The sequence below is a fragment of the Dyella sp. PARNA 12/25 genome (assembly GCF_055702865.1).
Map to the genome: position 1 here is coordinate 1 of NZ_JBVQCI010000006.1, position 57,671 is coordinate 57,671.

Annotated in this window: 51 protein-coding genes and 1 tRNA gene (1 of these 52 running past the window's edge); 22 read left to right on the forward strand and 30 right to left on the reverse strand. The window is 63.3% G+C overall.

The window, feature by feature from the left end; genetic code table 11:
- The first annotated feature begins 132 nt into the window (after positions 1–132).
- The 3 genes from AC0GUR_RS13030 to rpiA are packed head-to-tail and all read left to right on the forward strand — an operon-like array spanning position 133 to position 1,884.
- Positions 133–753, forward strand: a complete 621-nt coding sequence (locus tag AC0GUR_RS13030; RefSeq protein WP_472877921.1) for a 5-formyltetrahydrofolate cyclo-ligase — start codon at positions 133–135, stop codon at positions 751–753.
- Positions 750–1,214 (forward strand): EVE domain-containing protein, encoded by a 465-nt coding sequence (locus AC0GUR_RS13035; protein WP_472877922.1) that lies wholly within the window; start codon positions 750–752, stop codon positions 1,212–1,214. Before AC0GUR_RS13030 ends, AC0GUR_RS13035 begins: the two co-directional genes overlap by 4 nt.
- 28 nt (positions 1,215–1,242) lie before the next feature.
- Positions 1,243–1,884 (forward strand): ribose-5-phosphate isomerase RpiA, encoded by a 642-nt coding sequence (rpiA, locus tag AC0GUR_RS13040; RefSeq protein ID WP_472877923.1) that lies wholly within the window; start codon positions 1,243–1,245, stop codon positions 1,882–1,884.
- Positions 1,885–1,926: 42 nt separating this feature from the next.
- Here the strand turns inward: rpiA and AC0GUR_RS13045 are convergent, their stop codons facing one another.
- Positions 1,927–3,588, reverse strand: coding sequence for an MFS transporter (locus AC0GUR_RS13045; protein ID WP_472877924.1), 1,662 nt, complete (start codon positions 3,586–3,588; stop codon positions 1,927–1,929).
- 442 nt (positions 3,589–4,030) lie between these two features.
- Here AC0GUR_RS13045 and AC0GUR_RS13050 point away from each other — a divergent pair, with 442 nt between their 5' ends.
- Positions 4,031–4,933, forward strand: coding sequence for a GYF domain-containing protein (locus tag AC0GUR_RS13050; protein WP_472877925.1), 903 nt, complete (start codon positions 4,031–4,033; stop codon positions 4,931–4,933).
- 603 nt (positions 4,934–5,536) lie between these two features.
- On the opposite strand, the gene AC0GUR_RS13055 is transcribed toward AC0GUR_RS13050, so the two are convergent.
- The 3 genes from AC0GUR_RS13055 to rplM all read right to left on the reverse strand — a co-directional run bounded on the left by AC0GUR_RS13055 (position 5,537) and on the right by rplM (position 6,495).
- Positions 5,537–5,610 (reverse strand) — tRNA-Gln (locus AC0GUR_RS13055).
- Between the two features lie 54 nt (positions 5,611–5,664).
- Positions 5,665–6,057: a 30S ribosomal protein S9 gene (rpsI, locus tag AC0GUR_RS13060; protein WP_038623370.1), complete on the reverse strand. Its 393-nt coding sequence runs from the start codon at positions 6,055–6,057 to the stop codon at positions 5,665–5,667.
- A 9-nt stretch (positions 6,058–6,066) separates the two neighbouring features.
- Positions 6,067–6,495 carry a 50S ribosomal protein L13 gene (gene rplM / locus AC0GUR_RS13065; protein ID WP_130619814.1) on the reverse strand — a complete coding sequence of 143 codons (429 nt, stop codon included), beginning with the start codon at positions 6,493–6,495 and terminating at the stop codon, positions 6,067–6,069.
- A 134-nt stretch (positions 6,496–6,629) separates the two neighbouring features.
- On the opposite strand from rplM, the gene AC0GUR_RS13070 reads away from it, so the two are divergent.
- Entirely contained in the window at positions 6,630–7,844 is a 1,215-nt protein-coding gene (locus AC0GUR_RS13070; RefSeq protein WP_472877926.1) for a (Fe-S)-binding protein, read from the forward strand.
- On the forward strand, positions 7,841–8,482 hold the full coding sequence (gene coq7, locus AC0GUR_RS13075) for a 2-polyprenyl-3-methyl-6-methoxy-1,4-benzoquinone monooxygenase (protein ID WP_472877927.1): 642 nt from the start codon (positions 7,841–7,843) through the stop codon (positions 8,480–8,482). The genes AC0GUR_RS13070 and coq7 overlap by 4 nt, the downstream gene beginning before the upstream one ends.
- A gap of 176 nt (positions 8,483–8,658) precedes the next feature.
- On the opposite strand, the gene speD is transcribed toward coq7, so the two are convergent.
- Entirely contained in the window at positions 8,659–9,444 is a 786-nt protein-coding gene (gene speD / locus AC0GUR_RS13080) for an adenosylmethionine decarboxylase (RefSeq protein ID WP_019465856.1), read from the reverse strand.
- Between the two features lie 278 nt (positions 9,445–9,722).
- On the opposite strand from speD, the gene crp reads away from it, so the two are divergent.
- Positions 9,723–10,418 (forward strand): cAMP-activated global transcriptional regulator CRP, encoded by a 696-nt coding sequence (gene crp / locus AC0GUR_RS13085; protein ID WP_038623363.1) that lies wholly within the window; start codon positions 9,723–9,725, stop codon positions 10,416–10,418.
- Between the two features lie 92 nt (positions 10,419–10,510).
- On the opposite strand, the gene AC0GUR_RS13090 is transcribed toward crp, so the two are convergent.
- From AC0GUR_RS13090 to AC0GUR_RS13110, 5 genes are all read right to left on the reverse strand, one after another.
- Positions 10,511–11,500, reverse strand: coding sequence for a bifunctional helix-turn-helix transcriptional regulator/GNAT family N-acetyltransferase (locus AC0GUR_RS13090; protein ID WP_472877928.1), 990 nt, complete (start codon positions 11,498–11,500; stop codon positions 10,511–10,513).
- 157 nt (positions 11,501–11,657) lie between these two features.
- Entirely contained in the window at positions 11,658–12,359 is a 702-nt protein-coding gene (locus AC0GUR_RS13095; protein WP_472877929.1) for an HAD family hydrolase, read from the reverse strand.
- Positions 12,360–12,366: 7 nt separating this feature from the next.
- Positions 12,367–13,161: an indole-3-glycerol phosphate synthase TrpC gene (trpC, locus tag AC0GUR_RS13100; protein WP_472877930.1), complete on the reverse strand. Its 795-nt coding sequence runs from the start codon at positions 13,159–13,161 to the stop codon at positions 12,367–12,369.
- A gap of 42 nt (positions 13,162–13,203) precedes the next feature.
- Positions 13,204–14,280: an anthranilate phosphoribosyltransferase gene (trpD, locus tag AC0GUR_RS13105; RefSeq protein WP_472877931.1), complete on the reverse strand. Its 1,077-nt coding sequence runs from the start codon at positions 14,278–14,280 to the stop codon at positions 13,204–13,206.
- The gene (locus AC0GUR_RS13110; RefSeq protein WP_472877932.1) at positions 14,277–14,873 is read right to left on the reverse strand and encodes an anthranilate synthase component II; all 597 of its coding nucleotides are present in this window, start codon (positions 14,871–14,873) and stop codon (positions 14,277–14,279) included. The genes trpD and AC0GUR_RS13110 overlap by 4 nt, the downstream gene beginning before the upstream one ends.
- A 230-nt stretch (positions 14,874–15,103) precedes the next feature.
- Between AC0GUR_RS13110 and AC0GUR_RS13115 the strand changes: the two genes are divergently transcribed.
- Positions 15,104–15,691, forward strand: coding sequence for a hypothetical protein (locus tag AC0GUR_RS13115; RefSeq protein WP_472877933.1), 588 nt, complete (start codon positions 15,104–15,106; stop codon positions 15,689–15,691).
- Here the strand turns inward: AC0GUR_RS13115 and AC0GUR_RS13120 are convergent.
- The 4 genes from AC0GUR_RS13120 to AC0GUR_RS13135 all read right to left on the reverse strand — a co-directional run bounded on the left by AC0GUR_RS13120 (position 15,677) and on the right by AC0GUR_RS13135 (position 20,145).
- Positions 15,677–16,819: an NAD(P)/FAD-dependent oxidoreductase gene (locus AC0GUR_RS13120; protein WP_472877934.1), complete on the reverse strand. Its 1,143-nt coding sequence runs from the start codon at positions 16,817–16,819 to the stop codon at positions 15,677–15,679. The genes AC0GUR_RS13115 and AC0GUR_RS13120 overlap by 15 nt on opposite strands.
- A gap of 2 nt (positions 16,820–16,821) precedes the next feature.
- Complete coding sequence (locus tag AC0GUR_RS13125; protein ID WP_472877935.1) at positions 16,822–17,520, reverse strand: L,D-transpeptidase family protein; 699 nt, start codon at positions 17,518–17,520, stop codon at positions 16,822–16,824.
- A 103-nt stretch (positions 17,521–17,623) separates the two neighbouring features.
- Entirely contained in the window at positions 17,624–18,721 is a 1,098-nt protein-coding gene (locus tag AC0GUR_RS13130) for a dipeptide epimerase (protein ID WP_472877936.1), read from the reverse strand.
- A gap of 17 nt (positions 18,722–18,738) precedes the next feature.
- The gene (locus AC0GUR_RS13135; RefSeq protein ID WP_472877937.1) at positions 18,739–20,145 is read right to left on the reverse strand and encodes a C40 family peptidase; all 1,407 of its coding nucleotides are present in this window, start codon (positions 20,143–20,145) and stop codon (positions 18,739–18,741) included.
- Positions 20,146–20,276: 131 nt separating this feature from the next.
- On the opposite strand from AC0GUR_RS13135, the gene AC0GUR_RS13140 reads away from it, so the two are divergent.
- Both AC0GUR_RS13140 and AC0GUR_RS13145 read left to right on the forward strand, forming a co-directional pair.
- The gene (locus tag AC0GUR_RS13140; RefSeq protein WP_472877938.1) at positions 20,277–21,497 is read left to right on the forward strand and encodes a dipeptidase; all 1,221 of its coding nucleotides are present in this window, start codon (positions 20,277–20,279) and stop codon (positions 21,495–21,497) included.
- Between the two features lie 40 nt (positions 21,498–21,537).
- Positions 21,538–22,227, forward strand: coding sequence for a M15 family metallopeptidase (locus tag AC0GUR_RS13145; protein WP_472878118.1), 690 nt, complete (start codon positions 21,538–21,540; stop codon positions 22,225–22,227).
- Between the two features lie 228 nt (positions 22,228–22,455).
- Here the strand turns inward: AC0GUR_RS13145 and AC0GUR_RS13150 are convergent, their stop codons facing one another.
- The 3 genes from AC0GUR_RS13150 to trpE form a co-directional block, all read right to left on the reverse strand.
- Positions 22,456–22,689 (reverse strand): hypothetical protein, encoded by a 234-nt coding sequence (locus tag AC0GUR_RS13150; protein ID WP_472877939.1) that lies wholly within the window; start codon positions 22,687–22,689, stop codon positions 22,456–22,458.
- A gap of 190 nt (positions 22,690–22,879) precedes the next feature.
- Complete coding sequence (locus tag AC0GUR_RS13155) at positions 22,880–23,578, reverse strand: chorismate--pyruvate lyase family protein (protein ID WP_472877940.1); 699 nt, start codon at positions 23,576–23,578, stop codon at positions 22,880–22,882.
- 2 nt (positions 23,579–23,580) lie between these two features.
- Positions 23,581–25,056: an anthranilate synthase component I gene (trpE, locus tag AC0GUR_RS13160; RefSeq protein WP_472878119.1), complete on the reverse strand. Its 1,476-nt coding sequence runs from the start codon at positions 25,054–25,056 to the stop codon at positions 23,581–23,583.
- 182 nt (positions 25,057–25,238) lie between these two features.
- On the opposite strand from trpE, the gene AC0GUR_RS13165 reads away from it, so the two are divergent.
- Positions 25,239–26,402 carry a hypothetical protein gene (locus AC0GUR_RS13165; protein ID WP_472877941.1) on the forward strand — a complete coding sequence of 388 codons (1,164 nt, stop codon included), beginning with the start codon at positions 25,239–25,241 and terminating at the stop codon, positions 26,400–26,402.
- Between the two features lie 109 nt (positions 26,403–26,511).
- On the opposite strand, the gene AC0GUR_RS13170 is transcribed toward AC0GUR_RS13165, so the two are convergent.
- The 6 genes from AC0GUR_RS13170 to AC0GUR_RS13195 form a co-directional block, all read right to left on the reverse strand.
- On the reverse strand, positions 26,512–28,524 hold the full coding sequence (locus AC0GUR_RS13170; RefSeq protein ID WP_472877942.1) for an ATP-binding protein: 2,013 nt from the start codon (positions 28,522–28,524) through the stop codon (positions 26,512–26,514).
- Positions 28,525–28,549: 25 nt separating this feature from the next.
- Positions 28,550–29,143, reverse strand: a complete 594-nt coding sequence (locus AC0GUR_RS13175; protein WP_472877943.1) for a hypothetical protein — start codon at positions 29,141–29,143, stop codon at positions 28,550–28,552.
- Positions 29,143–29,832 carry a proteobacterial dedicated sortase system response regulator gene (gene pdsR, locus AC0GUR_RS13180; protein WP_472877944.1) on the reverse strand — a complete coding sequence of 230 codons (690 nt, stop codon included), beginning with the start codon at positions 29,830–29,832 and terminating at the stop codon, positions 29,143–29,145. The genes AC0GUR_RS13175 and pdsR overlap by 1 nt, the downstream gene beginning before the upstream one ends.
- 823 nt (positions 29,833–30,655) lie before the next feature.
- Positions 30,656–31,336 (reverse strand): ribulose-phosphate 3-epimerase, encoded by a 681-nt coding sequence (gene rpe / locus AC0GUR_RS13185; RefSeq protein WP_472877945.1) that lies wholly within the window; start codon positions 31,334–31,336, stop codon positions 30,656–30,658.
- A 97-nt stretch (positions 31,337–31,433) separates the two neighbouring features.
- A complete protein-coding gene (gene djlA, locus AC0GUR_RS13190) occupies positions 31,434–32,243 on the reverse strand; it encodes a co-chaperone DjlA (RefSeq protein WP_472877946.1) in 810 nt (269 codons plus the stop codon).
- On the reverse strand, positions 32,240–32,587 hold the full coding sequence (locus AC0GUR_RS13195) for a c-type cytochrome (RefSeq protein ID WP_472877947.1): 348 nt from the start codon (positions 32,585–32,587) through the stop codon (positions 32,240–32,242). The genes djlA and AC0GUR_RS13195 overlap by 4 nt, the downstream gene beginning before the upstream one ends.
- A gap of 148 nt (positions 32,588–32,735) precedes the next feature.
- On the opposite strand from AC0GUR_RS13195, the gene AC0GUR_RS13200 reads away from it, so the two are divergent.
- The 3 genes from AC0GUR_RS13200 (at position 32,736) to AC0GUR_RS13210 (ending at position 34,945) form a co-directional block, all read left to right on the forward strand.
- Complete coding sequence (locus AC0GUR_RS13200; protein WP_472877948.1) at positions 32,736–33,632, forward strand: phosphoribosylaminoimidazolesuccinocarboxamide synthase; 897 nt, start codon at positions 32,736–32,738, stop codon at positions 33,630–33,632.
- 250 nt (positions 33,633–33,882) lie between these two features.
- Positions 33,883–34,353 carry an Mpo1 family 2-hydroxy fatty acid dioxygenase gene (locus AC0GUR_RS13205; protein WP_472877949.1) on the forward strand — a complete coding sequence of 157 codons (471 nt, stop codon included), beginning with the start codon at positions 33,883–33,885 and terminating at the stop codon, positions 34,351–34,353.
- 184 nt (positions 34,354–34,537) lie between these two features.
- Positions 34,538–34,945, forward strand: coding sequence for a hypothetical protein (locus tag AC0GUR_RS13210; RefSeq protein WP_472877950.1), 408 nt, complete (start codon positions 34,538–34,540; stop codon positions 34,943–34,945).
- A gap of 111 nt (positions 34,946–35,056) precedes the next feature.
- Here the strand turns inward: AC0GUR_RS13210 and AC0GUR_RS13215 are convergent, their stop codons facing one another.
- Together AC0GUR_RS13215 and AC0GUR_RS13220 are read right to left on the reverse strand one after the other, a co-directional pair.
- On the reverse strand, positions 35,057–37,249 hold the full coding sequence (locus tag AC0GUR_RS13215; RefSeq protein WP_472877951.1) for a beta-agarase: 2,193 nt from the start codon (positions 37,247–37,249) through the stop codon (positions 35,057–35,059).
- 87 nt (positions 37,250–37,336) lie between these two features.
- Entirely contained in the window at positions 37,337–38,671 is a 1,335-nt protein-coding gene (locus tag AC0GUR_RS13220) for an APC family permease (protein WP_472877952.1), read from the reverse strand.
- Positions 38,672–38,891: 220 nt separating this feature from the next.
- Between AC0GUR_RS13220 and AC0GUR_RS13225 the strand changes: the two genes are divergently transcribed.
- The 6 genes from AC0GUR_RS13225 (at position 38,892) to AC0GUR_RS13250 (ending at position 48,688) form a co-directional block, all read left to right on the forward strand.
- On the forward strand, positions 38,892–40,217 hold the full coding sequence (locus tag AC0GUR_RS13225) for a flavohemoglobin expression-modulating QEGLA motif protein (RefSeq protein ID WP_472877953.1): 1,326 nt from the start codon (positions 38,892–38,894) through the stop codon (positions 40,215–40,217).
- Positions 40,218–40,375: 158 nt separating this feature from the next.
- Positions 40,376–41,479 carry a DNA polymerase IV gene (dinB, locus tag AC0GUR_RS13230; RefSeq protein ID WP_472877954.1) on the forward strand — a complete coding sequence of 368 codons (1,104 nt, stop codon included), beginning with the start codon at positions 40,376–40,378 and terminating at the stop codon, positions 41,477–41,479.
- A gap of 164 nt (positions 41,480–41,643) precedes the next feature.
- Positions 41,644–44,541, forward strand: a complete 2,898-nt coding sequence (locus tag AC0GUR_RS13235) for a TonB-dependent receptor domain-containing protein (RefSeq protein WP_472877955.1) — start codon at positions 41,644–41,646, stop codon at positions 44,539–44,541.
- A gap of 61 nt (positions 44,542–44,602) precedes the next feature.
- A complete protein-coding gene (locus tag AC0GUR_RS13240) occupies positions 44,603–46,477 on the forward strand; it encodes a tetratricopeptide repeat-containing sulfotransferase family protein (RefSeq protein WP_472877956.1) in 1,875 nt (624 codons plus the stop codon).
- 60 nt (positions 46,478–46,537) lie between these two features.
- Complete coding sequence (locus tag AC0GUR_RS13245) at positions 46,538–47,206, forward strand: hypothetical protein (protein ID WP_472877957.1); 669 nt, start codon at positions 46,538–46,540, stop codon at positions 47,204–47,206.
- A 432-nt stretch (positions 47,207–47,638) separates the two neighbouring features.
- Entirely contained in the window at positions 47,639–48,688 is a 1,050-nt protein-coding gene (locus tag AC0GUR_RS13250; RefSeq protein WP_472877958.1) for a hypothetical protein, read from the forward strand.
- Positions 48,689–48,764: 76 nt separating this feature from the next.
- On the opposite strand, the gene lpdA is transcribed toward AC0GUR_RS13250, so the two are convergent.
- From lpdA to AC0GUR_RS13270, 4 genes are all read right to left on the reverse strand, one after another.
- Positions 48,765–50,471 (reverse strand): dihydrolipoyl dehydrogenase, encoded by a 1,707-nt coding sequence (gene lpdA, locus AC0GUR_RS13255; protein WP_472877959.1) that lies wholly within the window; start codon positions 50,469–50,471, stop codon positions 48,765–48,767.
- A gap of 105 nt (positions 50,472–50,576) precedes the next feature.
- Positions 50,577–52,247 (reverse strand): dihydrolipoyllysine-residue acetyltransferase, encoded by a 1,671-nt coding sequence (gene aceF, locus AC0GUR_RS13260; protein ID WP_472877960.1) that lies wholly within the window; start codon positions 52,245–52,247, stop codon positions 50,577–50,579.
- Between the two features lie 141 nt (positions 52,248–52,388).
- Positions 52,389–53,222, reverse strand: coding sequence for a mechanosensitive ion channel family protein (locus AC0GUR_RS13265; protein WP_472877961.1), 834 nt, complete (start codon positions 53,220–53,222; stop codon positions 52,389–52,391).
- 186 nt (positions 53,223–53,408) lie between these two features.
- Positions 53,409–54,245: a DUF2884 family protein gene (locus tag AC0GUR_RS13270; RefSeq protein WP_472877962.1), complete on the reverse strand. Its 837-nt coding sequence runs from the start codon at positions 54,243–54,245 to the stop codon at positions 53,409–53,411.
- A 206-nt stretch (positions 54,246–54,451) separates the two neighbouring features.
- Here AC0GUR_RS13270 and AC0GUR_RS13275 point away from each other — a divergent pair, with 206 nt between their 5' ends.
- Entirely contained in the window at positions 54,452–56,110 is a 1,659-nt protein-coding gene (locus AC0GUR_RS13275; protein WP_472877963.1) for an FAD-binding dehydrogenase, read from the forward strand.
- Positions 56,107–57,132: a 2-dehydropantoate 2-reductase gene (locus tag AC0GUR_RS13280; RefSeq protein ID WP_472877964.1), complete on the forward strand. Its 1,026-nt coding sequence runs from the start codon at positions 56,107–56,109 to the stop codon at positions 57,130–57,132. Before AC0GUR_RS13275 ends, AC0GUR_RS13280 begins: the two co-directional genes overlap by 4 nt.
- An 87-nt stretch (positions 57,133–57,219) precedes the next feature.
- Here the strand turns inward: AC0GUR_RS13280 and AC0GUR_RS13285 are convergent, their stop codons facing one another.
- Positions 57,220–57,671, reverse strand: the final stretch of a protein-coding gene (locus AC0GUR_RS13285) for a low temperature requirement protein A (protein WP_472877965.1). It continues 769 nt past the right edge of the window; the window shows 452 of its 1,221 coding nt (coding positions 770–1,221); the start codon falls outside the window, past its right edge; the stop codon is at positions 57,220–57,222.

Genomic DNA, 57,671 nt, shown 5'->3' on the forward strand with positions numbered 1-57,671 from the left:
GCCCACCTATCGCCCAACGACTGATGACGGCGAGGCGTATGCCGTCGTCGGAGCGGTACAGGCGCTTGTCTGCGTAGCTGGCGCCGCGCGTTGAGGATCGCTCGCAGGGCCCGTATGGCAGGAGACGCGAACGTGGACGCTACCGCCCAGCGACGCGAATTACGCCGGCAACTGGCTGAACAGCGCCGCGCGCTCAAGCCACCGCAGCGCATCGCTGCCGCACAGGGTCTGCGACGCAGCCTTGAGCAGTTGCCCGAATACCTTACCGATGCACGCGTGGCCGGTTATTGGGCGTGTGACGGCGAGTTGCCGCTCAATCTTGTCATTCCACCACTGGCCACGCGTGGCCAGCAGTTTCTGCTACCGGTGATCGGCCCCAAGCATCACCTGCGATTCGCGCCATGGCAGGCCGGTGAAGAGGTGCAGCCCAATCGCTACGGCATCCCCGAACCGGCGGCGCCAAGTGAGCTGCTGGAACCGTTCCAGCTCGATCTGGTGTTGGTACCGTTGCTGGCATTCGACCGCCAGGGCAACCGGCTGGGTACCGGGGGCGGGTATTACGATCGCGCCTTTGCGTTCCTCAATGAACAGGTGCGCCCCACCGAGCCGCTACTGGTTGGCATTGCCTATGCGTTCCAGGAGCTGGAGCAGGTCGACGAGGAGCCGTGGGACGTACCGCTGGATTTCATCGCGACCGACCGCGAACTGATCGATTGCCACGCCACCGGCGAGGATGGAGAAGCCCACGCATGAGCAAAGCTACCCAGTATTGGCTGATGAAGTCCGAACCGGATGCGTTCTCCATCGACGATCTCAAGCGCAAGGGCCAGGAAGCCTGGGACGGCGTGCGCAACTATCAGGCGCGCAACTTCATGCGCGACGGCATGCGGGTGGGCGACAAGGTGTTCTTCTATCACTCCAACTGCGACGAGCCCGGCATCGTCGGCATTGCGGAGGTGGCGACGGACGCCTACCCCGACCCCAGCCAGTTCGACCCCAAGAGCAAGTACTTCGATGCCGCCAGCTCGCGCGACAACCCGCGCTGGATCCTGGTGGACGTGAAGTTCATTAAGAAGCTCAAGCGCACCATCTCGCTGAAGGCGCTACAGGCCGAGGCCGCGCTTGGCGAGATGGCACTGGTGCGCAAGGGCAACCGATTGTCCGTGATGCCCATAGGCGCCGAGGAATGGCGCCACATCCTGACGATGGAATAACGCTTACCCCTCTTACTGGAACACACCCATGAGCAACGCCAACGAGAAACGCCTGGCCGGCGAAGCCGCCATCCGCTATGTCGAGGACGGCGCGATCGTCGGCGTCGGCACGGGATCCACGGTGGCCTACTTCATCGACGCGCTGGCCGATCTGAAGGATCGTATCCAGGGTGCGGTGTCGAGTTCGGAGCAGTCCACCGCTCACCTCAAGCGCCTTGGCATCCCGGTGCTTGACCTCAACGCTACCGGCTCGCTCTCGCTCTATGTGGACGGCGCTGACGAATGCGACTCGCACAAGCGCCTGATCAAGGGCGGCGGCGCGGCACTGACGCGCGAAAAGATCGTGGCCGAAGCCAGCGCCAAGTTCGTGTGCATCATCGATTCGAGCAAGCAGGTGAACCTGCTGGGCAAGTTCCCGCTGCCGATCGAAGTGATCCCGATGGCACGCAGCCTGATTGGCCGCGAAATCGTCAAGCGCGGGGGTAACCCGGTGTGGCGCGATGGCGTGGTCACCGATAACGGCAACTGGATCATCGACGTGCATGGCTGGCAGATCGCCGACCCTGTGGGGCTGGAGAATGATCTCAACCAGCTCCCCGGCATCGTCACCGTTGGCCTGTTCGCGCGCCGCCCGGCGGACGTGGTGCTGATGGGCGACAAGGTGATGTAAGGCCATTAAGCACCCTCTGCTCAACCGGCAGAGGGCGCTGAGCTAGACGCCTGCAGGTGGAACGTCACCCGGGGCAAGCGACTCGTAGGCGACGCCGAGCGTAATGCGCGGACGGTCGGGCCCTTTGTGCAGCAACCGCACTTGGTCGATCAGCGCCTTGTCGGCAATGGTCATGCGATCCAGCATGCGCAGATGCTGGATCCAACTCTCGATCAGCAGCACTTCCCGCCAAAGCTCGCTATCGCGAAGATCGCGAAACAACCCCCAGTATCGACCACCATTGCGCAAGCGCAGATGTCGCAGTGACTCGGCCAAGGCGACAAATTCCGCCGTATGTTCCGGCGAAATCATGTACTCGATCGCCATCACCACATCGCCGTGATCCTGGTTGAATGCCACCTGTGGCGGTGCGGCCCTGTTGCGCTTCACCAGCCTCATCTCGCCGGCGTCCATCTGCGGAAACTGCGAGTGATAGGCGAAGAAAGCCCCCGCCACCATCACGATGGACGCGGTAAAGATGGCCCCGGACACGCTCATCGTCGCGGCGAGATGACCCCACAGGAACGAACCGATCGCCAGGCCCGCATAGAGCGACGTCTGATACAGCGCCAACGCGCGCCCTTTGACCCAGTCAGGCACCAGCAACTGCACGTTGGCGTTGTACTCGGTGAGCGCTGCGATCCAGCATGCGCCCGCGACCAGCAACGCGGGAAGTACGATGACTAGCGATCGGCCATAAGCCAGCAGCGCCAACATCGCCGCCATAGTGAATGCCGCGGCACTGATCAACCGACTTGAACCCATCCATCGGCGCATCACCGGAACCGCAACGCTACCGAGAATCGCGCCAATACCAATGGTGCCGAGCATATAGCCGTACAGCACGGCACTCCCGCCAGGCCAGTCACGCGCGACCAAGGGCAGCAATGCCCAGATCACGCTCGCGGTGAACCCGAACAAGAACGAGCGCCACATGGCCAGACGCGTCACCGTCGAATTCCAGGTGAAACGGACGGCGGCGACCATGCCTTGGCGAATGCTCTCCGGTGGCAACTGCCGTTCCGGCATGTCGTGTTGCCAATGCCATAAGGCCACGATCAAGCCGACGTAGCTGAGAGTGTTCAGCAGAAACACCCAGCTCGGCGCCAGCACGCTGAGCATGAGTCCACCCAACGCCGGCCCGATGGCACGCGCCGCATTGAAGTTCACGCCATTGAGGAGCACGGCCGAACTCACCATCTGGCGAGGCACCTGCTCACCCACCGCTGCTTGCCAGGCAGGTACGGTGATGGCGCTACCCAAGGAGATCCACAACACCGCAAGGAGCAGCCAGGTCGGGTCGAGATACCCCAGAAAGGCCAGCACGGTGAGAAAAATGGCGCCTGCCATCTCCACCAGCTGCCCCACCAGCATGATCTTCCGTTTGTCGTAGTTGTCCGCCAGCACGCCGGTCGCTATCGAAAGCAGCACCAACGGCACCGTCGAAGCCACCTGCACCATGGCCACCATGATGGGTCCGGCGTTTGCAGCGGTGATCACCCACGCCACCGCCACGGATTGCGCCCAGGTACCCAGATTACCCAGGAGGTTGGCGGCCCAGATCTGCCGGAACACCGGTACGGTCAGCGGCGTGAGCACACCGCACTCTCGATCCCCGGCTGGCTTGGGAGCAGCGTCGACCTCGGGCGTGGTGGACTGGAGCATCAGCGGCCCACGGGCTAGCCGGCCGCACCGGCATGGGAAGCCAAGGGTCGATGTTCACCTGTCCTTGGGTTGTGAATATCGCCAGCCCAAACGTTGGCCGAGCGGCCATCCTTCGATTGCCGGGAGAACGCGGTTTCTTGCGCCAGCGGCCCGCTTGTTCTGCTGTCTGCCCACCGCTAGGCTCCGTTGCGGGGGCCAGGAGCGGTGAATGGAACGTATCGCTTGCCCGTCTGCACCCAGCCAACCCGGCTGCAGACGGCATCATCGGCACGAACGCGTGATTTATGCGCCGCCATTGCGCAGGGACGTTATCGTCACCACGCCTCGTTTCAACTGCCCCAGATCGCGCGCACATCAGCACAGGCTCCACGCGCTTATTCGTACGCCCGCCCATCAGGCTGGCACCTGTAAACAGTGACTCCAGAAAGGAAGGGGACTCGGCATGACCAACGGCGAGAAGATATGGATTGCGGAGAATGGGCAGAAGAGCGGCCCATTCCTCGAAGAGGACGTGCGTCGATGGATCACTGAAGGGCGCTTTGGGCCCACGACGCTGGCATGGCGCAAAGGCATGCCGGAATGGGTTTCGTTGTCTTCCCTGTTCCCCGAAAAGGCCGCCACACCGCCACCGCCTCCGGCACCACCGAAAGCACCGGCAAGCGCGCCGGCTGTCTTCACCGCTGAGGATCGTCCGAGTTCGACCTACAATTATGACGAGCGGGCGCCTGCGCCATCGCCAGCACATTCAGAGTACGAGCCACACGACGACGATGCGTCGGATACGCTCAGCCGTCGCGATCTGCCTGCGCCACCCTCTCTGCATTGGGGCCTGGTGTTTTTGTTCAGCATCCTCACCTTCGGCATCTTCGCCATCATCTGGCCATTCATCCAGTCCAACTGGGTGCGCAAGATCGACGGCAACAGCAAGGCGACCATGATGCTTGGAGGTGGCCTGGCCTGCCTCTTCGTCGGAGAAATGCTTTCGGTGGGCAGCAAGGGATCCGCTCTTGGCGGCCTGCTCATACTGGCCTATGTCGTACTCTGGATTGTTGCGTATTTCTCGATGGCCGACTCGATCAAGCGCGCCCTCGCCGAGTACAGCCTGCCGGTTGAGATCGGCGGCATCACGCTGTTCCTCTTCAACACGCTTTACCTGCAAGGCCAGCTCAGCTGGATTGCTCGCTGGAAGAACACGGGATCGAGCAACCCGAAGGCGTCGAAGGGGGTGTTTTACATTCTCCTGATCTTCCCCTTGGTACTCGGGATACTGGCTGCGATCGCTATTCCGGCTTATCAGAGTTATGTGATCAAGGCGCATGCCGCCGCGGCACAGCGCGGGGAGTAAGAGTTCGGTCGGCGAACTTTGTAGCCTGGAGAGAAAGAGCCCGCCTTGATGGCGGGCTTTTTTGTTGGTGGTGATGATTGAGTGGTTGTGTGCAACCAGGGCGACTGATGCGCGACTTACGTTGGGCGTGTCGCACTGAGTCGCGAAAGACGCGAGCTGGGCATGCTCGTGGGCAAAAGCAGGATACGGGGAGTGGCGAGCTCGTTCCCAGCCTTTGCCGAAGAACAAAAAACCGCTTGTTAGGGCGGGCCTTCTCAATGTGCAGGACTGGGATTGTTCGCCCCATCCATGGGGCTCACCCCTCCGCGCTGGGCGCTACGGGGCCAGCACTTCGTGCTGTCCAGATTCGTTCCAGACGAATTTGTCGAACGAGGTTCGCCGCCCCCCCCAACTAAAACCCACGTGTTAGGTCGGGCCTTCTCCGCATGCAGGACTGGGATTGTTCGCCCCATCCATAGGGCTCACCCCTCCGCGCTGCGCGCTACGGGGCCAGCGCTATGCGCTGTCCAAATTTGCTCCAGGCAAATTTGTCGAACGGGGCTCGAGTCCTCTACCTCCCAATCAAAAACAAAAAGCCCGCCGTAAAGGCGGGCTTTTTGTTTTTGGCTGGGAGACTAGGATTCGAACCTAGATAAACGGAGTCAGAGTCCGTTGTCCTACCGTTAGACGATCTCCCAAAACCCTGCTGAGCGGTGCGCTCTGACTTGTTGCACCGGCCAGTCGAAGCGTGATTAGCGCTTCGAGAACTGGGTAGCGCGGCGGGCCTTGTGCAGACCGACCTTCTTGCGCTCGACTTCGCGGGCGTCGCGAGTCACGAAGCCAGCCTTACGGAGCTGGGACTTCAGGGTTTCGTCGTATTCGATCAGCGCACGGGCGATGCCGAGACGGATCGCGCCGGCCTGGCCGGTGATGCCGCCGCCAGCGACAGTGACGTTTACGTCGAACTTGTCGGTCGCTTCGATCAGCTCAAGCGGCTGACGAACGATCATGCGCGACGTCTCACGACCGAAGAACTGGTCGAGGGTCTTGCCGTTGACGGTGATCGCGCCGGTGCCCTTGCGCAGGAACACGCGAGCAGCGGAGGTCTTGCGGCGGCCGGTGCCGTAGTTCTGCTGGATAGCCATGATGGTTCCTTAGATTTCCAGCGCCTGCGGCTGCTGTGCGGTATGCGGGTGCTCGGCACCGCCGTACACCTTGAGCTTGCGGTACATCGCGCGGCCGAGCGGGTTCTTCGGCAGCATGCCCTTGACGGCGATTTCGATGACGCGCTCCGGATGCGTAGCCAGCAGGTCCTTCAGACTCGTGGTCTTCAGGTTGCCGACGTAGCCGGTGAAGCGGTGGTACATCTTGTCGTCCAGCTTGGCACCCGTGACGGCCACCTTCTCGGCGTTGACCACGACGATGTAATCGCCGGTGTCGACGTGCGGGGTGAATTCCGGCTTGTGCTTGCCGCGCAGACGGCGGGCGATCTCGGTCGAGAGACGACCAAGCGTCTTGTCCGTGGCGTCAATCACGAACCAATCGCGCTTGACGCTTTCCGGCTTGGCGCTGAACGTTTTCATTTCAGAATACCTAGTCTGCCGCCCTAAAGGCGGTTCACGTAATCGGTGGAACAAAGGCGCGAGATGATAACGGAGTTTTCATCAATCGCGCAAGCCCACCGACCGGTGGGATGCGAGCTGGCAATGATAGCATGATGAGCATGGCGCTTGAAAAGCCCCCCCACACTCGAAAACAGAAGATCGCTGCTCTCGCTGACCAGTGCGTGCAGTGTGGCCTATGCCTGCCGGTCTGCCCTACCTATGCGCTGGACGGCAACGAAGCGGAGTCTCCGCGGGGCCGAATCGCCATCGCTGCCGCCCTGGCGCGTGGGGATGCTGAGCCCACAGCCGGCCTGCGCACCCATCTCGACCACTGCCTGGGCTGCCTCAATTGCGAGCGCGTGTGCCCGGCCAACGTGAAATATGGCGAGCTGCTGGTGGAAACGCGCGCATTGATCGGTCCGAAGCCGAATCGCCCGCGCGCCCTGCTCGCGATGCTGAAGCAACCTACCCTGCTGCGACTGGCGACCCGGCTTGGCGGACTGACTGGCGTGGCCCACTGGAAAGCACGCCTGACTGCACGCCTGCCGGCCCATTCGGATTGGCGCGCGGCGCTGGAGACGTTGCCCGAGGCCGTCAATGATCCGTTGCCACCAACCCCCGAAAACACCCCATCGGATGCGCCGGTCGTTGCGCTATTCCCCGGTTGCGTGGCGAGCGTGGAAGACGCCACCGCTGAGAAAGCAGCCATCACGCTATTGCGTGCCGCGGGTTACTCCGTCACTCGCTTGCCCGCTTTTTGTTGTGGCGCCATCGATCTACATGGCGGGGAGATGCAGGCGGCAGATCGGCTGGCCGATCGGGTACGCGAGACCTGGCGGACCTCCGGAGCGACGCAGTTGGTCACGGTCACACCCGGCTGCATGGGCACGTTGCGGCGGGCGCTACCCGAAGTCACCGTAAGCGACCCCATCACGCTACTCGCGGCGCGAGCTGATCAGCTGACCTTCCGCCCGCTTGCACGCCGCGTCGCACTGCATCTGCCCTGCACTCAGCTCAATGTGGCGCGTAACGAAGGCGCTCTGCAAAGCCTGCTACGCAAAGTGCCGGAGCTCGATGTGGCCTCGGTAGCGCGTCCACCACACTGCTGTGGCGCAGCGGGCTCGCACATGCTGGAATTTCCGGAGCGCGCCGCGCGCCTGCGCGAAGGCGTGCTGGGACAGATCGCCACCTTGGCGCCACAGCAGCTGTTGTCGTCCAATATCGGCTGCCGCCTTCACCTCGCTGCGGGCATGGATGCCGAAGGCCAACGCTGGCCGCACATGCATCCACTGACCTTGCTGGCGCAGCAACTGGAGATATCGCCATGAACGCACGCACGCTCTCCCCGCTCGACCGCCTACTGGCCGGCATCGAACGCGCCCTGGAAACCGTAGCCGGTTCACCGGAAGCCGCCCGCCCCTCGCCTGCCGAAGCCTTCGAAGAAGCGGAACTCGACGACACCGAACGCCGCCACGCCGCCGGACTCATGCGCATCAACCACACCGGCGAAGTGTGTGCACAGGCGCTTTACGACGGCCAGGCAGCCCTGGCGCGCAACGAAGCCAACCGCGAACACCTGCAGCACGCCGCCGCCGAGGAAACCGATCACCTCGCCTGGTGCACCGAACGCCTGAAAGAGCTCGACAGCCGCCCCAGCCTGCTCAACCCGCTGTGGTACGCCGGCAGCTACGCCATCGGCGCCATCGCCGCACTCGCCGGCGACCCGGTGAGCCTGGGCTTTGTGGTGGAAACCGAGCGGCAGGTGGAGGCGCATCTGGAAGAGCACCTGGACAAGTTGCCGCCGCAGGATGAGCGTTCGCGCGCGGTGTTGGTACAGATGCAGGCGGATGAAATTCGCCATGCTCATAACGCCAAAGAGCTTGGGGGCATTGATCTGCCATTCCCGATTCCGGCGTTGATGCATTTGAGCTCGATGGTGATGAAGACGGTGGCGTACCGCATCTAGCCTCAACGCACTGTAGGAGCGCACTTGTGCGCGACCGGCGCATGGGGCATCGAAGCGTCTGCGCGCGCGACAACCACCCACCGGGGTCATGACGAGAGCTTGCGGTCGCGCACAAGTGCGCTCCTACAAGGGGCGGTGTACACCAAGAAAAAACCCGCCTTTCGGCGGGTTTTTTGTCACATCAGGTTGCGACCGTGGAACAACTCCTCGATCTCGCGCCGCAGCAGTGACTCGATCCGCTGGCGTTCCTTGAACGAGAGGTCATCCGCATGGGCCTCGAACAGATACGTATCCAGGTCGAAGTCCTTGATATGCATCTTCGTGTGGAACATGTTTTCCTGATACACGTTCACGTCGAACATCTCGTACTTCTGCCGGATGTGCTTGGCCAGGTAATCCTGCACGGAGTTGATCTTGTGATCGATGAAGTGCTTCTTGCCCTTCACGTCACGGGTGAAGCCGCGCACGCGGTAGTCGGCAATGACAATGTCTGACTCGAAGCTGTCGATCAGGTAGTTCAGGGCCTTCAGCGGCGAGATCACGCCACAGGTAGCCACGTCGATGTCCGCGCGGAAGGTCGCAATGCCGTTGTGGGGGTGCGTTTCCGGGTAGGTATGGACGGTGATGTGGCTCTTGTCCAGGTGCGCCACCACCGCATCGGAGATGGTGTCGCGGCCGAGCTTCTCCACCACCGGCTCCTCGGAGATGAGGATCGTGACGGAGGCGCCTTGCGGATCGTAATCCTGGCGTGCGATGTTGAGGATGTTGGCGCCGATGATCTCGGCCACGTCCGTAAGGATCTGGGTGAGGCGGTCGGCGTCGTACTGCTCATCGATGTACTCGATGTAGCGTTGGCGCTGCTCTTCGGACACTGCGTAGCAGATGTCGTAGATGTTGAAGCTCAGTGCCTTAGTCAAATTGTTGAAGCCCTGCAAACGCAGGCGCGGAAGCGGTTTCACCACAGCGACTCTCCAGGCCGGGAAGGGGCCAACAGCAAGAGGGCGGGTTAGCTACAAGGGTCCCCGCTAGATAATTGAACGTGAAAGCAGGAAGCTTCCACGACCCTTGTGACCGGAACGCGACAAAGGGGTCGCGTCGGAAAGACCGTGAAGTATGCGGCAAAAAAAGGGAAAACTGAACCTTCGGCTGGTTAAGTTACTTTGCCATAATGCCCGGAGGGGGGAAGGATTGGACTATCGGGGGGCGCTTGCGGCCCCCGTTTGAATCTACGGGATCTAACGTGGCGCAACTCAAATATCAGCTACAACAAGCCTTTGAACGTTCTCAGGCGCCAGCCAACTTTGCACCGGACCCGGCCTCGATGGAGCGCTTTCTGGCGCTTTGCCATCGCCGTCGCTATCCGGGCAAGACCGCGATCATCCGTCCAGGGGACCCCGCCAATACGCTTTATTACATCGTGGACGGCTCGCTGGCCGTGTGCACCGAAGATGAACAGGGTCGTGAATTGATCCTGGCCTACCTCAGCCGTGGCCAGTTCATCGGTGAAATGGGTCTGTTCGTGGAACAGGCGCAGCGCGAATCCATGGTGCGCACTCGCACGGCCTGCGAGATGGCCGAAATCAGCTATGAGCGCTTGTTCCAGCTGATGGAGGGCCCCCTGCGCGAGGAGTGCCCGAAGATTCTCTTCGCCATCGGCTCCCAGCTCACCCATCGCCTGCTGCGCACCTCGCGCCAGGTGAGCCGCATGGCCTTCATGGACGTGACCAATCGCATCTCCAAGACGTTGCTGGACCTGTGCCAGGAGCCGGATGCGATGACCCACCCCGACGGCACTCAGATCCGCATTTCCCGTCAGGAAGTGAGCCGCATTGTGGGCTGCTCCCGCGAAATGGTCGGCCGTGTGCTCAAGCAGCTCGAAGAGCAGCGCATGATCGACGTAGCGGGCAAGACCATCGTGGTGCGCGGTACCCGCTGAGTCGCAGAGGGCGTTCTGCGACTCAACCAGCCCCGTGATCCTGGCTCAGGCCGTGGTCACGGGGTTCAGTTAAACGACGCGGCGATAGCCCGTCAGCGCCCGGCTGCGCCGGTTCGCGCGACACCGCCCTTCTCCGGCTGGTAAACCATGTACACGTCCGCCCGCTCGTAATGCGAGCCGGCGCGCGGGGAAGGCTGCAACACAAAGCCCACCTGCGTGTACATGCGCAAGGCCGTCTTGAGCCGGCTGTTGGATTCCAGGAACAGCTCTTTACCCTTGCGCCGGTGAAACTCCTCGATGGCCGCCACCAACAAACTGCGGCCGGCACCCATGCCGCGGAAGGTTTCGTCCACGCCCATCTTGGACAGCTCGTAGACCCCAGGCGACTCCTGCAGCAGTGCGCAGGTGCCGATCACCTCGCCTCCCAGACGCGCGAAGAAGATGGCCCCACCGGGCGCCAGCACATGACGCTCTGGGTCTCCCAGCAGTTCGCGGTCAATGTCCTCGATGCGGAAATGCCGTTCCAGCCATTGCGCATTGAGGCGGTAGAAGTGCGCCTTCAGGGCCGACTCGTAGGGCACGATCTCCAGCTTGGCGGCGGTCAGCGCGGCGTGCTCGGCGAGCATGGCATTGACGACCGGGCGATCCTCCAGGGCCTTCTCGGTCGCGGCCAGGGCTTCGAGCAAATGGGCGAGCCCTGCTTCTCCCAACGATGCCTGGATGCCGCGACGAACGGACACCCAGATCGGCCCCAGCGCCGAAACGGCAGCGCGCCCTTTGTCGGTCAGCACCAGCAGGCTGCGACGGCCGTCCTGCACGTCCTTCTTGCGTAGCACCAGCCCTGCGTCAACCAGTTTGTCGGCCAGCTGGCTGACCGCCGAGTGAGTCTGGCCAATCGCTGTCGCCACGTCGCTGACGGTGGTTTCGCCGTGCTCCCACAGGAACCGCAGCACCGGAAACCAACGCGACTCCACGCCGGCACCACAGGAACGGTAAACCTCGTCGACCGCCCCGTAGAAGTGGTCACTGAGTGACTTGAGCCGACTACCGAGCGCCAGTTGGGCGAGTGAGGGGAGATACATGGGCGGCCTTAAATACTTGAAAGTACTAATGCACTCATCACCTGAAGGGTAGCAAGAGGGCTACCCCAGGCATCATTGATGCGGCCCTGACGCAAAAACCGACACGTCGCCGCAAGTCGCCCGCAGCGTGCTCATCCAAACAGGAACGAGAACCGGGCTAGAACCAGTCGACGCGGGTAATGGTGCGCCCCAGCGCCTTTTCCAGCTTCTTGCACAACTTGGGCGTGCCGTTCACCAGCACAGCTTCGGCTGCAGGCTTCAGCATGGGGGCATCGACCACTGAATCGCTATAGGCCACATGCCACTCCCCAACGCCGGCAGCAGCAAGTTGCGCGGGTTTGCGGCGCCCGATGTTGTGCACCTTCACGCGCATACCCAGCAGGCCGGGCCGCAATTGCGAGGCCAGCACCTCGACATCAGCAAGGCCAAGCTGAGCCAGGATGTGGCTCACCAGCACGTACTCGCACCCCGTCACCACGATGACGCGATCACCATCCGCCTGGTGTCGACGAAGCACATTCAGGCCGTCGCGACAGAATTGCTTGGGCTTGCGCACCAAACTAGCGCCGAACGCTTCGGCAACCACCTTGTAGCGGCGCTCGTTCAGGCCCAGCAGCCCGACATGCACTAACGAGCGCTTCGCCAGCCTGCGCGAGAACAGCGACATCAGCGCCACCCACGGCAAAACCAGCACCGCCGCCAGCTTGCGCAGCACCGAGCGTTGATACTGATGGCGCATGAACAGGTAGAACGCGTCGCCGTGAATCAGCACGCCATCGAAATCGAACAACACCGTGCGCGACGCGGGCGCGGTGGCTTCCACCGCCTCCGGCATGGCACTGATTTCCCCTGTAGACATAGGTTGCTTATCGGTTGGCGAACAAACGCTTCAGCTCAGCGCCCGGATCGTCGGCGCGCATGAACGCCTCGCCGACCAGGAACGCATTGATGCCGGCATCACGCAAGGTGGTCACGTCATCCGGCGTGTGGATACCGGACTCACTGACCAGGATGCGGTCGTACTCCATCAGCTGCTGCAGCTCGATGGAGGTGTCGATGGCCGTATGGAAGGTGCGCAGGTTGCGATTGTTCACCCCGATCAGCGGCACCGGTAGCGCGAGCGCGCGTTCCAGTTCTTCGGCGTCGTGCACTTCGCACAACACATCCAGATCGAGCTCGGCGGCCAGCAGGGACAGCTCCAGCAAGGCTGCATCACCCAGTGCGGCGACGATCAGCAGAATGCAATCGGCGCCGATCACACGCGCCTCGTACACCTGGTACGGATCGATCACGAAATCCTTGCGCAAGACCGGCAACGAGCATGCATCGCGCGCCTGCTGCAGAAAGTCTTCGCTGCCGTGGAAGAAATCCTTGTCGGTGAGCACGGAGAGGCAGGCTGCACCGCCCTTCTCATAGCTGCGCGCGATCGCCGCCGGATCGAAATCGTGGCGGATCACACCTTTGCTCGGACTGGCGCGCTTCACTTCGGCGATGACTGCCGGCAGGCCTTCCTCGATCTTGGCCTCGATGGCGGCGGCAAAGCCACGGGTTTCCGGCATGTCAGCCACGCGTGCGGCCAATTCAGCCAGCGGCAGCCTGGCGCTGCGCTCAGCCACTTCTTCAGTCTTGCGAGTAAGGATGCGTTGGAGAATATCGGTCATAGCGAAAGCTTGCGGGGATGGGGGATGAAGAGAGCGTGAGCGTCAGCCCGCTCCCGACAGTTGCCGCGTAGTGGCGACGAAAGCATCCATTTTTGCACGTGCCGCGCCGCTGGCAATGGTTGATCGTGCCAACTCGATACCGGCAGCGATGGAATCCACCACATTGGCCGCATACAGCGATGCACCGGCATTGAGACACACGATGTCGTGAGGCACGCCGCGATGACCTTCCAGCGCCTCCAGCAGCATGGCGCGCGACTCTTCCGCATTTTCCACGCGCAGGTTGCGGCTGGAGGCCATGGCCAGGCCGAAATCCTCCGGCTCCACCTCGTACTCGTGCACCTCGCCGTCACGCAGCTCGCCCACCAGGGTGGCTGCGCCCAATGAAATCTCGTCCATGCCGTCGCGCCCCCACACCACCAACGCATGCTTGGCACCGAGCTGCTGCAGCACGCGCACCTGAATACCCACCAGGTCAGGGTGGAACACACCCATCAGGATGTTTGGCGCGCCTGCCGGATTGGTCAGCGGGCCAAGAATATTGAACAGCGTGCGCACACCCATTTCCTTGCGCACAGGCGCCACCACCTTCATCGCCGGGTGATGGTTGGGTGCAAACATGAAGCCGATGCCGCACTCCTGCATACACTGCGCCACCTGGGCAGGCGGCAGGTCGATCACCGCACCGAGTGCTTCGAGCACATCGGCACTGCCCGACTTGGACGACACGCTGCGCCCACCATGCTTGGCGATGCGTGCGCCGGCAGCCGCAGCGACAAACATCGACGCCGTGGAAATATTGAAGCTCGACGCACCATCGCCACCGGTGCCCACGATATCCACGAAGTGCTCGTGCGCCGGCAACTCCACCTTGGCGGAAAGCTCGCGCATCACCCGCGCGGCGCCGGTGATTTCGCCGACGGTTTCCTTCTTCACGCGCAAGCCGGTGATAATCGCCGCCGTCATCAACGGGCTCACTTCGCCACGCATGATCTGACGCATCAGCTCAATCATTTCGTCGTGGAAGATCTCGCGATGCTCGATCGTGCGCTGCAGGGCTTCCTGCGGCGTGATGCTGACACGACGACCCACGGGCGGATTGCTGGAGGCTCCGTTCATGCCGCGAGCTTCAGCGGCAGGCCAAGGAAGTTACGCAGCAGATCGTGGCCGTACTGGGTGAGGATCGACTCAGGATGGAACTGCACCCCTTCCACATTCAGCGTTTTGTGGCGCAGGCCCATGATCTCGTCGATGGAGCCGTCCGGGTTCTCCGTCCACGCAGTCACTTCCAGGCAATCGGGCAGCGAGTCCTGCTCTACCACCAGCGAGTGATAGCGCGTGGCTTCAAACGGATCAGGCAAGCCGGCAAACACACCCTTGCCGCGATGGCGCACCGGCGAGGTCTTGCCATGCATGATCTGCTTGGCACGAATCACCTTGCCGCCGAACACCTGGCCAATGGCTTGATGCCCCAGGCACACGCCGAAAACGGGGATCTCGCCGGCCAGCTCGCGCAGCACGTCCAGCGACACGCCGGCGTCATCCGGTGTACCCGGGCCTGGCGAGATCATGATGTGCGACGGCTTCAGCGCACGGATGCCGGCCAGGTCCACTGCATCGTTACGCACCACCTTCACGGCCTGCCCCAGTTCGCCCAGGTACTGCACGAGGTTGAAGGTGAAGCTGTCGTAGTTGTCGATCATCAAAAGCATGGGCATGCCAACCGGTTGATTACTCGTCGAAAGATCGGCAGAGACGCGGTGCGTCGGGGGTGACTGCCGTTCCAGCGGGGCCCGCAAAACGCGGTGCCAAGAGGTGCATTGTGCTCAAACCCGCGCCGCACTGCAGCAACGGCGTTTGCCGCCACGCCGGGTAGCGGCCCGGCGTGCTATACCCGGCGAGGAATCCCCTGCCCTCAACCGGGCATATCGAGGCGCGGTGCATGAAGATCGCCCTAGGGTTCAAAGCGCATTCTGGCTGGGCTGCGACGGTGGCCATAGGGCTGCAGGACGAGCACCCTCTGCTGGTGGATCGACGCAGGCTGCCACTGATGGATGCCCGTGCGGCCCCTTGGGCGCGGCAGCCCTATCACGCGGCCGAAGGGATGGCCCCAACCCGCGCACAGGCCATGGTGAAGCGGGGAATCGAGGCCGCACGGCGCGCGGCGGCGGCGCATGTCGCCGAATGGCTGCAACAGCTGTGTGAGGCTGGCCATGAGATCGCAGGCGGCGCCGTGCTTACCAGCTCCGCCATGCCGGCCTGGACCACCGAGCAGATCCTTGCCGTGCATATCCGCATGCATCAGGCCGAGGGCCACCTCTTTCCGGATGCCGTTGCGGCGGCCGTGGCCACCTGCGGATTGCCGCTGGGCTTGATACCAGAGCGGGAACTGGACGACCTGGCGCCCTCCGCCTGCCCTTGGGCTGCCGACATCGCCGCCCTCGGCAAGTGGGCGGGGCCACCCTGGGGCGCAGACCAGAAGCACGCCACGATGGCCGCCCTGGTGCTGTTTGGCTCACGTCTGCATTGACAGCCGCCGAGGGTCGAGCATGGCCGCGGTGACGCCCGCATCCTGCAGGTGGCCCGGGAGCGCCCGCCGCAGCGCGAGATGGGCACAAGCTTCGCCCATCGCTGCAGAGGTCTGGATACCGTAGCCACCCTGCGCCGCAACCCAGAAGAAATCGCCGGCATCCGGCGCAAAGCCGCCGACCAGGTCGCCGTCGGCCACAAACGAGCGCAAGCCGGCCCAGGTGCGGGTCGGCCGCCGTATCGTCATGGTGGTGGCTTCTTCGATGCGATGGATGCCCAGCGCGATATCCAGCTCTTCCGGCTGTACGTCATGCGGCGGCACGGGATCGGCATTGGCGGGGCAGCCGAGCAACAGGCCCGCATCGGGCTTGAAGTAGAACGTCTCATCGACATCGGTGACAAACGGCCAGCGCGCCGTCTCGATACCCGTCGGCGGCTCGAACAGAAACGCGGCGCGCCGCTTGGGCTGTATACCGATGGGAGCCACGCCCGCGATGACTGCAACCTGATCAACCCAGGCGCCAGCCGCGTTGATGAGTAGAGGTGCGCGATAGATTGCATCGCCCGCATCCACCAACCAGTGACCCGCACCGCGCTCAATCGAGCGAATGCCGACGTTGAAGCGCAACTGCCCACCTCTCGCACGCATGCCACGCAGAAACCCCTGGTGCAGCTCGTTTACGTCGATATCGGCGGCACCGGGTTCGTACAGGCCGATGCGCGCCGCCTCGGGACGCAGCACCGGTACCGTGTCGCGCAGCCAGCCGCTATCGACCACGCGCAGGCCATGTGTGCGGGAGGCCATCTCCTCGTACAGCGCATGCACCGTCGTCACCTGTGCTGCCGTGCCGATGCTTACCGAGCCGCGTGGTGACAGGATCGGTTGAGCTGCAAACCCTGGCGGAGGTTGATCGAAGAAGCGGCGCGCCGCACGCGTCAACGCGCGCACCTGCGGTGAACCATAGGTTTCGGAAAACAATGCCGCCGAGCGTCCGGTGGAATGCACGCCCGCGTGTTCCTCGCGCTCCAGCACCAGCACGCGTGCATGCGGCGCCATGAAATAGGCTACCGAAGCGCCTGCCATCCCTGCGCCGATAACAATGACATCGGCATCTACGGTCGCACTCATCATCACGGTTCCAACGTTGGTAGTTGCCACGTTGCGCGCAAGCGCGCGTACTCGCTCTGCGGCAGCAGCACAAACACCGGCTGCTCCTCGGGCTTCAGCCAGGCCAACAACTGGCGCATGACCGCTTCTGGCATGGCGGTGCAGCCGGCCGTGGCGTCGCCCGGCGAACGCCACACGTGCGCAAAAATGCAGCTGCCGGCGCCAGCTTGCCCCTGCGCGTTGTGCTCGATCACGAAGCCGACCGTGTAGAGCGCATCACCATTGAGATGCAAGTCGCGACGCATCGGCTCACTGGAACCGGCCACCGCCTGTTCGCCAACCTGACGCGCATCCACGATGCGGTTGTAATACGGCGAGCCGCTGACATCCATGCAGTAATCAGAATCCTGCAGAGCACGATAGGGCATGCGCGTATCCGCGCTCGTGGCATAACCGAAGGTCTCACCAATGCGATACACGCCAGCAGCGCTACGGCCATCACCCTCCTGCTTCTGCGGCCCCTGCGATTGCGCGGCGTTCAACCCCAGGCCCCAGGCTGCGCCAGCATGTCCGATGGTGACCGGCTGTGCATCGAACGCCGGCTGCCACCCACCCCGCTTGCGCTCATACGCGCGCAGCACGCCGTGATCGGTATTCCAGTCCGGAATCACCACCAACACCATCTGGCGAGAGCTGTGCCAGGCATTGTTTTCGCCGGCCATGGCCTCTCCTCCCACAAGAAGCGCCACAACGGCCAGGCACCATGGCAGCGCTACACGCCATATCGCCCCGGCATTCAGCGTCATCTTCGCAAGTAGTGACATATCAGTGGCTCAACTTTTCCACGTCGCGTACGTGACGAATCCCCAGACCAGGCGCGTTGGCCAGCGTGATCTGTGGACCATTGAAAACCGCACCACCCTCGACCGGGTTGTACTGGCACAACGACGGCCCGTCCAGATCGACCTTGGTGATGATCGCCGATCGCGCGGCCGCCACATGAGCGGCCGCCGCCACACTGATGCTGCTCTCCAGCATGCAGCCGATCATGCAGGTCATCCCGTGCTCCGCGGCGATATCGGCGATGCGCAGCGCGCCGGAAATCCCGCCGGCCTTCATCAGCTTGATATTGATGATGTTCGCCGCGCGTCGCCGAATCACTTCGAGCGCATCGGCGGGACTGAACACACTTTCGTCAGCCACTACCGGTGTACTTACCCGAGCCGTCACATGGCACATGCCGTCAAGATCACGAGCTGGAACGGGTTGTTCCACCAGCTCTGGTTGCACACCCGCGGCCTCGAGGGTACTCAGGACATGCACCGTCTGCTCTGCCGTCCACCCCTGATTAGCGTCCAGGCGAAGCGCGATACCGCTGCCCACCGTTGCATGAATGGCCATGACGCGCTCGATGTCGAGATGCGCATCCTTGCCCAGCTTAATCTTGAGCGCACGATAGCCGAGCGCCACCGCGCTGACGGCATCGGCCACCATGGTGTCCACGTCGTTCACGCTGATGGTGATATCCGTGTGCATCACCGGCGCACCGCCACCGAGCGTTTGATAGAGCGGCATCTGGTGAAGCTGCGCCCATAGATCGTAGATGGCGATCTCCATGGCCGCCTTGCCACTGGTGTTACCAGGCAAGGCGCTTTGGATAAGGCGCACGAGCCGGTCGATATCCGCCACGTCCTGATGGATCAGTGCCGGTGCGATGTGATGGCGAATCGCTTCGATGATCGTCGCGTGCGTGTCGCCGGTAATCGCTGCTGTCGGCGGCGCCTCGCCGTACCCGATATGTCCGGTGTCGGTTTGCACCATGACCACGATGTCCTCGACCCGCTCGACCGTGCGCAGCGCCGTGCGAAACGGCGTCACCAGGGGAACACGCAACATGCCAAGCTGGATATCGGTAATTCGCACGAAGCGTTTCTCGCCACTCAAGGCCGCACGTGCACGATGCCTTCCATGCGGTCGACATAGGAATGCTGTTCGTCGAGCATCAGGGGCAACAGCGGCGTGACGGAGACCGCGTTGAGCTTGACCCGCCGGAGGCCGCTATCACCATCGCGATAGCTGATACCCGTCGTGTCATGAATCACATAGGGTTCGCCGTTGTGATGGCCAATCACCATCATCACGTGCCCGGGTATGTAGACGAGGTCACCCACCCTCAAGGCATTCACCGCCTTCATGCGTGCATCGTGGCCATCTTTGGCGCTGAACGTCTGATGCGTCAGCACCGGACTGTTCAACTGACGCCCGGTGTCGCGCGGCATCTGCACGCCCATGCTGCGATAGACGTCTGACACGAAGCCGCTGCAATCGCGCCCGTCATAGGCGTGACCCCAGCCATAACGCTCTCCCAGGAACTTGAAGGCCTGGCGGAGAATATTGGCTTCGGTCAGCGGCAGGTATTGATCTGCAGTATCGCTCTGCCGCTGCACCAGCGCAGGCGAGAAAGCCAGCCTGCCGTCGCTGGTGCGCACTGGCAGCTCGACCACGTACGACGTGTACGGTGACTCACCGTTCACCGGCTGATCGGCGGGGTGGTCGATCAGTGCGGGAACGGCCACACCCATGTCCAGCTGCAATTGCGAAATGGCAGGCTTCTCCTGCGTGTAAACCGTGGCCACGCTCGCGCCAGTCACCACACGCCTGGGTGACTTATCAACATAGGTGAATACGTCGGCCGCGGATCCCTCGGCCACATTCTCCTTGCGAGTCCAGGCCGAATAACGCGGGCTGAGCACAAACAGCCACTGTCCATCGCGACTTTCATGCACGATGGCAACGGGCGTCCCTGGAAATTCCGCCGTTTCCTGAAAGCGATCAATGTCGGTGTCGTCATTCGACGTGAACACCCGTAGATCCGTGGGGAAACTGCGCAGCGCCGAGCGCCGCACGATCAGCCCATAATGGGTGGACTGTTCCGCCGGCACGCGTTCCAGCGCCAGCTGACTGGTGATTTGCTGCAGCGTGGCATCGGTGACGTGCTCGCCCTTGTCGTCATACAACGGACGTTTGGGCAGCCTGGATATCTCGTTGATCCAGCCTTCGACTTGCGCACGCTGCAAGGTGGCCGGCAAGGCGCCCAGATCGCGCATGGAAGGATCGTGCTGCAGGAGCTGCCGGTTCTGCGCGGCAATGGTCGGCCCATCGAGCAGCACGCGGTCGGGCTGGGTCAGCTGCCGGATCCAGAAATCGGGCGTCAGCATCTCGTCATGACTCATGCCGATGACGCCGGAAGGCGGCACCGAAAGAGCATCGCTGGATTGACCCGCCCACAGCGGCGCCGTGGCCATACTGAAGGCAAGCGCGCAAGCCGTCATTTGAACCCATCGCATGAAAGACCCTTGCCCGGCTACTGAGGTGCATGTCGAGCCGAGCATATCGCCCGTCGTCACTCAACGCACCCCTCGCCACATCGCGACAACAAGCCTGTACGATGCCAGCACGCACACCTGGGGAGGTCGGCATGAATGTGATTCGTACGTTGGGGCGGGCGACGGCATTGGCCATCGCACTGGGCAGCAGCGCGGCATGGGCGCAACAGGAGCCGCCCGTCACGCTCGACACGCATGTCGACATCCCCTTCGCCTTCATGCACGACCCGCGTTTTGATGCCGCGCACTCCGATGTGCTCAAGGTCGATCTGGACAAGATGAAGCGCGGCGGCCTCGACGCAGCCTTTTTCATCGTCTATGTGGAACAGGGGCCGCTGACACCGGAAGGCTACGCGCACGCGGTGGCTGAAGCGCAACGCAAGTACGACGCCATCGCGCTCATGCTCAAGACGTATCCGGATCGCATCCGGTTGGCTACCACGCCACAGCAGGTTCGAGCCAACCGCGCGGCGGGTAAGCTATCCGCCATGATCGGCGTGGAGAACGGCTATTCGCTAGGCCACGATCTGAAAAATATCGACAAGGCCTATGCGCGCGGTGCGCGTTATATCGGCCTGGCCCATATGGGCCACAACGATCTGTGCACCAGCTCCACGCCGGAGGCGGATCTTGGCGACCCGCCGCTGAGCGATGCGGGCATCAGTGACTTCGGGCGCGGCATGGTCAAGCGAGCCAACCAGCTCGGCATCATGGTCGATGTCTCGCATTCCTCCGATGCTTGCGTGCGGGATGTGCTGGCGATATCGACCGCACCCGTGATTGCTTCGCACTCGTCGTCGCGTGCGTTGACCAACCATCCACGCAATCTTTCCGACGATTTGCTGCGCGCCATTGCCGCCAAGGGTGGCGTGATTCAGGCAGTGGCGTACAAAGGGTTCCTGAAGCTCGATCCGGGTCGCGAACTCGCCGAGAAGGCGCTGCAGGCACAAGTCGCACGCGAGGCCGGCGACAAGACCTTCGACAGCGAAAAGCACGAGTACCTGCCTGCTTATATCGAGGGCATGCGCCGCATCGATGCCGCCTTCCCGCTGCCGACGGTAGACGATTTTGCAGCGCACATTCGCCACATGGTGAGCGTGGCTGGCATCGATCATGTCGGCATTGCCTCCGATTTTGACGGCGGCGGCTACATTGCCGGCTGGCAGGATGCGACAGAGACGCGCAATGTCACCGCCGCGCTGCGCCGCGCCGGCTTCCACGATGACGATATCGCCAAACTCTGGGGAGGCAACTTGCTGCGCGTCTGGGGCGATGTGGCCAAGCACGCCACGGTTCATCACGCGAGCAGTTGATGGCATGGTGACGAAGCCACCGCTGCGCACTGTGCCGATGATGGCGGTCCTGTTGCTGGCCTGTCATGCCATGGCGGACTCGACACCCGCGCTGTCGCCAGCCCAAACGGCTGCCGAGGCCGGCCTGGTCGATATTCGCCAGCTAGTGCCGGACATCGCCGAGGACATCAAGTACGCGGGTAGCGACAACTTTGTCGGTGTGCCGGTAGACGGCTATCTCGCACCGAAATGCCTGTTGCTGAAGCCCGCCGCCGAAGCCCTTGCGCGTGTCGAGCACCACCTTCGCGAGCAACATCAGCGGCTGCAGCTGTTCGATTGCTATCGCCCGGCGCGCGCGGTGAAGCATTTCGTGCGGTGGGCAGGCGATCTCAGCGATCAACGCACCAAGGCCGAGCACTACCCGAACCTGGACAAGAGCGCCCTGCTCGGCGACTACATCGCGCCGGTATCCGGACACAGCCGCGGTGCCACGGTGGACCTCACCCTGATGCAATGCGAGCAGGACGGAAGCAACTGCAAGCCGCTGGACATGGGCACGTCGTTCGATTTCTTCGGCACTCTCGCCAATACCGACTCACCTGAGGCCACGCCCGCACAGCACGCCAATCGCGAACGGCTGCGCGCGGCGATGGAGCGCGAAGGTTTTCGAAACTACCCGATGGAGTGGTGGCATTACACGCTAGGGACTGCGCCGATGCCGAATGTCATCTACGACGTGCCGGTGCAGTAGCGACGCTTCCGGCTACACCGCCCCTTCTAAAGCGCCGCCCACAAAACTGCCCCAGCCCCGCGCTTGTCATTCCGGCGCAGGCCGGAATCCAGTTGCCGCATGGGCTGGTTTTCGCAGAGCGATGGTCATGCTTTTCGTGAAAACCAAATCACACAGCCACTGGATTCCGGCCTGCGCCGGAATGACGAGCATGGCGTTTGACGCGACTTAGTAGCAGGCGTGAATCGTTTACGCCACGCGCGACAGTAATGGTCGCCGGAACAGCCACGACAGATCCGACACGGCCATGGAAACATGTGTCGCCAGACTGGAGACGGTAGCTTCGCGCTCGGCCAGATGCGTGGCAAAGCTCACCGCTTCAAACAGCTGCGCGCGGTAACCAGTCGGATCGCCATTGCGCCGAACCACCCAGCCGCGACTGGGGTGCTTCGACACGGAATACTCAGCATGGGTGGTGCTCATGGAGGAACCTTCGGACCCCAGGTCTATGCCTAGGTGTCTTTGTTGGGGTTCCTACAAGATAGTGAGCACTAGTTCTCAAAAATATGGGATTTTTCTGAAAGTGCTCTCAGAGAATTCCTACATTGAGATTTCACAAAGCATTGACGCGCAACGATTGCGCGCGGCCACCGGGTAACGATCCCCTACACCCTCACGGCCTCGGCGGCGAGAACGCCAGCACCTGCGAGGTGTAACGCTCCACCACCAGACTGAAGGGGCGATTGGCCTGATCGAACAGTACCGCTCGGTGCTGCAGCACATGGTGCGGAATCACCAGCGCAGCACCCTGCGACGGCGGCAACGGCGCACCACTCTCCCAGCCTTGCGGCAGCGGCGACCACAACAGTTCCGCTGACAGCGTCTGCCGGCGGAAATGCAACGACTGCACGACCTTGCCGAACGGCGTGTCGGTGGTGTCCAGCGCCTTATTCATCTCGTCGGTGAGTCGCGATGGCACGTACCAGTTATCTGCCTCAGAGAGCACGTGCTCACCACAGGCCAGTTGCACGCGGCGATAACGCACCGGTTCATCGGGGCCGATGCCCAGCTGCGTGCGTCCGTCTTCCGGCAATGGCTTGTCTTCGCCGAGTACGCGCTCGGCGACGATTCTGACGTTGGGGGCGAGATGATGCGCGCCGCACCACTGCTCCAGCGTCAGCGTGGCACTGGCATGACTGAGCAGGTTGGCATTGAGCGTCTGCAACAAGGCCAGCACCTCGAGTCGCGAGGTCACATCGTCCTGCCACACGGGCGGCGGCTCAGGGGCGCGCGAATGCGCCGGCACAGCGATCAGACCGCTGCTGATACCCAGCAGACACGACCATTTCGCACCACGATGCATAGCGCTCATCCTCAGAGTCCTTTCGCCGCCTGCGCCACTGCGCGAAACAGGGCACGTCCTTTGTTCATGGTTTCCTCCCACTCTGACGATGGGTCGGAGTCGTACACGATGCCAGCGCCCGCCTGGACATGCAGACGTCCATCCTGGATGACGGCCGTACGAATCGCGATGGCGGTATCCGCATCGCCCCACCAGCCGATCCAACCGATGGCGCCCGCGTAGATATTGCGCTTGTACGGCTCCAGCTCCTGGATGATCTCCAGCGCGCGGATCTTCGGTGCGCCACTGAGCGTACCGGCGGGGAATGTGGCCTTGAGTACGTCCATGTAACCCACCTCAGGACGCACCGTGCCCTGCACCTGCGAGACGATATGCATCACGTGGGAGTAGCGCTCGACCACGAAGGACTCGCTCACTTCCACGCTGCCGGTCTCGCTGATGCGACCGATATCGTTGCGGCCCAGATCGATCAGCATCACGTGCTCGGCGCGCTCTTTCGGATCGGCAAGCAATTCGGCTTCCAGCGCCTGGTCTTCCTCGTCCGTGGCACCGCGCTTGCGCGTGCCGGCGAGCGGGCGCACCACCACCTTGCCGTCCTTGAGGCGGGCCAGGATTTCCGGCGAGGAGCCGACGATCTGCGTATTACCCAGATCGACGAAATACATGTACGGCGAAGGATTCAACGCGCGCAGCGCGCGATACACATCCACCGGGCGTGCATTGAACCCGACGCTGAGACGCTGCGATGGAACGACCTGGAAGATGTCGCCGGCGCGGATGTATTCCTTTGCGCGCTCCACCATGGCTTCAAATTCTTCCTTGGTGAAGGAGGATTTGAAGTCGCTTTCATCCAGCGCCGTGCTCTGGTTGAGCTGCGGATACGACACACCACTCTGACGCAGGCGATAGACCAGCGCATCGAGTCGACGCTGCGCTTCGGCGTAGGCGTGCGGCTGCGAGGGGTCCGCGTGCACGATCAGGTAAAGGCGCCCCTTGAGGTTGTCGAACACCGCCACTTCTTCGGCGAGCATCAGCAGCACGTCGGGCGTGCCCAGCTCGTCGGCGCGATCCCACTTCGCCAGGCGCGGTTCGATATAGCCGATGGTTTCAAAGCCGAAGTAGCCGACCAGTCCACCGCTGAAAGCAGGCAACTGCGGCAGTCGCGGCACGTGGTACTGCTTGCGTAGATTTTCGATTTCGCCGAGCGGGTCGGCCACATGGCGGCGCTCGGTGACTTCGCCGGCATCTTCCACTTCCAGCTCGTGGCCGCGCAGGCGATATACGCGCTTGGCCGGCAAGCCGATGATCGAATAACGCCCCCAGGTGGCGCCGCCCTCGACCGATTCAAACAGAAAGGTGTACGGGCCGTCGGCCAGCTTCAGGTACACCGACAACGGCGTGTCGAGGTCGGAAAACACCTCGCGCACCAGCGGGATGCGAGTATGCCCCTGCGCTGCAAGTGCGTCGAAATCGTCTCGGGAGATCACGTGGGGAGAGTCCGGATGGCCAAGCTTGAACCGCCATTGTAGGGGCAGCGCCATGACGAACCGAAGCTCGGCCGTCACCGGGGGCGCCAGCGGAACAGGAATATCGCTTGTTCGCCCGCCGCAGCCCACCTAACCTTGCGATATCGGCGCATGATGCGGTAACTGCAGGGGAATCGAAGGGTATGGACCACTACTGCCTGGTGCTTTCCGGTCACCTGCTCGACGGGCAGGACGCCGCTGCCGTCCATGCGCGCATGGCGGCGGCCTTCGGTATGGAGATGTCGGGCTTCCGCGAGCGCGTATTCGAACGCGCGCCGCTGATCATTCGCCGCGGCCTCGACGCCGCCACAGCCGATGCGCAAGCCGCGCAGTTGCGCGAGATGGGCGCAGCGGCCGATGCCCTGCCCGACGGCGACCGGCTGATCTGGCTACGCCGCGGCGGTCGGGTATGCGGGCCCCTTCCCGAGCCGGCGCTGGATCGTTATGCCGAGCCAGGTGATCAGTGGTGCCACGACGGCGGGCAGGAGTGGTTCACCTGGTCCCCTGCGTCCGATGACGGTGAACCGCCGCCGCTGCCATCGATGAATCGCAGCCACGAATCTCCTGCTTTCACCTTCGACGATGTGCAGGCCGAACCGCCGCCCTTGCCGCAGCAGCCGCCTGCGCCACCTGTCAGAGGGCCCGTTTCCACTGCTGCAGTGGTTGCCGCCCTGTTTGGCCTGCTGGCGCTACTGATCCACTCACTTGCCCCCATCGCCCTGCTGCTGGCGCTAGGCGTGCTGATCTACCTGGCCCGACGACCACTGCTCCGTGGCCGGGCCTGGGCCCTCGCCGCGATAGTATTGAGCATAACCGCCTGCTTTCTGTGGCTTCAGCATCCTGCCCCGGCGCCAGAGGCGCTGCCCTATGTGCCCAGGCCGCTGCAGCCGATGTCCGGTGCGGCAGACACGGCGGTTGCTTCCGCAACGTGCGCCGCCAAGGCCGTCGCGCCAAAGAACGACGAGGACCGCTTCCTGCTGACCGGCCAGCGCCTGCTCACCGGGCGGGCCCAGCGCAAAGGCGATACTTACGTGGCGGAGGCGGCCGTGTCGGTGAACGACCAATGCCAGCCCAACGCGCTGCAGCTCTATGTGTTTCGCCATGGCGTGTTCATTGGTACAGCACTGGAAACCGCTGCCAGTGCGGCGAGCACCAGGCTCACCGACTTCGACCTGGTGGATGACCAGCACCTGCGCGTCACCCTGGCCCAGTGCACCGACAAGCCGGCCAGTTGCGCAGCGACAACGGTGCGCCAGTTTATGGTGATGCCGGGTGGTGGTGGCTGGACGTTGGGCGAGATGAAGTAACGCCCTGCCTCTTCTGTAGGAGCGCGCTTGCGCGCGACCATCCTACGGAGCGGCATCGACGGAACGCTGCGGTCGCGCACAAGTGCGCTCCTACATCAGGGCGCGAGACTTACAGCCTTTGCCGCGGCATGCCGCGCAGCTGCAGCGTAAACGCCACGCCGCTGCCGTCTTCCAGATTGCGTGCCATTGCCACGCCGCCATGGCGCTCCGCTACCAGGCGTACGACATACAAGCCAAGGCCGAGATGGGGCGCATCGCCCGGGGTCGCCTTGTCGCGCAGACTCACCAGCGAATCGAACAGCCGTCCCTGCATCGCCGCCGGCAACGGCGGCCCCTGATTGGCCAGCTCGATCTCCGCGCCGTCATCCAACGCGCGCAAGGTCAGGCGCAACCAGCCGTGTTCAGGGGTGAATGACAGCGCGTTATCGAACAGTTTGTCCAGCGCCTGCGCGATCAGCTCGGGCGCGCAGTGCATGGTCATCGGACCATCGGGGAGCACGGTGTCGAGGCGGCGCGTACCGGCCAGCGGACGATAGGCATCGCTGCAACCGCGCACCACCGCGACCAGATCCACGTCCTCGGGTTCGGCCGCGGCAATGGCGCGTTCCATGCGGCTGGCTTCGCTCATCGCACGCACCAACATGCCCAGGCGCGCCACACCGTCTCGCGCACGTGACAGATAAGGTTGTGCATCAGGTGGCATGGCCTGATGCGATTGCAGCGTGTGCTCGAGGTTGTCCAGCGACGACTTGACGATGGCGAGCGGCGTGTTCAGTTCGTGCGACAGCTTGGATGCAAGCGTGCGCAGGTAATCGGTATAGCCACCCACCACTTCGAACAGTCGCTCGAAGCTGCGCGCCAGATCGCCGATCTCGTCCTCCGCGTCGGTCATCGGAAAGGGACCCTCCAGACGACCGTCATTCAATTGCGCGCGTTCGGCGGCGTCACGCAAACGCCCAAGGCGAAGACTCAGGCGCGTGGCGAAGATCAGCAGAATCGCGCCCGCCACCAGCAGCACACCGAAACTGGTCAGCAGCAGGCCGAGCAAGGCGCGATTGGCCAACAACGGCACCGCGCGGCTCGCCTGCTCAAGCAACAACACCCCACGCACCTGGCCGTCGCGCTCTACCGGCACGGCGGCGGCCAGCACCACGCTGCCGCGCGCCTCGCCTTGTCGCCAAAGTGTGGCCGGGCTGCCTTCGCTTGCCTTGCGCACCTCAGCCACATCGAGGCGCGGCACATCTTGCGTCCAAAGTTCGGCGTCTTCGACTTGATTGGCGAGCAGCGAGCGATACACCAGTGAGGCAAACCAGCCCGGCTGATCGCTAGGCGCAGCGGCAGGTGTCGCCAGGTGCCCGGTGCGCGCAAGCAGCCAACCTTGCGACGACAACACACGTGCCTGCACTCCATCGAGCGCCAGCTGGCCGAGTTCATGCGAGAGCTGCGGCGAATAAGTCACCAGCGGCCGGCGCTGAACGGCTTCCGGATCGCCGCCACCGTTCGCATCGAAAACGGCCAGCCCCAAGCTATCCAGCGCAGCCGTGCGCGGCACACGCAATTCCACGCGATAACCGCTGCCATCCTCCTGCCACTGCGCGGTGACCATCGCAGGCAAATCGTCGACCGGCGGATCCAGCGGGCGCGCCGTGACCAAACCCGGCGCCGCACTGGCCAACAGGTAACGGCGCGACGACTCGCCCTTGCCCAGGCTCAGCACCAGATGATCGGCGCGCAGCGCGTCGGGATCCCCCGCATCGGCGCGGGTGCGCTGCGTGCTGCGCACCTCAGCGTAGAGATAGAGCCAGTCGGCGTCCTTGGCCAGCAGCAGCTTGCCGCGTTTTTCCAGCGGCTGGCTCCATGGCGTCAGCGGTGCCCAGTCATCCCCGTAACCGTCGATGGTGATGGGATTGGCGGCTTCCTGCACATACCAAACGGGGCCCGCCGGCGGTAGCGGCGCATCGGTGACCACCAGACTGCGCGCCATCGCGCGCGCCGACGCGGTAAGCGCCTGCGCCTGCCCTTCGCGCAGCAGCGTTTCCATCTGCCGCACGTACAGCCAGCCGGCCACCGGCAAAGCCAGTGTGCACAGGGCAACGAGCAGGAGTTTCTGGCGCAGGGTCATGGCGCGACGATACCGAAAACGCAGCTCAATGCTGCGTTTTCGGTGAGCTGTCGTTACCCGCCCGATTGACCTTATAGCTCGACTGCTCCGCCACGCGACGGAACAGTGCCATCAAGTCCTGCTTCTCCGCGTCGTCGTGAGCGAGCGCCATCGACCAGCTGAAGCGGATGCCGCTAGCCAAGCCGGGATCGCAGAACACCACCGCGTCATCCTTGTGATCCGTGCCTTCGAACAGCACGCCCCGGCACGGGAAGCCCGCGTGATTGACCGCAAACTCACTTGCCTTGGCGCCCGGATCGCGATTCAGATAGTGATGACGGTCTTCCTGCACCTCCGCTTCCAGCGACGACAGTTTGGACGGCCAGACGTTGAGCACCATCACGCGGTCGGGCTCGCCCGTCCACTCGCCCTTGTAGAGCACCAGGTCAACGCCAATCGCCTTGGCGTACACGCAGCAATCCTGCGTCCAACCATCGGGCAGATCAGTACGAATGACCCAGGCCGGGATATCGGGCTCGGCCTTACCGTAAACCGCGACACCTTTGTCGCCACCTGACCCGGCAGCCTGTGCCAAAAACGGAAACAGCAACAACACTACACACACACACCAACGCTTCATTACGGCTTCCATCGATAACCCACACCATGCACCGTCTCGATGGCGTCGAACTCCGGCGCCACGGCGATGAACTTCTTGCGAATACGCTTGATGTGCGAAGTGATGGTGGCGTCATCCACCACCAGTTCGGCTTCGCGCATCAGCTGATCGCGATTCTTCACGTGGCCGGGGAAACGCACCAGCGTGTGCACCATCCAGAACTCAGTGACGGTGAGCGGAATCTCTTCATTATTCCACGTGATGCGCATGCGCTCGGACTCGAGCTTGAGCGGGCCATGCTCGATCACCGTTTCGCTGCTGGTAGGCACCTTCAGCGACTCGATGCGGCGGAACAGCGCCGCAATGCGGGCGGCCAGCTGATGCAGGCTGGTGTCCTTGCTCAGGTAGTCGTCCGCACCCAGCCGCAGACCGGAAATCACGTCGAAATCCGAGTCGCGCGCGGTAAGGAAGATGATCGGCAGCGTGGCCGATTTCGCACGCAACTCACGGCACAGGTCGAAACCACCCTCGGGCTCGTCGCCCAGCCCGATATCGATGATGACCAGCTCGGGCAGACGCATGCCGAACGCATTGGAAGCTTCCTGCCGCGAACCGTAGCCGCGCGCCTCGTAGCCGAAGCGGGTCAGCGCCTCGACGTAGTTGGCGCGGATCAGCGGTTCGTCCTCGACGATGGCAATACTGCGGCCCATGGCCCACTCCACAATGACAGTGGCGCGCAGCGTGCAGCCTGCGTCTCTGCCGCGCAAGCCATGCGCGCAAGCCGTCAGCATTTCGCCATTTACGGTCGGCGCTGTGCCATGGCCCACTTTGGCGGTCGCGAACTTGGGGCCTGCCCACCCCTGGAACAGCGCGACAGCCTGATCATCGATTCGCCGGGCCCCTCACCAAAGACGCAATAACTTACGCCAGCGCTGCCCTACCACCGGCCGATCTTGCCCGCGTTTTGCCATATTCGAGGCTCGGCTCGCCCATTGGCCCGTGGCCGAATGGCAGCACCTAACAAGGAATTCTCCATGCGCCCCGCCAATCAGCCTCCCGTCGACCCCAATGCCGAGCTGCGCGGTTTCGAGCCGCTGCGCGTGGTGCTGGCGCTGGGTGCACTGGTGCTGGGCGTTGTCATGAGCCTGCACTGAGCCGCGCCCAACGGGCGTCGACCACTGAATCAACGATTTCCGTCATCTGCCGTGGAAGGCATGCAGGCGGCTGGTGCGCAAGGACGCGTGCCGGCCGCCCGGGCCAAACGAGGTGGCCGTGGCGAGCAAAGCAGTTAAACCGGTAAGTCCCATCCCCTTGGCACGTTCCTCCCCGCCCACCGGCGGGGATTTTTTTAGGGGAACTGAATGGACGACGTCGCCCGGGATCGATTTGGCGAGCCATGGGAACCAAACCCTTCGGGCCCGGTCCTATATCCCGGTGGTCGTCGATTCTTGCCGTGGATCGGCGACCCCATGTGGTCTCCTCACACGTCGTTCCGACGAAACTTGTCCCGGCGCGGATTGCGCCGGGATTTTCTTATGCGCCGACGGCAGCCAGGTTCTGGCGCATGGCCTCGATCACCGTCTTGTAGTCGGGCGCATTGAAGATGGCCGAACCGGCCACGAACGTATCGGCACCCGCAGCGGCAATCTCACCGATGTTGGTGGCGGTGACGCCACCATCGATCTCCAGGCGAATCGCGCGACCGCTCTCATCGATGCGGCGACGTACTTCGCGCAGCTTGGTCAACGCGGATGGGATGAACTTCTGCCCACCAAAGCCGGGGTTCACCGACATCAGCAGGATCAGATCCAGCTTGTCCATCACGTAGTCGAGATAGCTCAGCGGCGTGGCCGGATTGAACACCAGGCCAGCCTGGCAACCCGATTCCTTGATCAGGCCGATGGTGCGGTCGATGTGCTCGCTCGCCTCAGGATGGAAGCTGATCAGCGTGGCGCCCGCCTTGGCGAAGTCCGGCACGATGCGATCCACCGGCTTCACCATCAGGTGCACGTCAATGGGCGCGGTAACGCCGTAGTCGCGCAAGGCCTTGAGCACCATCGGGCCCATGGTCAGGTTGGGCACGTAATGGTTGTCCATCACGTCAAAGTGCACCCAGTCGGCGCCGGCGGCCATGGCCTTGGCGGTGTCCTCGCCCAGCCGCGCGAAATCGGCGGAAAGGATCGAGGGGGCGATGACGTAGGATTGCTTGCTCATGCTCATGATTCCTGTAGGAGCGCACTTGTGCGCGACCTGAAGTTGCGAGGCAGTGCCAGTCGCGCACAGGGTGCGCTCCCACACGTAGACGCCTGGTTTATTTGAAGCCGCGTTCCGTTTTGATGCGCTCGTAAGCTGCATTGATTTCGCTGGCGCGCGCCTCGGCCTGCTTGCGCATGGCCTCGGGCAAATCACCCAGTCGATCCGGATGGTGCTCGGAGATCAGCTTGCGATAAGCCCGCTTCACCGCGCGGTCGTCCACGCTGCGCGCGATGCCCAGCACGGTGTAAGGATCTGGCCCCTGCGTGTTGCGCTGAGGCGGCACGTAACCACCGTTGCCACCGTACGGCCCCTGGCCGCGCGAGTAACCGGTGGCATTCCAGGCATAACCCTTCATGGCCATCAGCGCCATCAGCTCCATGTCGCTGACGCGCAGCGCAAAGGCGAGCTGGCGCAGGATGGCCATCTTTTCCGGCGCGGGGTTGCCCTCGGCCAGCACCGTTTCGATGACCACATCCAGCACTGGGAAGGCGTGGTCGCGACGCAAACCCACCCAGCGGCGCAGCTCTTCGATGGCAGGGGTGACGTTGAACTCCGGCTGCTTGCCGGCATTGAAGGCGGTGATGGCCAGCCGGCGCTGATCGTGTTCTAGCCCCATGCGCTGCATCAGGCGCTCGGCGATAGCGATTTCGGCCTCGGACACGCGGCCATCGGATTTGGCAACGGCGCCCAGCAAGGCAAACAGCGGGCTGATATAGCCACCGGCCTCGGGGGTGGCACGGCGCATCTGCCCGCGGCGCAGGCTGTCGATGGTGAAGCCGATCAGGCCACCCACCACGGCGCCGGGCAGGCCATGCCCAAACAGGAAGCCAAATACGAACAGCCAGAAGGTCCAGGTGAAATTCATGGGTTGCCTTGCGTTTGCGGCGCCTGCGCGCTGTACCAGCGCGCCAGCTCATCCAGATCGGCTTCGCTCACCGGACCAATGACCGTGCGCATCAGCGGCACGCTGCGGCGACCGTCGCGGTATTGCTTGAGCGCCTCGCGCAGGTAATCCACTTTCTGGCCCGCCAGATTGGGTGCACCGGGAATCTGCGCCATGCCCGTTTCACCATGGCAGGCGGCGCACAGGCCCAGGCGGGCGGGCTTGGCCGGCGCAGCGGCCTGCGCCGATGCCGCTGCGGCCCACGCCACGGCGACGAGCGCGACGAAGCGGAGGGGCGATGCGACAAGGCGTGGCGGCTGAACCATGGGATTAGGCCGGGGCTCAAAAAGCGCCCAGTCTACCAGCCAGCGCAACCAGAACCCGGAGGCGGCACGTCGCGGCTACAATTGGCCGCTTGATCACCGGCCTGTCCCGGGCCGTCTCACCGTATCCCCTGTTCTGGAGCGAAAGATCGTGCCCACCACCCTGCTGCAATCGAACCTGCCCGGCCTCGAGCTGATCCATCGCGGCAAGGTGCGCGACGTGTACGCGCTGCCGGAGAACAGGCTGCTGATCGTAGCCAGCGACCGCCTTTCCGCGTTCGACGTGGTGTTGCCCGACCCGATCCCGGGCAAGGGCGAGATGCTGACGCAGATCTCCAACTTCTGGTTTGGCAAGACCGAGCATCTGGTGCCCAACCACCTGCTGCACACGCCGCTGTCCCAGGTGCTGCCCGCCGGCACCGACCTGAAGCTGTATGAGAAGCGTGCCGTGGTCACCCGTCGCCTGAAGCCAGTGCCGGTGGAGGCCATTGCCCGCGGCTACATCATCGGCTCGGGCTGGAAGGACTATCAGGCCACCGGCTCGCTGTGCGGCATCAAGCTGCCGGCTGGCCTGCAGCAGGCGCAGCAGTTGCCGGAGCCCATCTTCACGCCGTCGACCAAGGCCGCCGTAGGCGATCACGACGAGAACGTGAGCTTCGATGCAGTGGTAGCCGCCGTGGGCGCCGACCTCGCCGAACAGGTGCGCGAGGCGACGCTCGCCATCTACAAGTGGGCAACCAGCTATGCGGCCGAGCGAGGCATCATCATTGCCGACACCAAGTTCGAGTTCGGCACGGACGAGCACGGCAAGCTCTACGTGATGGACGAGATGCTGACGCCCGACTCCTCGCGCTTCTGGCCCGCCGATTCGTACCAGGTCGGCATCAGCCCGCCGAGCTACGACAAGCAGTTCGTGCGCGACTACCTGGAAACGCTGGACTGGAACAAGAAGGCCCCCGGCCCGCACGTGCCCGCCAACGTCATCGCCGGCACCTCGGCCAAGTACGCGGAAGCGCTGCAGCGCCTCGCTGGCATCACCGTTGAATGAAGGTCGTGTTCACCCATCTCGAATGGCCCGCGCCGGGAGCTGTTTGCGCGCAGGCCAAGAAAGAGAGAGGGAGTGTATGTCGATACACGACCGAGTGATGACGCTGGCATGCGGGCAAACAGACCCGGCCCGGAGGGTTGTCTTGCTCAGGCCGCCAGGCGGCAGCGCGTCGCTTGGTCAGGCAGCCAGCCTGACCAGCACAACGCACCACCACCTAACGACCTGAGCAAGACAACGCGGACCATTCGAGATGGGTGAACACGACCTCAATATGCAGCAGTGGCTGGATAGCTACAGCAACGATCACCAGCACCCGATCAATCGCCTTCTGCATTGGATCTGCGTGCCGCTGATCGTGTGGTGTGTGATCGCCCTGATGTGGACCATTCCGGTGCCGCCGATGATCGGCCGCCCCGGCTTCTGGTCGGTGGCGGCGCTGGTGTTGGCATTCATGTGGTACTGGAAGCAGTCACATCGCCTCGGCGCCGCCTTGCTGGTGGCGCTGGCTTTGCTGTGTGGGCTTACCGAATTCGCCTATCGCGAGCTCGGCCCATCCACGTTGCGCATGACGGCTATCGCCGTGTTTATCGTTGCGTGGATTGGCCAGTTCATTGGCCACGCCTTCGAAGGGCGACGCCCGAGTTTTCTCACCGATCTCGCCTATCTGCTCGTCGGGCCGGCGTGGTTGATGGATAAGCTGCTGCGGCGTGTGGGCATTTAGAAACCTCTCATACCCGTCATTCCGGCGCAGGCCGGAATCCAGTAGCGTCAGTGCAGGGTTGTCGCGTCACCGCAGATGCCGCGATAAACAATCAACTGCGCGACATCGCCAAAACCGAGCGGTTCCGCAACTGGATTCCGGCCTGCGTCGGAATGACGAGCAAAAAACAGGAAAGCCGCATCGTATGACCACCCTGCTCACCGTTATCAGCACCCTGCTCTGGTGGGTGCTTTACAGCAGCATCGGCGCACTGTTCTTCGCCATCATCGCGTGGACCGTGCTGCGCTGGTCCGAACGCTGCCCGGTGGTGTTCAACCGCACCTATCTCGCGTGTCTGGTGTGGAACCTGATCGGCCTGCTGCTGATCACCTTGGTGGCGATGCACGAAGGTCACACCAAACCGCCTTATGCACCCTTGCTGACCTCACCCGTGCTACGCGGTGCGTTGGTAGCCGACATGGCTATCGGGGTGTTCGTGCTTTGGAGGCTCATACCGCGCGTCGACGCACGTCGTATCCGCATCACCAGTGCGTGCATGGCTGTAGCGGTGGTCATGGCGATTGCTTTTGGCGCAGCAACCAGCCTGGCCTGATATCTCGTTCTTCACTGTAGGAGCGCACTTGTGCGCGACCGTTGCAACGTCACGTCGTAACATTGCGGTCGCGCACAAGTGCGCTCCTACATAGGGCAGTGCTGAAAGGTTTCAGTAACCCGTCTGGTGATTCGCGTCGCGCACCGCATCGATGAAGTGTGTGAACGGTCGGTCGGTAATGGCCACCAGACCGATATGCGAATTCTCGCCATCCAGCAAACGACCCGTGACTGGCTGGTCGACGTACTGGAACCAATGCACGCCGACGATCACCGGATTGGCTGCGGCCGCCGCGACGTAATGGGCATAGGCTTCGCCGCGCTGCTGCTCGTTCCACACCGGCACCACGCCCTTGCCGAACGGGCCGCGATCGTCGGAACCAAAATGGAACTCGGTGATCAGGGCCGGCTTGCCAAGCTTGGCGAATGCCGCTGCGTCGAAAGCATGCTCGGGCACATCGGCGTAGCCGTTGAAGCTCACCACATCGCAATACTGTGCGCATGAGGCGACGGCTTCAGGCGTGTGCACGGCAAAGCGTCCACCCAGAAACAGGTGATGCGGATCATGCTTGTGAATGGCCTGCGCCACGGTGCGAAAGTACTGGTCGGCATACTGACGCAACCACGCGCTGTAATCGTCGGCGATGGCGGGATGCGCTTCGACGGGGTTGGGAGCTGCGAAGTTGGTCGCCTCGAGCGCGTCCCACGAAGCCAGCGTGATACCCCACGCCGCCGCGAGCTTCGACGGGTCACCATACTTTTTCTTCAGCACGGCGATGAAGGCCTGCTTGGCCGGGCTGCGCGCCTCGCCACGCAAGGTACCTTGCGCCAGCCCCCAGCGCCCCTCGGGCCCCTGGCCCGCCCAGGCGAGCTCGTTGTCGGCGAAGTAACCGAGCAACCACGGATCGTCCTTCACTTCCTTGGCCGCCTGCGCTGCCGCGACATCCGCCGCCTGCGCAAAACGCGGATCGAACGGATCGGGCATGCGGCCCCAGTAGTCGTAGCCACTGGAGACATTGCCGAACACGCCGCTGATATTGACCGAGCGCGTATAGGCCAGGTGATGCGTCTGCGTCAGCGCCTCGTCGCTCCAGTTGCCCAGCGTGTTGAAGCCCCAGTCCTCCAGGCGCGCTACGGTGCGTGCACGCCAGGTCTGCCGCCAGCGGCGGCCGTCGGCCAGGAACAGGTTGGCCGAGTAGTAGTCGAACCAGCGGCCGTGACTGAAGCCAAGGCCTGCGGATGCCTGCTGGTCACCCGTCGGTTTGGGTTCGGAGCCGTAGAACGGCTTCCAGCGACCGCTATCGGACGGCAGGTCCTTGAACATGAATTCGCGGCCTTCGATAAACGTGCGGCCGCCATCGTCGTCCACCACATTGACGCCCAGCGAGAAGAAGGCATGCCCTTCCGGCGTCACCAGATGCCAGCGACCATCGCGCTGCTCGGCGCGGAACCAGCCGCTGGTTTTGAACGCGGCCATGTCAGTACGACCGCCGTAGTGATCAAAGCCCTTGCGCACGAGCGGGGCGCCCATCACCGCGTTCTGCTTGAACTTGTGGCGTCCACCGCGCAGAGCATCATCGGAGTCGACTTTGCCTGGCCACTGACCGCGCGTGTACTGGCCCCAGGCATCCACGATGCCTGTGTAGGCTTCGCGCAGCTCGTGGTCGCCATGCGACGTATCAAGCTTGCCGAAGGCCAGCGTCTGGGCCGCGGTCGGCGCCGGCGTGCCCAAGCGCACGGACTTCACATGGGCGAGGTCCAGATGGCCCTCCACCGTCGTCGCCACAAACACGCGCTTGCCACCGGTGACATAAGGCATCGGCGGCCCGACCTGCATCCCCATCGCACGCGGCGAAGTGGCATGCAACGGAATCACCAGCGTCTGCGGCGGCCCGGCCGGCACGCCAACGGTGGCATGCAGGTGCTCCCCTTCCTTGGCGCCGTCAATGTCGACTGTCAGCGTCACTGCCCAGGACATGGCGTTCTGCATGTCCACGTGCAATGAGCCTTCTTTGGACCAGTCCCACTCGCCCTCGCTCAGAGACACCACGACCTGCGGCTGGGGCGATGGCTGGAACGTGTAGCGCTGCAGCGACATGCCGGAGACCGTGACCGGCGCACCATCACGCTCCACGTTATTGAGCGTGGTTTGCGTGGTGGGGATGCTCGCAGTGCTATGACTTGCCGGCGTGGGTGCAGGCGGCGGCGCCGTGCGGCTGAGATCGGCCCGATCGGTGTCGCTGGCCTTATGGCAGCCTGCGAGCGCGAACAGGCAGGACAGGGCTAGGGGAGCGATCCGTTTCATCGGCGATTCAATGCGTGGAATTGGCGGCAGTATGCCTGCCACGACTGAAGCTTGCCTTGCTGCCATGACCGGTTCTCAAACGCAAGTTCATGCAACCCTCCGTTGCCAAGCGCGCCACGCGTAGTAGACCGGCACACCGACCAGGATCAGCACCAGGCTCATACCCGCATCCTCCGGTGAATGGATGGTGGTGGCGATGATCACGCCGAGCACCGTGACGACAAACAACAGCGGCAGCACCGGATAGAACGGCACGCGATACGGCGAAGGCTCGTTGCGGAAGCGGCGGCGATACCAGAACAGCGTGGCAATGCCGAACGCATGCGACAACCATTCGCCGACCGTGGTGTAGTCCAGCAACTGGCCGAAGCTTCCCGACACCGCCAACACGATAGCCCAGCCGCCCAGTACCGCCAGCGCGATGCGCGGCGCGCGTGATTGATCGTCGATACGCCCCACAGCGCGGAAGAACATACCGTCAGCCCCCATGGTCTGCAGCACGCGCGCGCCACCGGCGATCGCGATGCTGCAGTAACCAAAGGTGGAGCACGCAATGCCCACCGCCATGATGGTGGCACCGCGCTCCCCGAACAGCTTGCGCATCAAATCGGCTGCCGGCGCCTGACTCGCCGCCAGCCCCGCGTGGCCCAGCCCGGCGAGGTAAGCGAAGTTCACCAGCACGTAGCACACCACCACGCCGCCGAGACCCAGGCCCAACGCACGAGGCAGCGTCCTCTGTGGATCGCGCACCTCGCCGGCCAGATCGTTGAGGTAATGGAAGCCGCCGTAGGTGAACAGCACCGGCAGCAACGCGCCAAGGAAGGCGCCGGGCGGAAGCTGATGCGTCACATCCGCCGCCATCACCGTGCCGAGGTGCCCGCGGGCCAACACCAGCCCCACCACCACCAGCATGGTGATGGCCGACAGCTTGAGCAAGGTGAACAGGCTCAGCATACGGGCACCGGCTTTGATGCCGAAGAAGTTCACACCCACAATGAACGTGATCGCGCCTGCCGCCGCTGGCTTCACCCACATCAGGGGCAAGCCCAGCGCCGCACAGAAATAATCGGCAAAGGTAGTGGCCACTGCCGCCACGCTGCCGGGGTAGTTGATCAGCGCCATAGTCCAGCCGAACAGGAAGGCCGGCAGCTGTCCGAACGCCTCGCGCAGATAGATGTAGACGCCACCCGCCTGCGGCCGCCGCGCACCCAGTTCCGCATAACAAAGCACCCCCGCCAGCGTCAGCAGGCCACCGATGGCCCACAGCGTCAGCAGCTGCGCGCCGGCAGAGGTGCGTTCGGCCACGGTAGAGGCGCTGCGGAAGATACCGCCGCCGATCACGCCACCGATCACGATGGCAGCGGCGTCCCATATGCCCAGGCGGCGGAGGTACGCCGGCGACGTTTGGCTTTCGGAAGTCATGGTGCGGAACGGCATCCTTCGCAACAGGTACGAATGCCGGACGATAGCGCGAGTACGGCGTCCACTTCGACATGCAACTGCAACATTCGGTCGTTGCTGCAATTTTTCCTCGCCGGCTCAGTAGTTCTTCGCTAGCGCCTGCCTCTGGACCGGCGCAGAGTGCTGATCCCCCCGTCGCTGCATGCCGGCCACGCATCGGGCCGACCCCTTAGGAGGCGTCATGAGTACCGTCGCTAGTGCTGTCAGGCCCGAGGACGACAAGACCCTGGGGCCATTGCTGGAACTGGACCGCGAGCTGGTCACCGTAAGTAAGAAGATCAAGGTGCTGAAAGCCATCGACTGGCCGGTGGAGCTGGAAGCCAAGTTCATGGCGGAGTTCGAGCGCGGCAACCCGCAGCTGCCCGACCCGCCGCGCCGCCACCCCGACCTCAGCGGCGAGATGACCGCCCTGCGGAGCATCATGGCCAGGCTCGATCGCGGCCACCCCATCGGTGACTGGCTGTTCAAGACCGCATGGAGCTATCTCACGGCCGCCCAGATGTTGATGCATGTGGGCACAGACGAATTCACTCGTTGCTCGACGGCGCTGTATGGACGTCCGGACAGCGTCCATCGCACGCAGACCGCCAGCGCGCTGGATGCCGCAAAGGATGTCATCTCCATAACCGATGACCTCATCGGCCGCGAAGGTGTCCCGCCCGTACCGGCCGACATTCCCGCCGAAGATTTCGCCAAACGGCTACGCGAGCGCCTCGGCACCTTTTTCGACAAGGACAAGGTCGAGGTGATACTGAACCCCGATCTACCTTCCAAAGCCACCGCCGGCAGCAAGAGCATCAACCTGCGCTCCACCGCGCTGTTCTCGGAACTGGATTTGGCGCAGCTGACCGAGCACGAAGCCTTCGTGCACACCGCCACCTTGCTCAACGGCAAGCATCAGCCTTATCTGAAGTCGCTCGGCCTGGGTTCACCGCGCACCACCCGTGCGCAGGAAGGCCTGGCCACCTTCTCCGAGATCATCACCGGCTCGATCGATCTGGCGCGCCTACGCCGCGTCGCACTTCGCGTGATCATGGTGAAGCGCGCGCTGGATGGCGCCGATTTCATTGAAGTGTTCCGCGGCTTTCTTGAGGCCGGCCAGACGCCGATTGAAAGCTACCGCAGTGCTTCGCGCATCTTCCGTGGCGGCGATGTGCGCGGTCGCGTGTGCTTCACCAAGGATGCGGCTTACCTGCAGGGCGTGATGATCATCTACATTTTCATTCGCAAGGTGCTGCAAGCGGGCCAAGCGGAAATGCTGCCGCTGCTGTTTGCCGGTCGCGTGACCACCACGGACGTGATCACCTTGTCGCCCTACCTGCAAAGCGGGCTGATTGCTCGCGCGGTGTACGTGCCGCCGTGGGCGCGCGATCCGCAGCGCGTGCTGTCACTGATGGCGTTCTTTACCGCCGCTGCGCACTTCCGACTCGACACGATTGATCTCGAATCCTTCGTGGCTTTCGAGAATGACCTGGTGGATGAGAGCCTGGAAACGTTCGGGAAGTGAGGTAACCGGGTTGTCGCGCACAGAGTGCGCTCCCACAGGTGAAGCCTGGTCTGTGGGAGCGCACCCTGTGCGCGACGATCGCCCCAGCCGCGTGACGCCACGCGCCAACGGGGCCGTTTCGTGTTTGACTGTGCGCTCCCTTGCTCCCGTACTCCGTTGTGCCACTTCCACCCCGAAAGATCATCCACGTCGATATGGATGCGTTTTACGCATCGGTGGAACAACGTGACGATCCCTCGCTGCGCGGCAAACCCGTGGTGGTGGCGTGGCGCGGCGCGCGCTCGGTGGTGTGTGCCGCCAGCTATGAGGCACGCAAATTCGGCGTGCGTTCGGCCATGCCTGCGGTGCGCGCCGAGCGGTTGTGTCCACAGGCGATTTTCGTGCCGCCGGATTTCGGTCGGTACAAGGCCGTGTCGCGACTGGTGAGGGAGATCTTCGCGAGGCACACCGACCTGATCGAGCCGCTCTCCCTGGACGAGGCTTACCTCGACGTCACCACCACGCACACCGGGTTGCCCTCAGCCACCGCGACCGCCGAAGCCATCCGCGCTGCGATCCGGGAGGAAACGCAGCTCACCGCGTCGGCCGGCGTGGCCCCGAACAAGTTTCTCGCCAAGATCGCCTCGGACTGGCGCAAGCCGGACGGACTCTTCGTCATTCGCCCGCATCAGGTGGACGCCTTCCTTTTGCCGTTGCCGGTGGGCCGCCTGCCTGGCGTGGGCAAGGTGATGGAAGCCAGGCTCACCGAGCTGGGTGTTGCCACGGTCGGCGACCTGCGCGTCCACTCCCTGCAGGCGCTCGAGCAGCGCTTTGGCCGGTGGGGCCGGCGCCTGCACGAGCTGTCGCTGGGCATCGACGACCACCCGGTACAACCGGACCGCCCCACCCTGCAGGTATCGGCCGAGGACACCTTCGAGCACGACCTGACCCTGCAGGAACTTGCGCCACACATTCGCCGCCTCGCAGAAAAAGCCTGGGCGGCGCACCAGCGTGAAGCCGAAGGGGAACACGGCCGGGTGGCGCGCACGGTGGTGTTGAAACTCAAGACGTCGGACTTCCAAACGCTGACCCGAAGCTTCACACCGCCTTCACGTCCTGGCTCCGCGGCGGAGTTGGCAGAGATCGCCTGCGCGCTTCGGGACCGCGTGGAACGACCAGCGGAAAGCCGCTATCGCTTGGTCGGCGTGGGGCTGGCGGGCTTCGTCGACGTCGATAGTTTTTTCGCCCAGGACGACCTTTTCGGCGCAAATTCTTTCTGTTGATCGCCCGCCAGGGCTCCTTTATCGATCCAAATGTTAAAGGGCCCTTTACTCATCCGCGATTTCCTGAAACAGTGGCCCCGGGGAACCAAAAAAGCAGCACCAAACCTATAGACGTCTAGGCGCCTATAGCGGGTACTTGTTTGCTTACGAATCGGGGAGAAAACATGCAGTCCAACCACAATCGCCTATCCATAGCGGTACGCCTTGCCTTGTCTGTCGGTCTTGCTTCTACCGCCGCCATGGCTCAGGCCGAGGACACCAGCAGCAAGGACGCCTCGAACACTCAGAGTCAAAGCGGCCAGGACCAGAGCACCGATCAGGCGCCCAACAAGAACACCGCCAAGACCCTGACCGCGGTATCCGTCACCGGCTCGCTGATCCGCCGCGTCGACGCTGAAACCGCCAGCCCCGTGGTCACGCTGGATCGCAGCGCGATCACCAACAACGGCAGCCCGACGCTCGGCAACGTGCTTCAGGCCCTGCCCAGCGTCTCGGGTGTCGCTACCAACGCCCAGAACAACAGTAACGGCGGCGGCGTGGCCAGCCCCACCCTGGAAGGCGGTGACGGTGCGGCGCGCATTTCGCTGCGTGGCCTTGGCACCGATCGCACCCTGCTCCTCGTGGATGGCCAGCGCCTGGCCAACGCCGACCTCAACATGATTCCGCAGAACATGGTGGAACGCGTCGACGTCCTGACCGAAGGCGCCTCCACGGTGTACGGCTCCGACGCCATCGGTGGCGTGGTGAACGTCATCCTGCGCAAGGACTACAAGGGCGCGGAGGTCAGCGTCAACGATGGCATTTCCTCTCACGGTGACGGCCAGCGCCATGGCGCGCAGTTCACCGTCGGCGCCAGCGGCGACCAAGGCAACATCGTCGGCGGCGTGGACTACAACAAGCAGGATCCGGTGGTCGCCACGCGTCGCGCGTTCTCGGCCTATCAGCTGTCGCTGTACAGCTCCGGCCCGCAGATTTCCGGCTCGCACAGCATTCCGACCGGCCGCATGCAGATACCGCCCACCGCACTCGCGTTCAACCAGTTCAAGAACTGCGCGGACAGCAGCGGCAACGCCAATGTCACGCTGGCTAGCGGCAATGGCAACAGCCTCGGCGACTACCGTTGCTTCAAGGGTGCCACCGACGTCTACAACTACAACGCGTACAACTACATCCAGACGGCGAGCGAACGCACCAACGTCTTTGTGCTTGGCAATTACAAGTTCAACGACTATGTGACGTTCTTCGCCGACGCGTTCTACAACCACACCAACTCGTCTGGCCAGGACGCACCCGCGCCCACCAACGTGGGTGACGGCTGGAGCATTGCCGCCAACAATCCGATCAACCCGTTCGGCGTGACCTTTGGCAACCCGAACAACGGCGGCAACTACATGAGCACGCGCCTGACCGGTCTCGGCACGCGCCTGCACACGTACACCACTACCAACGAACAGATCAATTCCGGCCTGCGTGGCAACTTCGGCCAGAGCACCTGGGTCTGGGATGCGAGCTTCAACTACGGCCGCTCGCATCGCGTGCAGACCGACTACAACGAAGTCAACGTGCCCGCCTTCCAGGCGGCCATCGACGGCGGCGCCAACATCTTCAATCAGGCCGATCCGGGTGTAAGCGCACTGCTTCGCAAGGGTGTGGACGCGCCGGTCTACACGATGACCAACAGCATGAGGCAGTTCCAGGCCAATGCGTCGGGTGAGTTGTGGGATCTGCCGGCAGGCGCCATGCAGCTCTCCACTGGCGCACTGTATCGCCGCAACAACATGAACTACACCGTGACCAGTGACGCGATCCTGAATCCGGTCACCGGCACCTGTACGGTTCTGCAGGAAGCCTGCGGTTCGCCGGCCAGTGGCAGCATCAACGTGAAGGAACTGTACGCCGAAACGCTGATCCCGGTGCTCTCCGAACAGCCCTATGCCTATGCGCTCAATGTGAACCTGGGCCTGCGCTATTCCGACTACAGCACCTCTGGCAACACGACCAACGGCAAGTTCGCTGTCGAGTACCGCCCCATCGCCGACCTGCTGGTTCGAGGCACCGTTTCGCAGGTGTTTCGCGCACCGAATCTTGATGAGCTTTACGACGGCCGCACCATTGCCAACCCGACCATCGTTGACCCGTGCGTCAACCTGACGGCTGCACAGCTCGCCGGCCACACCAACGGCTGCCAGTACGTCATGCCGGGCACCAACAACAACCTCTCGCAGCAGATCACGGCCTACTACTCGGGCGCCGTGCCCGTAGGCTCGACGCTGAAGCCGGAAAAGGGCAAGTCGTACAACCTTGGCATGGTTTACTCGCCAAGCTGGGCTGAAGGCCTGTCGACTACCGTCGACCTGTGGCGCGTCACCTTGAATAACATGTTGACGGCCATCCAGGCGCAGACGGTGCTCAACTCGTGTTTCAACAACGATGCCAGCCCGTACTGCGGGTTCATCAACCGCTACAACAGCAACAGCACGCTGGCGGGTGGCATCAACTACGTCAACACGCCGTACGTCAACCTGGGCAACCTCAAGACCAGCGGTGTCGACTTCACCGCCTCGTACGTGATTCCTCACTTTGAGGTTGGCGGCATCGATCCCGGCCACTTCAAGGTGGGCCTGAACACCACGTACATCAGCGAGTTCAAGAACGACGCCACCCCGGGCGAGCCGGGCGCCGAGACCATCAACTACGCGGGCACCTACACCCAGCAGTTCGGCAACATCTCACGCTGGCGCGGCACGCTCACGCTGAACTGGAATCTGGGCCCCTGGAGCGCGCAGTGGCAGAGCCGGTATATCCACCGTCTGTCCAACCTCACCGCGTACGCCGACACCGGTGCTGCGGTATCTACGCAGATGGGTGGCATTACGTACCACTCGATCCAGGGCGGCTACGAATGGGCGAAGATCCACACGCGCTTCGACCTGGGTATCGACAACATCACCGGTCGCGTGCCGCCGCTGGTGTACCAGAACGGCCAGAACTACAACGTGGATACGTCAACGTATGACACGATGGGCCGCTACTTCTGGGCTCGCGCAACAGTGAAGTTCTGATCCACCGCCTGCGGAAGGCCGCAACGGAGACGTTGCGGCCTTCTCGCGTTAGGATCACGGGATGAGCGAGCAGCACCCTACCTCTTCCACCGATCTGGTCCATCGCATCGTCGTCGCCTTCAACAGCGGCGACATGTCCAGCGTCCTTGCTCTTGGCGAACCGGTCGCCGACCGGCCCGACACGGATGACATGGTGCTGTTGCTGCTGGGCTTTGCACAGCAGTCGATCACCCGCTTCGATGACGCCGCTACCACCTTTCGCAAACTGACCGCTCGTCGACCCGACGTATCGTCGTACTGGAACAACCTCGGTGTTGTTGCCCGACAAGCGGGAGACACGGCAGCCGCCGAGCATGCTCTGCTCAAGGCAGCCGCCCTTGCTCCGGAAGACCCGGAAACCCATTACAACCTCGGACTGCTATACGCCCAGCAGCAGCGCTGGCTGCTTGCACGCGAAGCGTTGTTGCAAGCCGTTGGCCTTGCGCCAGACTTTATCGAAGCGCGGCTGCAAGCGGCACATGCGTGCCATTTCTGCGGTGACACGAGAGGCGCGGAAGTCGCCTTGGAAGGAGCCGCCGACTGGCCGCCACAGCAAGCCGAACTGGCGCTGATTCTGGCCACGATCCTTTCCAGCCTGGGCTATCAGGCCACCGCCTTCGATACGCTGGAGAAGGCCGTGCTTCCGGCAGGGCCGGAGCGATCACAGGTGGCGCTGCGCATCATTGCCATGCAAGCCTCCATGCACGAGCGCAGCAATCAGATCGAGCAGGCACAAGCGAAACTCGCCCAGTTGCCGCTCGCCATGCTCAACGCGTTGCCGCTGGATCAAAGGGAGCTGCGTTGTGCAGGCCTGCAGGTGCATGCAAACGTCGCGGCTCGTCTAGGCGATTGGGAGCAAGCCGCGTCGCTCCACCTGCAGCTCCTGAGCGCGGGAGGGGATGCGCATGTCATGGCGAGCGCGGCGTTCGGCGTCGCCTCAGCGAGAAACAAGCAGAAAAGGCATGAACAAGCGTGGCAAGCATTGACCGATGCGCACGCCTTTCAACTGGCGTTCGCCAAGGACTTCGTGCCCGAATTGTTGCCGGACGGCAGCCAGCCGCTCGATATGGTGGCGCATAACGTCAGCCGTGTTGAACATGACCGCTGGACCGCGCTGAAAGCTCCCCGAAGTCATGAAAGCCCGGTGTTTGTGGTGGGCTTCCCACGATCGGGCACGACACTGCTCGAACAGATGCTCGACGCGCACGCCGACTTTCGCTCCATGGATGAGCGCGCCTTTATCTATGAGTTGATCAAGCGCATACAGCTGGTCGAGCAAGCGTACCCCGCCGACCTCGCCACGCTGAGCCAAGCCAACGTGGACCAGCTGCGCGGCATCTATGGCGACTTGGTGCGTCGCGTGGTGCCTGACCTCGGCCAGCACCGGCTGGTCGACAAGAACCCGCTCAACATGCTGTGCCTGCCGATGATTGCGCGCCTGTTTCCTGAAGCGCGCATCATCCTGTGCCTGCGCCACCCGTGCGACGTGCTGCTGAGCTGTTATATGCAACCGTTCCGCTCACCCGCTTTCATGGTGCTGTGTTCGTCGCTGAAGCGACTGGCCGAAGGTTATGTGCAGGCGTTCGAGCAGTGGTATCGGCATGTCGAGGTATTCGCGCCGCGCGTGCTGGAATGGCGCTATGAGTCGGTGGTGAGCCGCTTCGATGATCACGTGGCGCGACTGGGCCAGTTTCTCGACGTGGACGACGCCACGCCCATGGCACGATTTGCCGAGCATGCACGCGCCAAGGGCTACATCAGCACGCCGAGTTACGCTCAAGTGACTGAAGGCATCCACGCCAAGGCGGTCAATCGCTGGCATGCCTATCGCGAGCACTTTGAACCGGTGCTACCCATCCTTCGCCCCATGATGGAGCGGTTGGGCTACAGCGAGTAACAGCCGCTGTTCTCTTCGGATACGCTACGCCACCTCCGAACCCGACTGACAGGAGTCTCCATGCACCTGGAAATACCCCAGATCGAGAAACATTCGCTTCGCGAATTCGCGAAGCACTACTTGATGATCGTGCTCAGTATTCTCACGGCGCTTGGGCTGGAACAATGGATCGAGAGCGTGCACCATCGCCACGCCGCAGAGTTCGCTACCGCGCAGATTGACGCCGAACTGCAGGGCGCACTCAGTGACATCCAGACCTCACTGAGTATCGACGAGTCGAAGGTCGCCCCGCTGGAAGCCGTCAAAAGAGTCATCACAGAAGACGTGCAGAATGGCCTGTCAGACAAGGACATCAACAAGCACATTCAGGCAATGCGCGATCAATTCGTGCTCAGCATCAACTGGCCCTCGTTTCCCACGCAAGCGTGGGACGTAGCCGTAGCGAACCAGTCGGCGACCTGGATCGATGTGGAGAAGCAGCACAAGTACGCCTCGGCTTACGCCTCCATGCGGGACCTGTCCAACTGGACCATCCACAGCGCCACGCTAGCCCTCGACGCACCGCGCATGGTCGATATGCGCACCCGAATTCGCCTTGGCAAAGATGTTGATCCCGTCGACTTCCTCTGCGTGTTGCAGCAAATGATCAATAGCTCCCGGGAAACGATCGGGCAATTGAAGCAAGGCGCAAAGCCTGTTCGCGCCGCGATGGGTCTATCCGAAACGTGAGTCCATGAGCCCGGGACCTCCCGGGCTCTCTGTGCGTATTTTTCTGCGCCGCCGCCATGTATTAGGCCGCTAACACACACTTGGCGTATTCACCGCACTCTAATCGCACCAGGTGCGATTCGTGCCCAGCTCGTGAGCACCCACAAGCGCGATCCGCATCGCTCAAGCCGTAGAAAATATCGACAACTAGCATGTTTTCACGATGACATCGTGGATCGATCTCACACGCCAATCGTGACCGAGTGCGCATAAATGCACTCTGACATCCCCGTAATCTGCGCGCTCCAGGGGAGCGGTCAACAACACAACCGCACAGCATTCGCCGCCACTCATCCAGTGGCGGCGTGTAGGGGAGTTGTTGTTTGAAGTCATCGGCTGCTGGATGGTCCAGAGTCGAAACGAGTGACTATTCGCGTACGAGGGAGAATTTCAATGCGAGCGAAGTTGAAGTTTGCGTTGCTAGCTAGCCTTGTCAGTGTGACCTGCTTTCCCGCCATTGCTGCTGCGCAGCCTGCGGGCACGTCGGCACAGTTCAACCCTGAGATCGTCAGCCCCATGGAAGCGCAGGCGCGCGACCAATGGCGCGAGGCCATCTCCCACACCGCCACGCCTGCAGAAGGCTGCTACACCGCCAACTATCCCAGCATCGTGTGGAAGCAGGCGGCGTGTAAAGAAGCCACACCTCGTGTCGCTCCCGTACCGCGCTGGTCAAAGTTCGGTGCAGCGCAAACCGCCGGCAACGGCAATGACTACACGCTTCAAAGCGCGAGCCTCATCACCCAGACCATCGGTACCTTCCCGGTCGTTACGGGTGTGACGTCGGAGACCGGCGTGGGTGTGCCTGCCTACGGCAACGGTGGCATTCTCGGTGCAAATGAGTACTCGCTGCAGATCAACTCCAGCTTCAACTCGACCACGTCTGCCTGCAACGGCCATTCCGGTTGCACCGTGTGGCAGCAGTTCGTGTATGCGCCGGATTACAGCGTGCAGGGCCAGGCTGCTGTGTTCATGCAGTACTGGCTGATCGGCTACGGCGGCCGGCGCTGCCCCAGCGGTTGGGGTAGCGATGGCGCAGGCGACTGCTACAAGAACAGCGCTGCCGCAACCGCACCCGATGTACCGGCCACCCAGCTCGGCAACGTGAAGCTGACCGGTACCGTGACGGCAGGCGGCAACGACACCGTGGTCTTCACCAACGGCACCACCGCGTACAGCTCCAGCGGCAAGGACAGCGTGCTGTATCTCGCACAGGTGTGGAACGTATCGGAGTTCAACGTCGTCGGTAACGCCGGTGGCTCCGAAGCCGACTTCAACAGCGGCTCGTCCATCACGGTGAACGTGGCGGTGAACAACGGTTCCACCAGTGCCCCCTCGTGCGTGGCCAACTCCGGCAGCACCGGCGAGAGCAACAACTTGAACCTTGGCACCTGCACGGCCTCAAGTGGCACTCAGCCGTCGATTCGCTTCACCGAGTCGAACTGACGACCAGCGGTTTCGCTGGCCCGCAAAGCAAGAAAGCCCGGGTTTCCCGGGCTTTCTTTTATCACTTCGGCGTTGGCTACTTCTTCTTCGGCATGTACAGGTCGGTGATGGTGCCTTCGTAGGCTTCCGCCGCCATGCCTACCGATTCGCTCAGCGTCGGATGCGGATGGATGGTGAGGCCGATGTCGGCCGCTTCCGCACCCATCTCGATCGCCAGCGCGACTTCGGAAATCAGGTCGCCGGCGTGCGGGCCAACGATGGCACCGCCGACCACGCGATGGGTTTCCTCGTCGAAGATCAGCTTGGTGAAGCCTTCGGTGCGATCGATGCCGATGGCGCGGCCACTGGCTGCCCACGGGAACTTGCCCGTGCCGATCTTGAGGCCCTTTTCCTTGGCCTCACGCTCGGTGACGCCGACCCATGCCACTTCCGGATCGGTGAACGCGACCGACGGAATGACGCGTGCGTCGAAGTAGCTCTTCATGCCGGACACCACTTCCGCCGCCACACGGGCTTCGTGCGTGGCCTTGTGCGCCAGCATCGGTTGGCCCACCAGATCGCCGATGGCGAAGATGTGCTTCACGTTGGTGCGCATCTGTGTGTCGACGTTGATGAAGCCGCGATCGCTCACCGTGACACCGGCCTTGTCTGCGCCGATCTTGTTGCCGTTGGGCGAGCGGCCCACGGCAACCAGCACGCGATCGAACACGGTGGTTTCGGGGATGCTCTCGCCTTCGTAGCTAACCTCAATGCCCTTCTTGGTGGCTTTGGCGTCCACCACCTTGGTCTTGAGGTGCACGCCCTTGAGCTTCTTGCCGAGGCGCTGTGCCAGCGGCTTGACCAGGTCGGCGTCGGCGCCGGGGATGATCTGGTCCATGAACTCGACCACGGTCACTTCGCTGCCGAGCGCGGAATACACCGTGGCCATTTCCAGACCGATAATGCCGCCGCCAACCACCAGCAGCTTCTTGGGAACGTCCTTCAGCTCCAGCGCGCCGGTGGAATCCACGATGCGCTCGTCGTCCCACGGAAACGCAGGCAGCTTCACCGACTGCGAGCCGGCGGCGATGATGGCGTACTCGAAACGGAGCAGCTTGGTACCTTCAGCCGTCTGGACTTCCATTTCATTCGGCGAAATGAAGGTGCCGACGCCCTGCACTGTGCGCACCTTGCGCTGCTTGGCCATGCTGGAGAGGCCACCGGTGAGCTTGCCGACCACCTTGGTCTTGAAGTCGCGCAGCTTGCCGAGGTCGATCTTCGGCGCGCCGAAGCTGACGCCGTGGGCGGCCATGGCTTCGGCTTCGTCGATCACGGCGGCGGCGTGCAGCAATGCCTTGGACGGGATACAGCCCACGTTGAGGCAGACGCCGCCCAGGGTGGCGTAGCGCTCGATCAGCACGGTATCCACGTCGAGGTCAGCAGCGCGGAAGGCGGCGGTGTAACCGCCCGGGCCGGAGCCGAGCACGACCAGCTTGCATGTGATGTCAGGAGTACGACCGGAAGCGCCGGCGGCCTTCGGTACTTCGGCCTTGGCGGCGCCGTCAGCGACTTCCAGCACGGCGATGACCGCACCTTCCGACACTTCGTCGCCCACTTTGATCTTGAGCTCCTTGATCACGCCAGCGGCGCTCGACGGGATTTCCATCGTCGCCTTGTCCGATTCGAGCGTGATCAGGCCCTGCTCCTTGGCGACGGTGTCGCCGACCTTCACCAGCACCTCGATCACCGGCACGTTGTCGTGGCCGCCGATGTCGGGGACTTTGATTTCGATGGTGCTTGCCATGGGGAATCCTTGGATTTCTTTTCGCTACGCAGTGAGGACTGGCACAAGATTGGCCCCTCACCCCGGCCCTCTCCCCGGAGGGGAGAGGGAGCAAACTTCGCTACGTCAGAGCAGCAGGCGGCGGATGTCGCCCAGCTGCTGTGCGAGGAAAGAAGCGAAGCGCGCGGCGAGCGCGCCGTCGATCACGCGGTGGTCGTAGCTGAGCGACAGCGGCAGCACGAGGCGTGGCGCGAATTCCTTACCGTTCCACACCGGCTTGGTGGCCGCCTTGGACACGCCGAGGATGGCGACTTCCGGTGCATTGACGATCGGCGTGAATGCCGTGCCGCCGATGCCGCCGAGCGAGGAGATGGAGAAGCAGCCGCCGGACATTTCGTTGGGGCCAAGCTTCTTGTCGCGCGCCTTCTTGGAGATCTCGCCCAGTTCCACGGCAAGGTCCAGCAGGCCTTTCTTGTCGCAATCGCGGATTACCGGCACCACCAGGCCATCGGGCGTGTCCACCGCGATGCCGATGTGGAAGTACTTCTTGAGGATCAGCTTCTCGCCGGTTTCATCCAGCGAAGCGTTGAACTGCGGGAACTTCTTCAGCGCCGCGACCACCGCCTTGATCTGGAATACCAGCGGGGTGACCTTGAGATCCTTGTTCTCTTCGCCGAGCTTCTTGCGGAAAGCTTCCAGCTCGGTGATGTCGGCGTCTTCGTGCTGGGTGACGTGCGGGATCATCGCCCAGTTGCGTGCGAGGTTCGCGCCCGAGATCTTCTGGATGCGCGAAAGCGGCTTCTCTTCGATCTCGCCGAACTTGCTGAAGTCGACCTTGGGCCACGGCAGCAAGTTGAGACCGCCACCGGCAGCCACCGGAGCGCCGGTCGGGCGAGCACCCGAAGCAAGCGCATGCTTCACGTAGCCGGTCACGTCTTCGCGCTGAATGCGGCCAGCACGGCCACTGCCCTTCACCTGACGGATATCCACGCCCAGCTCGCGCGCAAAGGCACGAATGGCCGGACTGGCGTACGGGGCGTCGCCCGGCATGACGATGCGCGAATCGAACGGCGGGCGCTCGGTCGGGGCGACGTCGCCTTCCGGCACCTTGTCCATCAGCGCGGCTCGGGCTGCCATCGGCGCGGGCTTCTCTTCGACCTTGGGCGCTTCCGCCCTGGCGGCAACCGGCGCAGCGGCGGGCGCGCCACCGACTGCTTCCACCAGCGCGATCAGGCTGCCTTCGGAAAGCTCATCGCCCACCTTGACCTTGATCTCTTTCACTACGCCCGCGAACGGGGCCGGCACTTCCATCGTGGCCTTGTCGGATTCGAGCGTGATCAGGCTCTGGTCCTTGGCGATGGTGTCGCCCACCTTCACCAGAATTTCGATGACCGGCACATCGCTGCTGCCGATGTCCGGCACCAGCACTTCGCGCACACCGCCGCTGGCGGCAGGTGCAGCGGCCGGTGCGGGAGCCGGAGCCGGAGCCGGCGCTGCCTTGGCGGGCGCCTCGGCCTTGGCCGGTGCAGCCTGCTTGGGCGCGGGCGCAGCGTCGGCGGCATCGGCTTCGATGATGGCGATCAAGGCGCCTTCGGACACCTCATCGCCCACTTTCAGCTTGATTTCTTTCACCGTGCCCGCGAACGGGGCCGGCACTTCCATGGTCGCCTTGTCCGACTCCAGCGTGACCAGGCCCTGTTCCTTGGCTACCTTGTCGCCCGGTTTCACCAGCACTTCGATCACCGGCACATTTTCGCTGCCGATATCGGGAACGCGTGCTTCTTTGAGGTCGGCCATGGTTTCTCCTACGGATGGCGATGGCGTGCCGGCGGGGATGACGGCCGCATAAGGGCCCAATCATAGCGAACGACACCCGTTTCCGGACGCTTTTGGATCGTTTGAATCCACCATTCGCATACGTATGCAGGGGTTAGCACGTCATGCGGCCTGGTCGGGAAGACGGCTCTCGACCGTGCTCAGCTGGCGACGAGTCAGCGGGATGCTGATGCCCTCCGCGGCAAACCGCTCCTTGACCCCTCGCACCAGGTCGGTCTGTGTGGCCCACACGTCACTGCTGCGGACAAAGGCGCGCAGCACCAGCACCACGGCGTTCTCGCCCAGACTTTCGGTCCAGACACCCGGTGCAGGGTCCGGCAGGATGCGCGCATCGGCGGCGTACAGCTGGCGGATCACATCCATCGCACTGCCGATGTCGGCCTTGTAGTCGACGTTCACCCGCAGCTCGATGCGGCGAGTGCCGCGGCGATTGAAGTTGATGATGGCATCCGAACCGATCTTGGCGTTGGGCACCACCGCTTCGCGGTTGTCCGCCATCACCAGTTGGGTATACATCAGGCTCACGCTCTCCACCGTGCCGTCCACGCCGCCCGCGGTGATGAAGTCACCCACGCGGAACGGCCGGAACACGATCAGCAGCACGCCCCACGCCAGGTTGCTGAGCGAACCCTGCAACGCCAGGCCAATAGCCAAGCCACCCGCACCGAGCGCGGCAACCAGCGGCGCCGAAGGCACACCGGCCTGCTGCAAGGCCATCACGATCAACATCGCCACCAGCACGCCATTGATCAGGTTGCGCAGGAAGCCGCTGAGTGTTTCGTCGACATTCGCGCGACGCATCGCGCGACGCGCGATATTCGCGACGCGCGCGGCAAGCCAGAGGCCTATCAGCAGTATCGCGATGGCGCTGCCAAGGTTGACCAAGGTGGAGATGGCACCTTGGGAAAGGTGCAGACGCGACAGAAGCTCTTGCATGGGTCAGTGGCTCATCGGTGAAAAACGCCGGGAAGCCTAGCAGCCCATCGATCAAGGTTCCGTTGTGCTTGCCGTACATAAAAATGCCGCGCCTGATAAGGGATGGCGCGGCATTGGAGCCTGTTTGTGAAGTTTGAGGAGCGCACAAACCGGCGCAAGGTCGTACTGGGGAGCCGACCATAGGAATCAACGCACGGGGTCGCCTCCATCGGCGCGCACGCTATTCGTGGCTGTTATCAGCTTCTTGTTGTCTGGGGGTTTTCTCGTCAGCAATTGCAACCGCGAGCCATCGGCCATGCGGAGCTGCATCTGCTGCTGTAATTTTTCCAGTTCACTCAATCGCGGACACAAGGCATCGACGCGTTTGTCGAGTTCATGGCTGCGCGCATTCACCTCGCGATCGATCGACGCGTCCAGCGTATCCGCGCGTGCTTTCAGGGTCTCCACCTGGCGTTCATCACCGCTCAGTGCAGCTGTGACCGCCGAGCCGGCCAACTTGCCAGCCAGATCGGCTGCCGACGACTGCACCGTCTGTTCCATCACGTCGTCCAGCTCGTGCGGCCGCCATTCGCCCTTGCCGAGGCTGCTATCGATGCGCGCCAGGGCCAGCTGACGGTTACGATCCAGCCGATGGATCATGGCCTGGCGGTCGTTCGAATTCTCCGCAAAGGTGAGCATGACGGTACGCATCGCGGCATACCCGATGTTGACGCCTTCGCGGGCCACGGCAGCCACCTCCGGCAATAGCGCACGCACCTGTTGCTCATAATCGCGCACGCGTCCGGCGTCGTCGGCCGATACGGTCATGTCGTGGCCATCTACGCGCAGATGTCCGTCATGCATGAACACATCGCCCGGCTTGCCGCTGTCGCGATGAAATCCGATGCCATCGGGCGTGACTTGCACGTCGTAGTCGGTGGCGTAGCCGCAATGGTCGCCATGAACCTGGAGATCGTTCGCCTGCACGGCGCCGCCCATGGCGACACCCGCGGCAAGTACGCAGGCCAGCATTGTGGTGCGCATCGTCAACACCTCCCTATGACGCGCCGTGTGATGACCACACAACGTCAGGCGAACGATGCGCCGCAGCACGCCACCGGACATGGGCCAGGTGTCATGCCCTGCCATCGGTCATGGGCGGCTGGAGCGGCCATGACGCAGTGCGTATAGGCAGCCATGCGCAGGCACGCTAAGTTCGCCCACAGGTATGCCATGAGGGGAGTCGTGGGATGCGGGAGGGGTGGGATGCAATCGTGGTGGGCGCCGGCCTGGCTGGGCTGACGGCTGCCACCGAGCTGGCCGATGCCGGCAAACGGGTACTGGTGCTGGATCAGGAGCCGGAGCAGAGCCTGGGGGGACAGGCGTTCTGGTCGTTCGGTGGACTGTTTTTCGTCGACTCGCCGGAACAGCGGCGCATGGGCGTGCGCGATTCGCATGCACTGGCGCTGGCCGACTGGATGGGCACGGCGGCATTCGACCGGGCGGAGGATCATTGGCCGCGACGCTGGGCCGAGGCTTACGTTGACTTTGCGGCAGGCGAAAAACGCCGCTGGCTACATGCCATGGGCATGCGCTGGTTTCCCGTGGTGGGCTGGGCCGAGCGCGGTGGCCACGGCGCCATCGGGCATGGCAATTCCGTGCCGCGTTTCCACGTGACCTGGGGCACCGGGCCCGGCGTGATCGAACCCTTCGTGCGACGGGCGCGTGAGGCTGAAGCCAAGGGCTTGCTGCAGTTCGGCTTCCGCCATCGCGTGGATGAACTGATCGTGGAAACGGGCGCCGTGACCGGCGTGCGCGGCAGCGTGCTCACTGCCGACGGCATGGAGCGCGGCAAGCCCAGTTCGCGCGATGTGCTGCACGGTTTCGAACAGCGCGCACAGGCGGTGATCGTCGCTTCCGGTGGTATCGGCGGCAATCACGCCCTGGTGCGGCGCAACTGGCCGGAGCGCCTGGGTCCGCCACCGGCGCACATGCTTTGCGGCGTGCCCGCGCATGTGGACGGCCGCATGCTCGGCATCAGCGAAAGCGCCGGCGCGCGCCTGATCAATCGCGATCGCATGTGGCATTACGTGGAAGGCATCGAGAACTGGCACCCGATCTGGCCCAAGCACGCCATCCGCATCCTGCCCGGCCCTTCATCACTCTGGTTCGACGCCACCGGCAAGCGCTTGCCCGGCCCACTGTGGCCAGGCTTCGACACGCTGGGCACGCTCGAACACCTGCGCCGCACCGGTTACGACTACAGCTGGTTCGTGCTTGACCAGCAGATCATTCGCCGCGAGTTCGCACTCTCCGGCTCGGAACAGAATCCGGATCTCACCGGCAAGAGCTGGCGACAAGTGGCCAAACGCGCCATTGGCAAAGGCGCACCCGCACCGGTGGAAGCCTTCAAGCAGCACGGCCGTGACTTCATCGTGCGCGACACGCTGGAAGCACTGGTCGACGGCATGAATGCGCTGGCCGGCAACCAGCTGCTCGATATCGCGCAGATCCGTAGCGAGATCGAGGCACGCGACTTGCAGTTCGATAACCCGTTCGCCAAAGACAGCCAGGTGATGGCCATCCATAACGCGCGGCAGTATCGCGGCGACAAACTGGTGCGCGTGGCCAAGCCCCACCGATTGCTGGATCCCGCCAACGGTCCGTTGATCGCGGTGCGATTGAACATCCTTACGCGCAAGACGCTGGGTGGACTGGAGACCGACCTCGATGCGCGTGTGCTTGGCCACGATGGCCAGCCGCTGCCGGGACTCTATGCAGCCGGCGAAGCCGCGGGTTTTGGTGGCGGTGGACTGCATGGTTATCGCGCACTGGAAGGCAGCTTCCTGGGCGGATGCTTGTTCTCGGGCCGGGTCGCCGGTCGCGCCGCGGCGGCAGCCATCGCATGAGTGTGCATGCGTTGCCCCGCATCGCCATCTATGGCGCGGGCAGCGTGGGTGGCTATCTTGCCGCCCGCCTGCACGAACACGCGCGCATCACCTGCATTGGTCGCCGCCGTGTGATCGACGCATGGCGCCTGCACGGCCTCGACTGGAGTGATCTGCAGGGCGGCCACGAACATGTCGCCGCCAAAGAGGTGGAACTGCAGGTCGATCCGTTCGCTGCCGCGAAGGCGCACCTGGTGCTGGTCACGGTGAAGTCTTCCGCCACCGAAACGGTGGCGCGCGAGCTGGCAGGAGTGGTCGCGCCAGGCGTTCCCATCATCAGTTTCCAGAATGGGCTGCATAACGGCGAGCTGCTGCGCGCCGCGTTGCCGGGGCATCCGGTGCTGTCGGGCATGGTGCCATTCAACGTACTGCAGCGCGTACCGGGCGATTTCCATCAGGGCTCGGGCGGTGAGTTGATGGTGGAAAGCCATGCTTCGCTCGCGGCCTTTCATCCGATCTTTGCGGCAGCAGGCTTGCCGCTGATCGCCCGTAACGACATGCCGGCGGTGCTTGCGGCCAAGTTGCTGCTCAACCTCAACAACGCACTCAATGCGCTGTCCGATCTGCCTCTGAAGGACGAGCTCTCGCAACGCGACTGGCGTCGCTGTCTGGCCTTGGCTCAGCGCGAAGCACTGGAGGTGTTTGCAGCAGCGAACATCCACCCGGCCAAGCTCACACCGCTACGGCCGCAGTGGTTGCCGCGCGTGCTCGATATGCCGGATGCGTGGTTCCGCCGCCTCGCCTCGCGACTGCTGGCGATTGATCCGGTCGCCCGTTCGTCGATGTGGGAGGACCTGCAGCGCGGCCGCTCCACGGAAGTGGATGCGATCAACGGTGAGGTGGTGCGTATCGCCACGCGACATTACGTGGCGGCGCCGGTGAATCTGCGGCTTGTGGCGCTGATCCATGAGGCCGAACAGTCACGGCGTGCGTGGAGCGCGCAGGACCTGCTCGCCGAACTGCATCATGCCGGTTCATTGTAGGAGCGCACTTGTGCGCGACAGCCACACGGCGCATTGCGCTTCAGCCTTGCGGTCGCGCACGAGTGCGCTCGTACAGAAAAGCCGGGGTCACTCGTCGGCGGATTGATACAACTCCCTGCGCAGATGACGCAGCGCCAGTGTTTCCCACTGCGCCACGACCACCAACACCACCGTCGTCGCTGCTGCCAACCAAAGCAACGGCCACGATTGCGCCGGCCACAACAGCAGCCCCAGCAACACCAGGCCCGCCAGATGCGACAAGGGAAACCGGGTGTTGTTGACCGTCTGCTTGAACAACGCGTTGCCCAACAGATAGAGCGCCGGCCCGCTCAGTATCACGGCCACCTGTGCCATATCGGCAGGGCCATGCGGGTGGCTGAGGCTCAGTTCGTCACCCACCGCACTCACCACAATGCCCGCGACGATGGGCAGATGCAGGTACGTATAACCGAGTCGCGCCGCGCGTCCGGGGTCGCTGGATTGGCGCATCGAACGGCTGCTGCGTTCCGCGGCGAGGTCGAAGTAGATCCACCACATCG

Coding starts and splice junctions, on each gene's coding strand:
- AC0GUR_RS13035 (WP_472877922.1), top strand. CDS start 750: ATGAGCAAAGCTACCCAGTATTGGCTGATGAAGTCCGAACCGGATGCG.
- rpiA (WP_472877923.1), top strand. CDS start 1,243: ATGAGCAACGCCAACGAGAAACGCCTGGCCGGCGAAGCCGCCATCCGC.
- AC0GUR_RS13045 (WP_472877924.1), bottom strand. CDS start 3,588: ATGCTCCAGTCCACCACGCCCGAGGTCGACGCTGCTCCCAAGCCAGCC.
- AC0GUR_RS13050 (WP_472877925.1), top strand. CDS start 4,031: ATGACCAACGGCGAGAAGATATGGATTGCGGAGAATGGGCAGAAGAGC.
- rpsI (WP_038623370.1), bottom strand. CDS start 6,057: ATGGCTATCCAGCAGAACTACGGCACCGGCCGCCGCAAGACCTCCGCT.
- rplM (WP_130619814.1), bottom strand. CDS start 6,495: ATGAAAACGTTCAGCGCCAAGCCGGAAAGCGTCAAGCGCGATTGGTTC.
- AC0GUR_RS13070 (WP_472877926.1), top strand. CDS start 6,630: ATGAGCATGGCGCTTGAAAAGCCCCCCCACACTCGAAAACAGAAGATC.
- coq7 (WP_472877927.1), top strand. CDS start 7,841: ATGAACGCACGCACGCTCTCCCCGCTCGACCGCCTACTGGCCGGCATC.
- AC0GUR_RS13090 (WP_472877928.1), bottom strand. CDS start 11,500: ATGTATCTCCCCTCACTCGCCCAACTGGCGCTCGGTAGTCGGCTCAAG.
- AC0GUR_RS13095 (WP_472877929.1), bottom strand. CDS start 12,359: ATGTCTACAGGGGAAATCAGTGCCATGCCGGAGGCGGTGGAAGCCACC.
- trpC (WP_472877930.1), bottom strand. CDS start 13,161: ATGACCGATATTCTCCAACGCATCCTTACTCGCAAGACTGAAGAAGTG.
- trpD (WP_472877931.1), bottom strand. CDS start 14,280: ATGAACGGAGCCTCCAGCAATCCGCCCGTGGGTCGTCGTGTCAGCATC.
- AC0GUR_RS13110 (WP_472877932.1), bottom strand. CDS start 14,873: ATGCTTTTGATGATCGACAACTACGACAGCTTCACCTTCAACCTCGTG.
- AC0GUR_RS13115 (WP_472877933.1), top strand. CDS start 15,104: ATGAAGATCGCCCTAGGGTTCAAAGCGCATTCTGGCTGGGCTGCGACG.
- AC0GUR_RS13120 (WP_472877934.1), bottom strand. CDS start 16,819: ATGAGTGCGACCGTAGATGCCGATGTCATTGTTATCGGCGCAGGGATG.
- AC0GUR_RS13125 (WP_472877935.1), bottom strand. CDS start 17,520: ATGGCCGGCGAAAACAATGCCTGGCACAGCTCTCGCCAGATGGTGTTG.
- AC0GUR_RS13135 (WP_472877937.1), bottom strand. CDS start 20,145: ATGCGATGGGTTCAAATGACGGCTTGCGCGCTTGCCTTCAGTATGGCC.
- AC0GUR_RS13140 (WP_472877938.1), top strand. CDS start 20,277: ATGAATGTGATTCGTACGTTGGGGCGGGCGACGGCATTGGCCATCGCA.
- AC0GUR_RS13145 (WP_472878118.1), top strand. CDS start 21,538: ATGGCGGTCCTGTTGCTGGCCTGTCATGCCATGGCGGACTCGACACCC.
- AC0GUR_RS13150 (WP_472877939.1), bottom strand. CDS start 22,689: ATGAGCACCACCCATGCTGAGTATTCCGTGTCGAAGCACCCCAGTCGC.
- AC0GUR_RS13155 (WP_472877940.1), bottom strand. CDS start 23,578: ATGAGCGCTATGCATCGTGGTGCGAAATGGTCGTGTCTGCTGGGTATC.
- AC0GUR_RS13165 (WP_472877941.1), top strand. CDS start 25,239: ATGGACCACTACTGCCTGGTGCTTTCCGGTCACCTGCTCGACGGGCAG.
- AC0GUR_RS13170 (WP_472877942.1), bottom strand. CDS start 28,524: ATGACCCTGCGCCAGAAACTCCTGCTCGTTGCCCTGTGCACACTGGCT.
- AC0GUR_RS13175 (WP_472877943.1), bottom strand. CDS start 29,143: ATGAAGCGTTGGTGTGTGTGTGTAGTGTTGTTGCTGTTTCCGTTTTTG.
- pdsR (WP_472877944.1), bottom strand. CDS start 29,832: ATGGGCCGCAGTATTGCCATCGTCGAGGACGAACCGCTGATCCGCGCC.
- rpe (WP_472877945.1), bottom strand. CDS start 31,336: ATGAGCAAGCAATCCTACGTCATCGCCCCCTCGATCCTTTCCGCCGAT.
- djlA (WP_472877946.1), bottom strand. CDS start 32,243: ATGAATTTCACCTGGACCTTCTGGCTGTTCGTATTTGGCTTCCTGTTT.
- AC0GUR_RS13195 (WP_472877947.1), bottom strand. CDS start 32,587: ATGGTTCAGCCGCCACGCCTTGTCGCATCGCCCCTCCGCTTCGTCGCG.
- AC0GUR_RS13205 (WP_472877949.1), top strand. CDS start 33,883: ATGGGTGAACACGACCTCAATATGCAGCAGTGGCTGGATAGCTACAGC.
- AC0GUR_RS13210 (WP_472877950.1), top strand. CDS start 34,538: ATGACCACCCTGCTCACCGTTATCAGCACCCTGCTCTGGTGGGTGCTT.
- AC0GUR_RS13215 (WP_472877951.1), bottom strand. CDS start 37,249: ATGAAACGGATCGCTCCCCTAGCCCTGTCCTGCCTGTTCGCGCTCGCA.
- AC0GUR_RS13220 (WP_472877952.1), bottom strand. CDS start 38,671: ATGACTTCCGAAAGCCAAACGTCGCCGGCGTACCTCCGCCGCCTGGGC.
- AC0GUR_RS13225 (WP_472877953.1), top strand. CDS start 38,892: ATGAGTACCGTCGCTAGTGCTGTCAGGCCCGAGGACGACAAGACCCTG.
- AC0GUR_RS13235 (WP_472877955.1), top strand. CDS start 41,644: ATGCAGTCCAACCACAATCGCCTATCCATAGCGGTACGCCTTGCCTTG.
- AC0GUR_RS13240 (WP_472877956.1), top strand. CDS start 44,603: ATGAGCGAGCAGCACCCTACCTCTTCCACCGATCTGGTCCATCGCATC.
- AC0GUR_RS13245 (WP_472877957.1), top strand. CDS start 46,538: ATGCACCTGGAAATACCCCAGATCGAGAAACATTCGCTTCGCGAATTC.
- AC0GUR_RS13250 (WP_472877958.1), top strand. CDS start 47,639: ATGCGAGCGAAGTTGAAGTTTGCGTTGCTAGCTAGCCTTGTCAGTGTG.
- lpdA (WP_472877959.1), bottom strand. CDS start 50,471: ATGGCAAGCACCATCGAAATCAAAGTCCCCGACATCGGCGGCCACGAC.
- aceF (WP_472877960.1), bottom strand. CDS start 52,247: ATGGCCGACCTCAAAGAAGCACGCGTTCCCGATATCGGCAGCGAAAAT.
- AC0GUR_RS13265 (WP_472877961.1), bottom strand. CDS start 53,222: ATGCAAGAGCTTCTGTCGCGTCTGCACCTTTCCCAAGGTGCCATCTCC.
- AC0GUR_RS13270 (WP_472877962.1), bottom strand. CDS start 54,245: ATGCGCACCACAATGCTGGCCTGCGTACTTGCCGCGGGTGTCGCCATG.
- AC0GUR_RS13275 (WP_472877963.1), top strand. CDS start 54,452: ATGCGGGAGGGGTGGGATGCAATCGTGGTGGGCGCCGGCCTGGCTGGG.
- AC0GUR_RS13280 (WP_472877964.1), top strand. CDS start 56,107: ATGAGTGTGCATGCGTTGCCCCGCATCGCCATCTATGGCGCGGGCAGC.